Source organism: Aeromonas sp. DSM 116730 (assembly GCF_046581335.1).
Lineage (GTDB): Bacteria > Pseudomonadota > Gammaproteobacteria > Enterobacterales > Aeromonadaceae > Aeromonas > Aeromonas rivipollensis.
In genome coordinates this window covers 2,953,968-3,009,519 of record NZ_CP144265.1, presented here as the reverse complement: position 1 = coordinate 3,009,519, position 55,552 = coordinate 2,953,968, and the positions used below count along the sequence as shown (strand labels likewise).

The following is a 55,552-nucleotide window of genomic DNA, read 5'->3' as shown; positions in this document are numbered from 1 at the left end:
TGGCAACTTCATGACGCACCCGGTGCTCTGGGCTGTGTCGGCCCTCGGCCTCTTGCTGCCGCTCTTGAGCACGCTGGCAAGCCACCTTGGCCGGGCGCGGCTGGCGATCCTTGCCAGCGGTGGTGCCTGCGCCGCCATGATGCTGACCGTGGCCATAGCGCTCTTCCCCTTCGTGCTGCCCTCGTCCCTGGATCCGTCGAGCAGCCTGACCCTGTGGGACGGCACCTCCAGCGAGGGCACCCTCTTCATCATGCTGGGCATAGTCGCCGTGCTGATGCCCATCAACCTGGGCTACACCCTCTGGGTCTACTGGGTGGCGCGGGGCAAGATGAGTACCGAGCAGGTGCGCCAGCAGGGCCACAGCCTCTACTAACACCGGAATTGAGGAGTCTTCGATATGTGGTATTTCACCTGGATTCTGGGGTTGGGGTTTGCCCTGTTGTGCGGCCTGGTCAATCTGCTCTGGCTGGAGGCGCGCTGGGCCGCGGACGAGGATCTCAAGGAGCCTTGATCCCCCCTGAAAACGAGAAAGGCCGACACTGGGTGTCGGCCTTTTTGTTTTTTTGCGCGGCGGATTAGATTGCCAGCGCCAGTTTGGCTTCGCGCTTCTCGCTTGCATGGGTGAGGCCATAGGCCAGCAGCACTATGAGGGCCCCGATCCAGGGTGTGTGCATCAACCCCAGGTGCTCCACCACGAAACCGCCAACGACAGAGCCCAGGGCGATGCCGACGTTAAAGGCGGCGATGTTGAGGCCGGAGGCCACGTCCACGGCGTTCGGGGTATGGCGCTCGGCCTGTTTCACCACCAGCACCTGCAGGCCCGGCACGTTGCCAAAGGCAAAGGCGCCCCACACCAGCACTGTCAGCACCGCCAGCACAGGGTGCGGCGCCGTGAAGGTGAGCATCAGCAGGATGAGTGCCAGACCGCCAAACATCAGCTTCAGCGCGGGCAGCGGGCCCAGCTTGTCCGCCAGCTTGCCACCCCAGATATTGCCGACGGCAACCGAGACCCCGTACACCAGCAGGATCAGGCTCACCGCATTGGCACCGAAACCGCTCACCTGCTGCAAGATGGGGGCGAGGAAGGTGAAGGCGGTGAAGGCGCCGCCATAGCCCAGGGCCGTCTTGGCGTAGACCATCAGCAGGGGCTTGTGGGTCAGCACGGCGAGCTGCTCGCGGATAGTGGAGGCTGTCCCCTTGGGCAGGTTGCTCGGGATCAGCAGCAGGCTACCGACCATGGCGATGACCCCGAGTGCGCTCACCACCAGGAAGGTCTCGCGCCAGCCGAACTGCTGACCAATCCAGGTGCCGAGCGGCACGCCTGTCACCAGGGCGACGGTCAGGCCGCTGAACATGATGGCGATGGCGCTCGCCGCCTTCTCTTTGGCCACCAGACCCGTGGCTATGGTGGAACCCACCGAGAAGAAGACCCCGTGGGCCAGGCCGGTGAGGATGCGGGCGACGATCAGGCTCTCGTAGCCGGGGGCCTGCCAGGCCAGCAGGTTGCCGGCGGTGAAGAGCGCCATCAGGCCCACCAGCAGCCACTTGCGCGGCAGCTTGCCGGTGAGCGCCGTCAGCACAGGCGCGCCTATGGCGACGCCCAGGGCGTAGAGGCTGACCAGCAGGCCCGCCGAGGGGAGCGAGACATTGAGCTGCTCGGCTATGGTGGGAATGAGCCCCACAATTACAAATTCGGTGGTGCCGATCGCGAAGGCACTCAGGGTGAGGGCAAATAACGCCAGTGGCATACAAACTCCTTGGATAGTGGCTCCCGACGGGAGAATGGCGCCAGTATGCCGATGAGCTTTGTTGGCAAAAATGACGGTAACGTCAAATTACTTTTGCCAAATAAGCAGCAATGGAGCCGTGGAATGGGGTAGTGGGAGTGCCCGAGGCTGCGGAGGCAAAGCGCGTAGAAGCAAAGCGTACAGACCGCGCTGGGAACAAAGAGAGAAGGGGCAAGGGAAGGGGGCTGCTGCGCGGGCTGCGGTGGCGCGCGGTATTGGAGACAAAAAAAAAGCGGGAGACATGATGCCTCCCGCTTGGGTTTTCGTCGACGGTGTTGGGTTTTCTTTGCTCCCTTCTCCCCTGGCGGGAGAAGGGTTGGGGATGAGGGGGGGTAGCTTGCCCCTCACCCTAACCCTCTCCCGCAGGGAGAGGGGATAGCTCGTGGTTGCAATTGGCTAGTGAGGGTTGCCGGTATCCGCCGCCGAAGCGATAGATACAATGCGTCCTCTCCCGTTTAATCCCAATTCGGGGCAAAGTCCGGGTTGGCGCAGCGCTCCCCTCGCTCCAGGGTGGCAATCTGTGCCATCTCCTCGGGGCTGAGTTGCACCTTGAGGGCGGCCAGGTTGGCGGCGAGATTCTCCCGCTTGGTGGAGCTTGGGATCACCGTCATGCCCTGGGCCAGCAGCCAGGCCAGTGACACCTGGGTCGCCGAGACGCCGTGGCGCTTGCCTATCTCCATCAGCAGCGGCTCGCTCAGCACCTTGCCATAGGCCAGCGGCATATAGGCGGTGATGGCAATGCCCTGATCCTGGCAGAACTCCACCACCTTGCGGTTTTGCAGCAGGGGATGGATCTCCACCTGCTGGTGGGCGATGGCGCCCGGCCCCAGGATAGCGATGGCTTCTTTAAGCTGGGCGACCGTGAAGTTGGAGACCCCGATCTCCCGGGTCAGGCCCCGGGCCTTGGCCTCGGCCAGCTGCTCCAGATAGACCGCCATCGGCACCTCATCCTTGGGGGAGGGCCAGTGAATAAGCGCCAGATCCAGATAGTCGGTGCGCAGTTTTTCCAGGCTCAGCTCCAGGCTCGGGATCACCTTGCCCGGGCCGAACTCGCTGATCCACACCTTGGTGGTCAGGTAGATATCCTGGCGGGGAACGCCACTTTCGCTCATCAGCTGGCCCACTTCGGCCTCGTTGTCATAGATCTGGGCGGTATCTATGTGGCGATAGCCGAGATCCAGACCCTGCAGCAGGGAGTCGCGCAGGGGCTGATCTTTCAGGCGAAAGGTACCAAGACCCAGGTTGGGCATCTTCATCATCATATTCCTCAAGTTATTGTTTCTACGCTCAATATTGTGTCGGCCCATCCTCGTATCCTGGGCGGGCAGGGGACAGGCCGCAGCTGGATTCAGGCTAGCTGATAGCGGCGAACACTGGTGCTGGCAAACCAGCCCCGGGTGTTGGCCACAAAGGCGAGAAAATGGGGTTCTTGTTGGTGGGCACTGAGCGCCGCATCGCTCTCCCACTCCTCGTGGATCATCCAGCCGTGGGGGCTCTCCAGGCTCTGATGCAGCCGGTAGCCAAGGCACCCGGGCTCTTGCCGGCTGGCGTTGACGAGCGGCGTCAGGGCGGCTCGGCACTCGGCGGCGAATTCAGGCTTGGCCTCAAGCTCGGCAATCACAATCAGGGGGGATGGCATCTGAACCTCCTTGCTAAAACGACGGTCAGTATGCCCCCGGCAGACTGGGGGAAACAGGGCAGCAGTCGCAAAACACTATTGAGGAAAGAACAGCAATAGGGAGGGGGAACCCACACATTAGTATTTCGTTAGATCTATGGGCATTGCGAATTCTTCGCCAGCGACTTCTTTAGTTAAGGCTTGTCCTGCGATGCAAGTATTTCCATTGAAGGTCAGTGTCGGGCCATGGTGAAGCTCCCAGCCCTTGTTCATCAATTCAGAGATCCGCATGCAAAAATCTTTATCATCAGGGCCAGTAATAAATCGATAGAGCTTCATGGGTAATGCCTTGATTTAAAATTAAAAGTCAAAATATTTCTCTGAAATAACATGTCTGCTGCGCTGAGGGTTATCCCTCTGACCAGACCGCAAACTCGTTGCCGCTGGGTTCGACAAAGTGGAAGCGGCGGCCGCCGGGGAAGTCAAACAGCGGGCGGTTGATGATGCCGCCATGGTGCTGCACCTTGGCCTGGGTCTCCTCGATATCGGCGCTGTAGAACACCAGGAGAGCGCCGCCCTGGGCGCTCTGGCCGCACAGATCCGCACGATAGAAGCCGCCGTCCAGCCCTTCCCCTTCGAAGGCGCAGTAGTCGGGGCCGTAGTCGGCGAACTGCCAGCCAAAGGCGGCAGTGAAGAAGGCCTTGGTGGCGGCGAGATCCCTGGCCGCAAATTCCACATAGTTCAGTTTTTCATGGATTTTCATAAGGTGCAGCTCCCTGCTGATGAATGAGGCCGAGTGTAATCTATCTGGGTTGCCAGCGTTTTAGCGTGCGGCTCGTGGCTTGCGGCAAGGCGTCCCAGGGCGTCAGTTTGAGCTGCTTGCGCCTAAACCAGAACCAGGTCGCCATCAGCAGGCCAACGCCAATGCCAAACAGCAGTCCCTGGTGCAGGGCAAACCCCAGGTTCACCTCATCCTGCCAGCCGAGGCACCACATCAACACCCCCCAGATAGCGCCGATGGGGAGTCCCAGGGCCAGGACGTTGACCAGAAAGCGTTCGTAGTGGGGCGGCCTGATGGTGAACCCCGCCTTTCGCAGCAGCCAGATAATCGGCGGGTTGTAGTTGAGCGCCTGCACGCCCTTCTCGGCCAGCTCCCGATGGGCTGCATCCAGCCTGTGTGCGAATACTAGGGGGTCGTCTCTGTGCATGTTTGGCTTCATACGGTGCTATTTGGCGGCATTGTACTGGCAAGGGCGGAGATAAAACAGGCGGTGCGTCACGATACGGCGAAGGGAGAGCGCCGACGGCGCGACGCAGGTCTTGCCAACTCCAGGCCACTGCGCCTATAAAGCCCCATGACTCTTGCCAGGATGACAACAATGAAGACCCATTCCGATGAACTGACCCTGTTTGTGGCCGTGGTGGAGGCGGGCAGTTTTCGCCAGGCGGCGGAGAACCTCGGCATGGACAACTCCGTGGTGAGCCGCGGCATCAAGCGCCTCGAGGAGAAGCTCGCCACAGTGCTGCTCAACCGCACCACCCGGCGGGTCAGCCTGACCGAGGAGGGGCGCTGGTTCTATCAGCGAGCGGTGAAGGTGCTGACCGAGATGAGCGAGGCGGAGAGCCATCTGCTGATGCGCCGGGAACAACCCGAAGGGATTCTGAGAGTCGACGCCGCCACCCCCTTCATCCTGCACCGGCTGGTGCCCATCATTGGCGAGTTCCGCCGCCGCTACCCCGGCATAGAGCTGCAACTGCACAGCTCCGAGGGCTTCATCAACCTGATGGAGCGGCGGGTGGACATGGCCATTCGCATCGGCGAGCTGACGGACTCCTCCCTGCGCGCCCTGCCGCTCGGGCGATCCAAGCTGCGGCTGCTCGCGTCCCCCGACTATCTGAAGGCACGCGGCACCCCGCGCCAGCCAGCTGACTTGCTGGCGGGCCACGAGCTGCTCGGCTTTTTGCACCCCGATCACCTCAACCACTGGCCCCTGCTCAGCACTGAGCAGGGGGACAGGTTCGCCATCACCCCGACCCTGAGGGCCAGCAGCGGCGAGACCCTGCGCCAGCTGGCGCTGGGAGGGCAGGGGATCGTCTGCCTGTCGGACTTCATGACGGGAGAGGACAGGGCGAGCGGGGCCCTGGTGGAGGTGCTGGCCCGCAGCAACAGCGGCGCCTCGCGCCCCATTCATGCGGTCTTCTACTCCGATGCCCAGCGGGATATCCGGCTGCGGGTATGGCTCGACTTCCTGAAAGAGCAGCTCGGCGCCGAGGCGTTGTAGAGGGCATGCCGACAGTGCCAACCCCCTCCCGGTCTCCCCCTCCACTAGGGGGAGGGGGAGGGGTCATTTTCTCCCACCCCTTGGCAAGGGGAGGGCTGGGGTCAGGTGCGGTCAGAACACCCGCGCTCGCCAATAAAAAGAGGCCGACATCGCTGTCGGCCTCGTTCGTTTTCATCTCAAGGATGCATGGGTTGCCCGATTAATCCTCTTCCGCCCAGCGGCGTGAGCGTTCGACCGCCTTCTGCCAGCCGCTGTAACGCTTGGCGCGATCGGCTTTGTCCATCTGGGGAATGAACTCCCTGTCCACGCTGAACTTGTCTTCCAGCTCGTCGGAGCTCTTCCAGAAGCCGACGGCGAGGCCTGCCAGGAAGGCGGCGCCCATGGCGGTGGTCTCGATGCGGGTCGGACGTACCACAGGGGTGTGCATCATGTCAGCCTGGAACTGCATCAGGAAGTCGTTGGCGACGGCGCCACCGTCAACCTTGAGTGCTGCCAGCTTGATGCCGGAGTCCTGCTGCATGGCATCCAGCACGTCGCGGCTCTGGTAGGCGATGGATTCCAGCGCGGCGCGGATGATGTGGTTGCGGTTGGCGCCACGGGTCAGGCCGACCATGGTGCCGCGAGCATAGGGATCCCAGTAGGGTGCGCCCAGGCCCACGAAGGCCGGTACCAGGTAGACGCCGTTGGTGTCCCCCACCTTGCTCGCGAAGTAGTCGGTGTCGCGGGCATCGTGGATGATCTTCAGTTCATCGCGCAGCCACTGGATGGTGGCGCCGCCCATAAACACGGCCCCTTCCAGCGCGTAGTTCACTTCCCCTTTCGGGCCGATGGCGACCGTGGTCAGCAGGCCGTTGTTGGAGCGAACCGGCTCTGTGCCCGTGTTCATCAGCAGGAAGCAGCCGGTGCCATAGGTGTTCTTGGCCATCCCCTTCTCGAAGCAGAGCTGGCCGAACAGGGCAGACTGCTGGTCACCGGCGATGCCGGCGATGGGGATGCGGGAGCCGCCGCCACGGGTGGTATAGCCATACACCTCGGAGGAGGGTTTGACCTCCGGCAGCATGGAGGCGGGGATGCCCAGCTCGTCCAGCATCCGCTCGTCCCACTTCAGATCGCGGATGTTGTAGAGCATGGTGCGGGAGGCGTTGGTCGGGTCGGTGACGTGCACTTCGCCGTTGGTCATCTTCCACACCAGCCAGGTGTCTATGGTGCCGAACAGCAGCTCGCCGTTCATCGCCTTCTCGCGGGCCCCTTCCACGTTGTCCAGGATCCACTTCACCTTGGTGCCGGAGAAGTAGGCGTCCAGCACCAGGCCGGTATTCTCGCGTACGTACTCTTCCAGGCCGCGGGCTTTCAGCTCTTCACAGATGGCCGCGGTGCGGCGGCACTGCCAGACGATGGCGTTGTAGACGGGCTTGCCGGTGGCTTTCTCCCAGACAACGGTGGTTTCACGCTGGTTGGTGATGCCGATGGCGGCGATCTGCTCGCTGTGCAGGCCGCTCTTGGCCAGCACCTCGGTGAAGACGGAGGACTGGGTCGCCCAGATCTCCATGGGGTCGTGCTCGACCCAGCCCGCCTTGGGGTAGTGCTGGGTGAATTCGCGCTGTGAGGTCGCGACTATGTTGGCGTCCTGATCGAACACTATGGCACGGGAGGAGGTGGTACCTTGATCCAGCGCGACGACAAATTTCTTTTCAGCAGACATGATGTTCTCCACGTTTGGGGGGACCGCTCTTAGGCGGCGGCCTCTTCTTTATTGGACAGCTTGGCGGCTTCTTCGGTCACGACACGGTTGCCCGGGACGCAGGGAGCCAGCACTTTCACATACAGAGCGGTACCCAGCTGGGCGCCGACTATGGGGCCGAGGATGGGAACCCAGAAGTAGGGGTTGTCGCGACCGCCGGTCAGGGCCACATCGCCCCAGCCTGCAAAGAAGGCGAACAGTTTGGGACCAAAGTCACGGGCCGGGTTCATGGCAAAACCGGTCAAGGGGCCGAGGGAGGCGCCGATCACCGCGATCAGTATGCCGATCAGCAGGGCGGCGGCGAAGCCTTTGGGGGCACCGTTGTTGTTGTCACCCAGCGCCATGATGCCCAGCATCAGGACGGCGGTGATCACCAGCTCGACCGCGAATGCCTGCATGTTGGAGAGCAGGGCATTGGGGTAGGTGGAGAAGATGCCGGCGGTGCCGAGGCTCTCTACGCTGCCGCGCACCACGTTGTGGGTCAGTTCCCACTGGGTGAAGAGGTTGCCATAGAGGAAGTAGACCAGGGCGGCGGAGGCGAAGGCACCCGCTATCTGGGCGATGATGAAGGGCACCACCTTGCGCTTGTCGAAGCCGCAGAAGGTCATCAGTGCCAGGGTCACCGCCGGGTTCAGGTGGGCGCCAGAGATGCCGCCGGTCACGTAGATGGCGATGGCGACCCCCAGGCCCCAGGTAATGGAGATTTCCCATTGCCCGAAGTTGGCGCCAGCCAGCACCAGGGCGGCCACGCAACCGACGCCGAAGAAGATCAGCAGGCCGGTGCCGATAAACTCGGCGAGGCACTCGCCGAGCAGGGTATTGGGTCTTTGTATGCTCATAGTTGTTATTCCTTATATCCACCCAGAGTAGGTTTGATGTTCCGTTTCGTTATCTTGCATTCCCATTTTTTGCGTCCGAAAACGTTTCTTCTTGTTATTTGAGCTGACGCAAACGTTATGCTCGTTTGCGCTCGTTCTTGGACGAGAGAGAAAATAAACCTTCTGTGCCAATTCACCAGACCCCCGCCACCGGAAATGTGGACAAGATCCCATTCATTGCTAAGAAAATGTGACGAAAAGCAACTGTTAGCGGTGTTAATACTCCTTAGTGGGTACCTGAATTCCTTGCCCTGCAAGGGCTGGCGGCCGATGAGCGATCACTCACCAGGTGACATTTTTTGTAATAAAACTGCAATAATTTAGCCTTCATCACAGATTGAATGTTCACAAATGAGCACAATAGGCTCGCTTGCGAATAAGGACTCATCTGGTCGCAGGCATGATCGGGGCACCCTCAACCGCCCATAACAACAATAAGGAAGCAGAACATGCTTAGTCTCTTCAGGCCTGCACCCCACATAGAGCGGCTACCGGCCGACAAGGTGGATCCCTTCTACAAACGCATGCGCTGGCAGGTGTTTTTCGGGATCTTCTTCGGTTATGCCGGCTACTATCTGGTGCGCAAGAACTTCAGTCTGGCGATGCCCTACCTCATCGAGCAGGGCTTCTCCCGCGGTGATCTGGGCCTGGCCCTGTCTGGCGTCTCCATTGCCTACGGTCTCTCCAAATTCCTGATGGGGAACGTGTCGGATCGCTCCAATGCGCGCTACTTCCTCTCCGCCGGTCTGCTGCTCTCGGCCGGCATCATGTTCATGATGGGGACAGTGCACTGGGCCACCTCCAGCATCGCCATCATGTTCGTGCTGCTGTTCCTCAACGGCTGGGTTCAGGGCATGGGCTGGCCGCCCTGTGGTCGCACCATGGTGCACTGGTGGTCACAGAAGGAGCGGGGCGAAGTGGTCGCGGTCTGGAACGTGGCCCACAACGTGGGCGGCGGCATGATAGGTCCGCTGTTCATCCTGGGGATGGGCTGGTTCAATGACTGGCGCAGTGCCTTCTATGTACCGGCTGCTGCTGCCGCCGCCATTGCGGTGATCGCCTTCTTCGTGATGCGTGATACCCCGCAATCCGTGGGGCTGCCCCCCATCGAGGAGTACAAGGACGACTACCCGAAGGATTACAACGAGAGTCACGAGCAGGAGTTTTCCGCCAAGGAGATCTTCGTCAAGTACGTGCTGCACAACAAGCTCTTGTGGTACATCGCCATTGCCAACGCCTTCGTCTACCTCATTCGTTACGGTGTGCTGGACTGGGCGCCGACCTACCTGAAAGAAGCCAAAGACTTCAGCGTGGATCACTCCTCTTGGGCCTATTTCCTGTACGAGTGGGCCGGTATTCCGGGCACCCTGCTGTGCGGCTGGATCTCTGACAAGATGTTCCAGGGCCGCCGCGCCCCGGCCGGCATCCTCTTCATGGTGCTGGTGACCCTGGCTGTGCTGGTCTACTGGCTCAACCCGGCGGGCAACCCCACCGTCGACATGCTGGCACTGGTCGCCATCGGCTTCCTGATCTATGGCCCCGTCATGCTGATCGGTCTCTATGCGCTGGAGCTGGCGCCGAAGAAGGCGGCCGGTACAGCGGCGGGCTTCACCGGTCTGTTCGGTTATCTGGGTGGCGCCGTGGCGGCCAACGCCATGCTGGGCTACACAGTCGACCACTTCGGCTGGGACGGTGGTTTCATGGTGCTGACCGCATCTTGCGTGCTCTCCATAGTGCTGCTGGCAATGACCCTCAAGCATGAGAACATCGCCGTGGCGGCCCGCAAGGCCGCTGCCGACAAGGCATAAAACGTGATCCTGCCCTTATCGATTCGAAAAGGGATAGGGTACACTGCCAAAGGCCCCGCAATGCCGGGGCCTTTTTTCGTCTTTCAAGCGGAGTGCAAGCGTGAAGCAAACCCAACGACATCTGGAGATCCTGGACGTCCTGACAAGGCAGGGCTTTGTCTCGACCGACGATCTGGTGACCCATTTTGACGTCAGCCCCCAGACCATTCGCCGGGATCTGAACGATCTCGCCGAGCAGAACAAGATAAGGCGCCATCACGGCGGGGCCTCCCTGCATTCGAGTACCGTCAATACCGCCTACAGCGCCCGCAAGGTGATGCAGCTCAAGGAGAAGGAGCGTATCGCTCGCGAGGTGGCCGCCAACATTCCGGACGGCTCGTCGCTCTTCATCGACATCGGCACCACCACGGAAGCCATAGCCCGCGCCCTGCTGGATCACCGGGAGCTGCGTGTGGTCACCAACAACCTCAACGTCGCCAGCATTCTCACCGCCAAGGATGACTTCACCGTCATCATCGCCGGTGGCGAGATCCGCAACCGGGATGGCGGCATAGTGGGGGAGGCGACCCGTGACTTCATCGGCCAGTTCCGCATGGACTATGGCGTCATCGGCATCTCCGGCATCGACAACGACGGCTCATTGCTCGATTTCGACTACCACGAAGTGAAGATAGCCCAGGCCATCATAGCCCACTCCCGCCAGGTGTTTCTGGCCGCCGACCACACCAAGTTCGGCCGCAATGCCATGGTCAATCTCGGCAACCTCAACCAGATCCACGCACTGTTCACGGATCAGGAGCCGCCGGAGAAGTTGATGCGACTGATGTCCCAGCATCAGATAGCCTGCCACATCTGCTGAGTCTCCCCACGCCGTATTAGCATCAGGCCGCCACCGGGCGGCCGCTTTCTTGTCGCCGTCTGTTCGGGCCTCTCCCCATGGCGGCCGCCTTGCTCCTGCTACCTTTCCCCTTTGTCCCTGTGGCGCCGCACTCTGCTGGTCGCTGCACGACTTGAGCTAAAAACTACGGCTCTCTCCTCGTCCTGCGTGGTGTGTCTCTGTGCTGGTGGCCCTCTCAGAGTCGGGCCCTGTCGGCCTCGGGCTGCCGCGCCCGCATCCGCTGCGGCAGATTCGCCCTGGCAGTAGGGCCATGGCAAGGCTCGGGGTGGCATCTTGTCACCGACCGGCAGCATTCTTAGCATTGTCAGAACAATCGCGATCACATTTCCCTCATAAAATGTTCGTTTATCATTTTTTCATGTTCTAATATGAGCGAAATCAAACATTGCCGGCATGGCGAACACAAAATAAGAAAGTAGGTGAACATGAGCGAACATTATGATCTGGTCGTCGTCGGCGGCGGCATCAACGGGGTCGGCATTGCGGCGGATGCGGCGGGGCGGGGGCTGAAGGTGGCGCTGTTCGAGGCGCAGGATCTCGCCTCGGCCACCTCGTCCAACTCCAGCAAGCTGATCCACGGTGGCTTGCGCTATCTCGAACATTACGAATTCAGGTTGGTGAAAGAGGCGTTGGCGGAGCGGGAGGTGCTGCTCGGCATGGCGCCGCACATCGCCCGTCCCATGCGTTTTCGCCTGCCGCACCGCCCGCACCTGCGCCCGGCCTGGATGATCCGCGCCGGCCTCTTCCTCTATGACAACCTGGCCAAGCGCGACAAGCTCAAGGGCAGCTGCGGTCTGCGCTTCTTGCCGCAAGATGGCCTCAAGAGCGGCATCAACAAGGGCTTCGAATACTCGGATGCCTGGGTCGACGACGCCCGCCTGGTAGTGCTCAACGCCATGATGGCCCGGGACAAGGGCGCCGAGGTGCAGACCCGTACCCGCTGCGTCAAGGCAGTGCGCGGATCCAAACACTGGACCCTGACCCTGGAGCGGGAAGGGGGCGAGCAGTTCAATGTCACCTGCCGTGGCCTGGTCAATGCGGCCGGTCCCTGGGTCAAGACCTTCTATGACGAGAGCCTGCACGAGAAATCCCCCCGCGGCATCCGCCTCATCAAGGGCAGCCACATCATAGTGCCGCGCATCCATGAGCGCGAAGAGGCCTATATCCTGCAAAACGAGGACAACCGCATCGTCTTCGTCATCCCCTATCAGCAGGACTACTCCCTCATCGGCACCACTGACGTGGAGCACCATGGCAGCCCGCGGGAGGCGAAGATCAGCGAGGCCGAGATCAGCTACCTGTGCAAGGTGGTCAACGCCCACTTCACCCGCCAGATTGCGCCCTCCGAGGTCATCTGGACCTATGCCGGGGTGCGGCCGCTCTGCGATGACGAGTCTGACTCTCCCCAGGCGGTGACCCGCGACTACACCCTGGAGCTCTCAGGTGAATCCGACGGGGCGCCGCTCCTGTCGGTGTTTGGCGGCAAGCTCACCACCTATCGCAAGCTGGCCCAGGCCGCCTGCAACAAGCTCAAGCCCTGGTTCAGCCAGATGGGGGATGACTGGACGGCCTGCAGCCGTCTGCCCGGCGGCGAGTTCGACTGCTCCACCGCCGAGCTGGCTCGTGCCTATATGCTCGAATTCGATTGGCTGGATGAGCGCAGCGCCCGCCGCATCGCCGAGGCCTATGGCAGTCATGCCCGTCTCTGGCTGCACGAGGAGCGGGATCAGCACTTTGGTGCCGGGCTGTACGAGTCGGAAGTGCGCTATCTGATCAGCCGCGAGTGGGCCCATTCGATGGAAGACATACTGTGGCGCCGCAGCAAGCTGGGGCTGCGCCTGTCCCAGCCTGAGCAGCAGCAACTGCACGCCTGGCTGGAGCAACACCATCACGCTCTGCCCAAGGCAAGCTGATGACAAGGCGGGCGGCCTTTGCCGCCCGCCGATAAACTGCAATAAACCTCTGCTATAACAACTACCTACATCCAATAAACAATAACAAAGAGCCGTTTTTATGAAACAACCTCACCTCTCCCTTGTGGCCCTTGGCCTCGGGGTTGCCCTCGCATTGCCCGCCCTGGCCGCCGATGACGGCAAGATAGTGATAGCCCACCGTGGCGCCTCCGGCTATCTGCCGGAACACACCCTGGAGTCCAAGGCGCTGGCCTATGGCATGGGTGCCGACTACCTGGAGCAGGATCTGGTGATGACCAGGGATGACCAGCTGGTGGTGATGCACGATCACTTCCTCGACGGCATCACGGACGTGGCGACGCGCTTCCCCGGCCGCGCCCGTGCGGACGGTCGTTACTATGTGGTGGACTTCACCCTGGCCGAGGTGCGCTCCCTGCGCATGACGGAGCCGTTCCAGCTGGTGGAGGGCAAGCAGGTGCCCGTCTATCCGGCCCGGTTCCCGCTGTGGAAGTCCGATTTCAAGATCCACACCTTCCAGGAAGAGATAGAGATGATCCAGGGGCTCAACAAGAGCACCGGCAACAACATCGGTATCTACCCGGAGATCAAGGCCCCCTGGCTGTTCCGCCACGAGGGCAAGGACATTTCGAAAGCCGTGCTTACCGTGCTCAAGGAGTACGGCTACACCGACAAGGGCGACAAAGTCTATCTGCAGAGCTTTGATGTGGATGAGCTCAAGCGCATCAACGGCGAGCTGATGCCGGCGCTGGGCATGGACCTGAAGCTGGTGCAGCTGATGGCCGAGACCGACTGGAACGAGACCATGGTCTACGACACCAAGGGCCAGGCGACCCCCTACGACTATGACTGGATGTTCAAGCCGGGGGCCATGAAGACCATAGCCGGCTACGCCGACGGCATAGGCCCCTGGAAGCCGATGATAGTCCCCGAGCCGGGCACGCTCGGCAAGCCGGTGTTCACCACCATGGTCAAGGAGGCCCACGCCGCCGGTCTCAAGGTGCACCCTTATACCTTCCGCCAGGATCAGGGGCAGATCCCGGCCTATGCGAAAGACTTCACCGACTTGCTCAACATCTTCCTCTATCAGGCGGATGTGGATGGGGTGTTCAGCGACTTCCCGGACAAGGCGGTGGCGGTCATCAAGGCCCACGGCAAATAATAAAAGAAGAGCAACACGGGAACGCAAGCGGGGCCAGGTGCCCCGCTTTTTTATGGCGGCAGGCCAGCCCCGGGAGTGATGAGGTGTAGGGTGGAATTATTTGTTTACGATTTCCGTGGTGCAGGGGAGCTTTTACACGCTACTTTCTGGCTGTTTTGGTCACGGGAGTGGTCATTAATCCATCTGTTGATGCAGAAAACCGCTAGTTTCACTTGATTGTTTGTTTTTCCTTGGTAAGGTGAGGGCGGTTGCGTAACAAAGCGCTGACTCGTGTAAATAAATAAATACACCTTGGCGCAATTGGCTTAAATACAGTAGAGAGAATGAGAAAATGCAAAGAGACCCCCTGAACAACATCCATATCCAGTCCGAACAAGTGATGATCACGCCTGCCCAGCTCAAGGAGAAGTTACCCATCTCCGACAAGGCGCTGGCATTCGTGCAAGGGGCCCGCACTACCATAGCCGACATCATCCACCGTCGGGATCACCGCCTGCTGGTGATCTGTGGACCCTGCTCCATCCACGACATGGACGCCGCCAAAGAGTACGCAACCAGACTCAAAGCGCTGCATGATGCCTACCAGGACTCTCTCTACATTGTCATGCGGGTCTACTTTGAGAAGCCACGCACCACTGTCGGCTGGAAGGGCTTTATCAACGACCCGAATCTCGACGGCACCTTCGACGTTGAGCTGGGGCTGCACCGCGCCCGCGAGCTGCTCTGCTGGCTGGCGGAGCTGGAATTGCCGCTCGCGACCGAGGCGCTCGATCCCATCAGCCCGCAATACCTGGCGGAACTCTTCTCCTGGTCGGCCATAGGCGCCCGTACCACAGAATCCCAGACCCACAGGGAGATGGCCTCCGGCCTCTCCATGCCGGTCGGCTTCAAGAACGGTACCGACGGCAACCTGGGGACCGCCATCAACGCGCTGCAGGCGGCCTCCAGCCCCCACGCCTTCATGGGGATCAACCAGCAGGGTCAGGTCGCGCTGCTGCAGACCCAGGGCAACCCGGATGGCCACGTGATACTGCGCGGCGGCAAGCACCCGAACTACGATTCGGTCAATGTGTCGCTGGCGGAAGAGGCGCTGGAAAAGGCGGGTCTGCTGCCCGGTCTGGTGGTGGATTGCAGCCACGGCAACTCCAGCAAGGATCACCGTTTGCAGCCCAAGGTGGCGGACAACGTCATCCACCAGATCCAGGAGGGCAACCGCTCCGTCATAGGGGTGATGCTCGAATCCAACCTGTTCGAGGGCAACCAGTCCAGCGAGCAGCCCAAGGAGCAGATGCGCTACGGCGTCTCCATCACCGATGCCTGCATCGACTGGGAGACCACGGCAACCCTGCTGGCCCGCTGCCACAGCCAGCTGGCGGCGCCGCTCAAGAGCAGAACCGCGCTGTAAGTCGTGGTATCTTGTCGTAACTGATTGAACCATAGAGGTATCACTGCCCACGCGGTGATACCTTGTTGCCTCTTGAATCACAGGGCGCCGCCGCCAGCGGCGCCGGCAGGGACTGGATATGGCTGAAGAGTTGAATGCCCTCAGGGACAAGATAGATGTGGTGGACAGGCAGCTTATTGATCTGCTGGCCGCCCGTCTGGCCCTGGTGGGGGAAGTGGGTGAAGTGAAGAGCCGCCACGGCCTGCCCATCTATGCGCCGGACAGGGAGGCGAGCATGCTGGCACGCCGCCGCGCCGAGGCCGAACTGCTGGGGGTGCCCGGCGATCTCATCGAAGACGTGTTGCGCCGGGTGATGCGCGAGTCCTACATCCTCGAGTCGGCCAGCGAAAAAGAGAACCACTTCAAGTGCATGAAGCCGGATCTTGGCAAGGTGGTCATCATCGGCGGCCAAGGTCAGCTTGGCCGCTTGTTCGGCCAGATGTTCGGCCTCTCCGGCTACAGGGTCGAGAGCCTGGAGCAGGGCGACTGGCCGCGCTCTGACGAGATCCTCGCCGATGCGGGTCTGGTGATGGTGGCGGTGCCCATCGACATCACCTGCCAGATCATCGACCGACTCGGCAAGCTGCCAGCAGATTGCCTGCTGGTGGACGTCACCAGTGTGAAGGCGGCGCCGCTCGAGCATATGCTGGCGGTGCACCAGGGGCCTGTCTTGGGGCTGCACCCCATGTTCGGGCCGGATGTGGCGAGCCTTGCCAAGCAGGTGATCGTCTGCTGTCAGGGCCGTGACCCTGCCGCCAGCCAGTGGCTGCTGGATCAGATGACCATCTGGGGCGCGCGGCTGCAGCAGGTGGAGGCCAAGGCCCACGACGAGGCCATGACCCTCATCCAGGCGCTGCGCCACTTCGCCACCTTCGCCTACGGCTGGCACCTCTCCCGGGAGCAGGCCAACATCGACCGTCTGCTGGCGTTGAGTTCCCCCATCTACCGGCTGGAGCTCGCCATGGTAGGGCGGCTGTTTGCCCAGGATCCCCACCTCTATGCCGACATCATATTGTCGTCACCGCAGAACCTGGCGATGATCCGCCGTTACTACCAGAACTTCGGCGAGGCGCTGGGGTTGCTGGAACGGGGGGACAGAGCTGGATTTATCGAGGCCTTCTCGCAAGTGTCCGGCTTCTTCGGCGAACATGCCGACGAGTTCCTGCGCGAGAGCCGCACCCTGCTGGCCCAGGCCAACGACCGCCGTCACCACGACTGATGGCACGCATCCATAACAAAGGGGCCGCTTGGCCCCTTTTTTCATGCTGATCAGGCTGAAGCCCGGCTACTCGGCGGATGGTAGCCGCAGATCTGCGCCATCCCAACCCAGCGGCAGGGTGAGCAGCTGATCGATCAGCTCCCGGCGATCGGATTTCTCCAGATAGGCGAGGTAGAGCGGACGGCTCAGCGCCTGCCCCCCTTCCACCAGGTGAAGTTGTCCCTGCTCCAGGAAGGGGCTCACCATACGCCGCGGCAGATAGGCGGCGCCCCCATTGGCCAGCACGAACTGCAGCGCCATGCTGGCTGAGCTCGAATGCAGCACCGGGGTCTTCTGCAGGCTCTGCAACCGGCTCGAGGGCGGCTCGAAACTGGTGCCCCAGTCGAGGTGAATATGGGGCATCTGCATCAGGCTGTCCGCATTGGCGGCAGGCTCCCGGCTCACCAGCTCGAACACCAGCTCGCCTATGGGGTGCAGGGCTATCTCGTCTATCTTGGTCGGCTCCGAGAGCAGGGCCAAGTCGAGAGATCGCTCCAGCAACTGGCGGCACAGGTGCTCGCGGGAGGCTGTCTCGAGCCGCACCGCGAGACCGGGGGCCAGCGCATAGACGTGGTTGAGCCAGTCGTTGAAGTCGAGCTCCCAGAACACCGCGGGCGCGCCTATGGCGAGCTGCTGGCTGAAACCGGGGGAGAGGGCCACGTCCTGCTTGGCGCGGCCTAGCGTGTGCAAGATGGCGTCTGCATAGGGCAGCAGACGCTCACCGGAGGCGGTCAGACGGATGTTGTTGCGATGGCGGGCAAACAGGCTGACCCCGAGTTGTTGCTCGAGCTGGCGGATCCGAAAGCTCACCGCCGACTGGGTCAGGTAGAGATTCTCGGCGGCCCGGCCAAAGTGCCGGGTCTTGCTGACCTCGATGAAGGTCCGAAGCAGCTCGGTATCCATTAATCGAGGGACTCGTCGCTGCCACCACCGCCGCCACCTTCAAAGCTGCCGCCCGTGTCCTCATTGGCGCCACCCGCGACTGTGCACAGACGGTGCACCCGCTTGGGACCAATCACCTTCAGGTACTTGAACCATACCTTGGCGTGGGGGTTGCTGCCGGCTGCGCCAGACTTGACCTGCTCGATGAAGGCACTTTCTACGTCATCACGTGGGGCCAGGTTGCCCTGATAGAGCGCCAGCATCACAGTGCCATATTTTTCCAGACTGTCCGCTTCGGCCACGGTGAATTCGCCACTGCGACGCAGGCCACGGGGAAAATGTTTGAAGTCGTTGAAACGCTTGTCTGATTCGAAGCTCATAGTGCTCTTGTTCTGGTTAGTTTGACCTTTGCGGGCAAGTATCATCAGGCCGTCGCAGAGTGCAAAATCAATTTTCTCACTATGTTAATAAATATCTTTTATCGAACAGCCTTTGTCTCATCCCGAGGGTGAATTTTGCGGTCAGCTGCACAAAAAGCCTGAAAAATAGTGGAGTTATGTCAGGTTTTGTACAGCTGCACCCGCTCTCTGCGGGGTGAAAACAATAAAATAAAGGCGCCATTCGGCGCCTTTTTTGTGTTCATGAATTGGCTGAACCTGAGCGTTGGACACTCATTCAATCATGGCTGGCTGGGCCAGGTTGTCGGCACGCCACAGACGGTAGCGCACTTCATACTCCTGCGGCACATAGATGACGAACGGCAGCTTGGAGTTGTAGTTCACGAAGAAGCCCTGACCATAGATCTGGACGAAGCTCTCTTTCTTCTGGCCATCCGGACAGGCCATCAGGGTGCTGACGGGACCCGAGACCTGGCCCAGAGTCAGGTAGTTGTATCCCCAGCCCTTGACGCTGTGCTGTTCCAGGTTGCCGGCGAAGCGGGGCAGGTTGCAGTCCACCAGCATCTTCTTGCCCACTTGCAGCTCGACCATCATGTCGGCTTCGTTTTCGACTTCCGGCAGGCGGATCACGACACGTTCCTGGTTCACTTCGGCGGCAGGGAACATGCTGATATCAAATTTTTTCGGTTCGGCGGCGAAGGCATGGCCGCCCAGTAACAAGGCGCCCAGCAGGCTAAAACGCAATACGGTTTTCATCTGTACCTCATGGGATTGGTTCAACGCCGCTAGACTAACCGCTCTGCCCGTTTCACGCCAGCGCTCCGGCGCGCAAAACCAGCCTGAACCGGCACAGGGTGACGTAATTTGATGCTTTTTTGACGCCTTCCACCACAAAAAGGCCATTCGGGAGTAAACCGGGCAGGGGAGTCCCCGCCCGGACGGCTCACCTTACCAGCAGCACCTGCTTTGCCCAGGAACCTGGGGCCCGCATGCCGACGGCGCCACTGGTGATGTCCAGATAGGCGATGCCCTTGCTGGCGGGTACCGGGGTCGAGGACCAGAGGTAGACATAGCCGTCGTTCACCTCCTTGCCGTCACCGGCCATGGCGCGGGGGAAGAGGGTTTCGTTGAGGGCGGGTTTGTAGCAGGCGGACTCCAGTATGCTGGTGAGCTCCTTGATGGTGGGCAGGCGCCAATCGGTGTGACCACCGAAACCGTGGAGGGCATGGCTCGGCTCGGTGCGGATCCGCTCTGCGGTCAGCAGGGCCTGCTGCCAGTAGAGCCGGGTCGGCTCGCCGCTGCAGCTCCCATTCTGCCAGCGTTGACCGAGCTGGCAGCGCATCCAGGTGAGGCCTGAGGCTCTGTCGGTGACTGTGCCGTTGCCGCGATCCAGGAAGCGGGAGCTTGGGCTGGTGCGCGGCAGGCTGTCGTCGCAGATGGCGATGGCCAGTGCCAGGGGGCTGCACAGGGTGAGCAGCAGGGTCAGAAGATACTTGTTCATCGGGTTACCTCGGCTACTAGGCGCAGTTGTATGGCATTGATTTCATTTTCGTTCTGGACGCCATAGGGGTAATCGGTGCCCGCATCCTCCCCCAGAAACTGGGGGCTGATGACGGCGATGGGGACGCTCTCGAGGCGCCGGGATGGGGTCAGGGTCTGGGTCCAGTAGCTGCCATCGAAGTCGCCGCTGGAGGGACCGACGTCGGGGAAGTAGCGCACATCCAGGCTGACCAGCTGGCCATCCTGGCGGGCGAGGGAGCCGTAGTGCTGCAGGCTGCCGAGCTCCTGGGCCGTGGGCAGACGCCAGTGCCCTATGCCGCACAGCTGCTGCGCATTGAGCCATTGGCGATACTGCTCGGTGGAGCAGATGGCCTCCCCCTGGGGGCAGGCATAATCCAGCTCCGCCTGACTGGGGTGATAGTTGCCAAACTCCCAGGCGAAGACCTTGTGCAGATCCCGCGGACTGTCGGCATCATCGAGCTTCTTCTCCCAGATGAGGCCGGTATTGAGATCCTCCACGCACTCCCAGTCGGGGGCATTGTCCGCCAGGGGCTGCCCCTTGCCGTCCAGCTTGCGATAGCGCAGTGGCGCCTGGCCCAGGCTCGCCTCCTGGCCCGGGTGATCGGCAGGCTCCTGGGTCAGCAGGTAATCCACCCCGTCCGTGTAGGTGGTGACGCCGCTGGCGGTCACCAACGCCCGGGGTCGTTGTTGCTGCAGCACGGCGGCGAGCCTTGTCTGCTGGCTCAGCAGCTCGGGGCTGGCGGCAAAGTGCTGGGCGAGCTCGGGCAGCAGGGTGACCAGCCCCTGCCAGATCTGGCGCTGGCGATCGCTGGCGGCGAGAGCGGGCAAGCTGGCGGCGTCATCCCGCGTCGCCAGGGCGAGCGCTTCCAGTGCCCTGTTGAACTCCTCCAGTTGCGCCAGGGCCGCGAGTCCCTGACCCGGTTGCAGGGGCGCCAGGGCGAGCAGCAGCTCGGCCAGGGCCTGGGCTGGCGGGATCCCGTCCGCGACCCGGGTCTGCAACAGGGTGCTCAAGGGGGTGGGGGTGAGGTGCTGATCATCCAGGCGCGCCGCCGGGTGGGTCAGGGTCAGGGCGCCCGGATCCCGGGGGATGAACAGCAAGGGGCTGGTGAGCAGGCTGGGGGCGCTGGCGCTCAACTGACGGGCGCCGGCCTCGCCACTGACCACGGGCTCGCCGGGCTCGCAACTGTCGTTCTGGTTCAGGTTGACGCACAGGGTGCCCGCCGCAGGCAGCTGGACCGTGAGGCGATAGTCGGGGGGCGTCAGGGGCGCCTCATCGGACTCGCCACCACCACAGGCGCTGAGCAGGGGAGCCAGCAGACAGGCCAGCGGGGTCATTCTCATCTTCATTTCTTGTCCTTGGAGGGGCCTTGGCCCCTCTTTTTTGCTTTTATAGGGATGGATCAGGTGCGACGGCAGAGGCGGCGCCAGAGGGCCAGCGGCAGCAGCCAGAGCAGGTTGAGGGCTCCGCCCCCGCTGCTGTCCGCGGTGTTGAAGTGGATGATGCCGTCATCCGGCGGGGCGACGGGCTCACCACACTGGGCGCCGATGCGCTGGCTGATGCTCCAGCCGTTGATGCGCCCCTGATTGCCCGGCTTGCTGTCCACCACTTCCAGGGTCCAGCGACCGGCCAGCGGCTCTCCCTCCAGGGGAGTGAAGGGTTGCAGGGGCAGCAGCTCGGTGGGGAAGACCCCTTTGAGCCGTGGCAACGGGCTGTACCCCTTGTCCCAGATCTGGATGCGGGTGCCTGAGGGGGAGTTGAGCCAGATCTCCAGCTCATCGAGGGCCTGGTGCTGCAAGTCCAGGTTCAGTTGCAGGCGATCGCTCACCCGGGCGTCGCTCTTCTCCAGTACCAGGCTGGTTTCGCTGATGCCGCGCACCTCCTCGCTCTGGGCATCCTTGAGGGCCAGCGGCTGGCCGTTGGCCCGGCTGATGACGGGGGTGCCTATGGGCAGGGTCAGCGACTGCTGCCACTGACGCTCGGTCGGGCTGGTGCCGCTCATGGCGAGGCTTATCGGCAGGCTCACCTCGTCGCCACAGGCCAGCGGGCTGGTGGCCAGCAGCCGCAGGGTGGCGATGGTGCTGGTGCCAGCCGCCAGTGTGGTCGCTGACCAGGCCAGGGGATCGGCCTGCAAGCCGGCGGGCAGGGACAGGGTCAGGGCGTTGAGGGTCACCGGGGCGCTGCCGGGGTTGCTCAGGTTCAGCTGTACCGACTGGCGCTGATCCAGCACCAGGGCGCTGCCCTCGGCCAGGGCTATGTTGACGGGCGCCTGCAACAGGCCGTGCTGGCGGAAGGCCTGCTCCAGATGGCGGGCATAGGCGCGCGCCGGGTAGAGCCGGGCCGCCGTGTCCACTGTGATGCGGGCCAGCTGCGGCATGCGGATGGCGGGGCCCAGCCCGAAGTGGGATTCGATGATGACGCGATCGAACTCGTCCCTCACCCCTTCCCCGTGCTCGGCCACCGACGCCAGCAGGGCCTGGAACAGCGGGGTGCCCCACAGCTGATCCCCATTGCTACCGTTGATGGTGCGGTGGGCCGGGTAGTTGTAGTCCGGGTGGTAGCGGGCCCGAGCATCGTCCAGCTGGCGCGGGGTGCGGTCGGTGAAGCGGGCATCCCAGTTGAACACCATAGCGGGCTCGAACTGGCGGCCTGCCTCGCTGCGCTGGCGATGGCTGGCGGCCAGATAGTCGCCGAAGCCCTCGCCGATGGCGCCCCAGTCACCCTCTTCCCCGAGATCCGGCACTATGTGGTGCTGCACGCCGTGGCCGAACTCGTGCCAGATGACCATGGGATCCTCGGCATCGGGGACGCCACTGCGGCCCAGCTCCAGCCTGCGCTCGAACGGATCGTAGAGAGAGTTGTCCTGATAGCCTGCGTCCGTGTCGACGTCGAGGGCGCCGGGGATGAGGTCGGTGAAGCCGAGCGCCTTGAGGTGGCGCTGGGCGAGATCCAGGTGGTAGTAGGCGTTGATGTCGGCAAAGCCCGGGTCGTCCCGGGTCAGGCGAAAGGCCTGCTGGCTGTCTGCCCCGTAGGGGGTAGTAGTGGGCTCGATGGCATCCACCACTCGAGCGTGGGGGCCGCTCAGCACATAGTCATTGCCCAGCAGGGTGACCGGCAGTGCCACCTTGTCCTGATAGGCGGCATCTGCCAGCACCAGGGCCTGGTGCCAGACCAGGCTGGCGTCTTGCAACTGGGTGCGGGGATCGGGATCGAACACCCGCGCCAGGACCCGCAGATCCCCCGCATCCGGGGTACGCAGCGCCTGGGTGCTCGCCTGATCCCCCCAGCGGCCGAGCTCGCGATCGCCGTCGCAACTGGCAAACAGCTGGACTCGGCTGGCCTTGGCATTGCCCGCCTTGTGCTCGCTCACCCGTTGGCGCAGGGCCGGCACCAGGGTGTCGCCGTCGCGCCAGTACCAGGCTTCGACCTGTCCCAGCGGCACTATCTGGCTGCCATCGGCGCGCAGCAAGTCCAGCAGGGGATCCAGGCTGGTGCTGGCATCGCAGCCGGGCGCTGCGCTCTGCAGGGGGCGCAGATTGTGATAGAGGCGCCAGGGTCTGCCGGCGCTGTCTATGCTGACGGCGGCCTGGGTGGTGGCCACCGGCAGGCCGTTGACCAGCATGCGGAAGCTATGGTGGTGGCCGAGCAGGCTGGCCCTGTCGTAGTCGGGGGCGAGGGTCACGCCGAGGCGCTGCTCCAGCCAGGCCTGGGGCCTGGTGGTCAGGGGTTGTTCATCGACAAACTGCAGCTCGGCCGCCAGCAGGGGCTGGGAGAGCAGGGTTGCCGCCAGCCAGAGGGCCAGGGAGGAGGGTTTCATGGGTGACTCCAAAACAGAAAAGGTGAATGCGGGCATCAGTGACGGACCCCCGCCAGGGAGAGCAGGAAGGCATACTCCCGGGCTGCGCGCAGCTCGGCCGTGCGGGGATTGGCCAGGTGGCCCCCCTCGAGTTCGGTGTGCAGCAGATAGGGGCCGGCCCCTGTGCTGTGGGCTCGCAGGCGGGCCAGCCACTTGAGGGGCTCCCAGTAGGGCACCTGGCTGTCGTGCAGCCCGGCCGTCACATAGAGGGGCGCGTAGGGGGCCGCGTGCAGGTTGTCGTAGGGGCTCAGGCGGCGCATGGCCGCATAGTCGGCCGGGATGGCCGGATTGCCCCACTCCCCGTACTCCTGGCGGGTGAGGGGCAGCTCGGGATCCTGCATGGTGCCGAGCAGATCGACGAAGGGCACCTGCAGCACGGCCCCGGCGAAGCGGGTCGGCGCCTGATTGAGGGCAGCCGCTACCAAGAGACCGCCGGCGCTGCCGCCCATGGCGAACAGCCGGGCGGGATCGATGGCGGGATCCCGGGCCAGGCTCTCTGCCACCACCAGGAAATCGTCCACGCTGTGTTGCTTCTGCTGGCCGCGACCCTCCTTGTACCACGACTCTCCCAGCAGGCCGCCGCCGCGCACATGGGCAATGGCGTAGACGAAGCCGCGATCCAGCAGGCTCAGCACCTGGGGCTGGTAGTAGGGGCGCATGGGGGTGCCGTAGGCGCCATAGCCGTAGAGCAGCAGTGCCTTGGGGGCCTGAATGTCCTTGCGCCACACCAGGGAGACAGGCACCCGGACGCCGTCCCGGCCCACCACCCAGCGCCGCTCGCTTTGGTAGGGAGAGGAGGAGGCCGGCTGCTCCTGGCGCCAGGTGCCGGAGGCCAGATCCAGCCAGCGCTGGTGCGGCGGCTCGGCCATGCCCTGGCGGCGGATCAGGATCTGCTGGCTGGCGGGGTCGTGGGCACCCTGGATCCAGGCCGTGCCGGCCCCTTCGGTGAGCGCCAGGCTGTGGGTCAGCTTGCCGCCTGCATCCAGCACATCGAGCCAGTCGTCCCCGGCCTTGCGGTATTGCAGCACAGTGTGGTGGGCAAACAGGCGCCACTTCTCGAGTTCCCGGCCCTCGCCTGACCAGAGGGGTTGCCAGGGCCCGCTCGCTACCTGAGCCAGGCTGGGCGCCTGATAGAGACCCATAGCCCCGTCCCGGTTGCTCTTGACATGCACCCTGTCCCCTTGGGTATCCAGGTAGTACTCGAGCCCGCTCTCACGGGGCTTGAGCAGGGTAGGACCGCCCTCATCCAGCAGGTATTGCTCCGAGCTGTCGTGGTTGTTGCTCTGCAAGATGAGGTGACGCTTGTCCGTGGTGCGATAGAGGCTGAGCAGCCAGGCGGGATCGGCCTCCTGGTGCACCAGCGCCTCCTTGCCTGCCTGCCAGGCCCACAGTTGCCAGGGGCGCAGGGTGTGGCGCTCGTTGGCGACCGTATAGAGGGTCTTGCCATCCAGGCTCCAGAGCAGATCGCTGGCGCGGTGTGGCAAAGAGGCGAGCGTCTCGCCGCTCGCCAGATCCAGCACGGTGATGCGGTAGTCCCTATCCCCTCTGCTGTCTTCGGCCAGGGCCAGCAGGCGGCCATCCGGGTGCAGGGCCCAGGCGGCAATCTCGTAATAACCCTGGTCGGGTTGACGGGGGGCCAGCCGCTGGCGGGGGGCGGAGCGCGTGTCGCTGCGTTGCCACAGGCTGCCGTCCGCCGCCATGCGCCACTGGCTGCCGGCCTCGGTCAGCCACTCCTCTGGCAGGGGGTCGCCCCGCTCCCGGGCCTGCCACTCGGCTTGCAGCGTCTTCGCAAGCGGCTGCTGGCCGGCGAGCTGCTGTTCGGTCCAGCGGTTCTGCTCGCGCAGCAGCGTTAGCAGCTCGGGGGCGCGGCGACTGTCGTCACGCCAGCCGCCATAGGGATCGAGGCGGGCTATCTCCCCCTTCATTAGTTGTGGACGTTCGGGGATAAGGGGCGCGGCCTCCTGGGTTGCCTCAGGAAGCGGGGCGACAGGGGCCGGGGTGGCCAGCAGGCTGGCCAGTACAAGCAGGCTGTGCATCAGATCCCCACGAAGGTGTAGCGCAGGCTGGCACTGAAGGTGCGGCCGCTCTGGGTGAAGAGTCCGGCGTCGGTACCGGCTTCCAGCCCGGCCACGTCCTGATAGCGGGTGTAGCGGGTGTCGAACAGGTTATCGAGCTTGAGGTTGACCTTGAGGGCATCGGTGATCAGCCAGTCCGCCGTCATGGCGAGGCTGAACCAGCCCGCGCTGGTGAGGCAGGCATCCTGGCGCTTGGTCAGGCTGTTGCCGCAGCTGGGCACCCTGTCCATGGCGGCGGCGTAGTCCGCCTGCATCCCCAGGCTCCAGTCATGGGTCTGGTAGCTCAGGCGGGTGTTGCCCTCCAGCGGCGTCAGGGTGCGCAGCGCCTCGCCCTGGCTGTCTTCCCCGTCGACCCAGCCGAGCTTGGTGGCCAGCTCCCACTCCTGGGTCAGCCAGTAGCTGGCGGCGATTTCCGCCCCCCAGGTCTCGGCCTTGGCCACGTTGCGGTACTGGCGAAGTATGACGCCGTCACTCAGGCGCAGCCCCACCTCGCGCCAGTCGATGAAGTTGTAGTAACGGTTGTAGAAGAGGGCCGGCTTGATGCTCCAGCTCTCCCCCTCGCCACTCAAACCCCACTCGAAGCTGTGGCTGGTCTCCTCCTTCAGATCCGTGTTGGCGATGATCTGGAACGGCGGCAGGGCGAAGTAGTGGGGAATGTTGCCGTACACCTTGTCGTAGGAGGGAGCCCGAAAGCCGTTGGCATAGCTGAGCCAGCTGCGCCACTGCTCGTTGACGCGGTAGCTGGTGGCCAGGCTCGGGGAGAGATGCCAGCTGTGGTTCTCGCCCTGATTGCCATCTTGCGGGCGCAGCCACTGGTGATCCATGCGCAAGGTGGGGGTGAATTGCCACCGGCCCAGGGTCGCCACGTCGCCGAGCCAGACCCCGGCCCGGTCGGTGCGGGCACTGCTGAAGGGCTCGGACTGGCTGGGCTGGGGTACGCCCGCCTCCAGGCTCAGCTTCTCCACCGGCCGCTCGTGGCGGGTACGCTCCAGCTCGACGCCGTAGCTCAGCTTGTGGACAAGGTCGCCGGTGACGAGATCCCGGCGCACGTCCAGCTCGCTGCCGACGCGGTCTTCGGTGAAGGTCGAGAGCTCCCGCTCGCTGCGGTAGCGGGGATAGCCGCTCAGCAGGTCGTTTTGCAGCAGGCTGCGTTTGTTGGCGCTGTTCTTGGAGTGGTTGCCATAGAGGCTCCAGGTGAACTGATCCGCCAGCAGGCTGCCGAGATCGCTCGCCTCCCAGCCAAGCTTGCCCCCCTGGGTGCGCTGGCTGCCCTGCTCGTGGTATTGGCGCACCTGCCACTTGCCATCGGGTTGGGGCACTTCGCGTGGTCCCTGATCCCGCTGCGCATTGTCCTCGAAGTAGTCGAGCTCGAGGCGCAGCAGGTGGTGATCGCTTAACGGGAAGCGGGAGCTGGTGGAGGCGCTGAGGCCGTCCAGATCCGCCGGGATGCGGCTCTCGTCATAGTTGGCGGTCTCGTGCCCCTGCCAGCCGGAGAGGCGCAGCAGGTGCTCGCTATCCAGCACCCGGGCGGCGCCGGTGGCGCTCAGCTTCTGCTTGTCGCTGCTGCCGTCCTGCAACACCTTGCCGCCGAGATAGGCATCCTGCCCCTGCAGGTAGTCCTCCGGCTGCTTGGTGGAGATGACTATGGTACCGCCGATGGCGTCGGAGCCATGGAGGGAGGAGCCGGCACCCTTGGCGACCTCGATCTGCTTGACGTCATCGAGATCGAAGCTGAAACGGCCCACCTTGTCGTTGAGGTCATCGGCGCCGAAGCCGTCGCTGACCCGCACCCCATCCTTGATGATGAGCACCCGGTTACCGCCCATGCCACGGATGATGATGTTTTGCGGCCGACCGGCGGAGCCGGTCACCGAGACCCCGGGTTCGTTCTTGAACACATCGGTGAGCTCGGTGGCGACCTGGCGATCCAGCTCTTCTTCCGTGATGACTGTGATGGAGCCAGAGATATCGGACAGCTTCTGCTCGATGCGCTGCCCCTTGACCACTATGGTCTCGTGGGCCCTGGGTTCGGGATCTGTCCCGGCGGGATCGCTGGCGGCCAGGGCTGTACCGGACAGCAGCATGGGCCAGTAGTGAAGCAGTGTTTTCATTGTTGATAATGATTTTTATTTAAGCCTGAAGGGCGCGGATTATTGCAGATGAATCCCTCTGTATCAACGATTGATAATCATTATCATCTTTGTTTTATGATCTTGATCGGACTGAGGTTTTTTGAGAGAAGAGTCAGTAGTTGCAGGGCATACGTTTGCGAATGGCACTGGCCGGTGGAGGGGAAGAGGGCGTCCCGACTGGATCTCGAGACAATAAAAAGCCCGCCGAGAAGGCGGGCTGATTGGATCCATCAGAGCACCTAGGGGGTGCGATAGAAGCGGTTGAGTTCGTTCATCACCTGGATCATGGCGCCCATGTCCGGGGTGCCGTGCTTGATGGGGCGATAGGTATTGCGATCCAGCAGCTCGAAGTCACCCTGCTTGTTGAACTGGGTGATGGTGTTGTCCTGATAGATGGCAAAGTCATTCTGATCGCCGGCCAGCAGCCAGTTGCGCGGGCTGGTGTCAAACAGGCTGCGCCCCGTGCTGTAGTCGCGAGGGGGGTTGCGTACCCCCAGCATGCCCTTCATCAGGGTCGGCACCAGATCCAGGTGGCTGCTTGCCTGCTCCTGTGGCTGGCTCTCGACACCGGGCCAGGCGAGCACCAAAGGAACCTGCACCTGATAGGGAGAGTAGTTGCTGCCATAGCCCCAGCTGTTGCTCTGGGTTTCGTTGAACTCCTGGCCGTGATTGGAGGTGATGACGACTATGGTCTGCTCGCTCAGTCCCTGCTGCTGCAGCCGGGAGAGCATCTGCTCCAGCAATTGATCGGTGTAGAACACCGAGTTCTTGTAGCGATTCTCCAGCTTTTGCAGGTTCTCGGGTCTATAGGCGGTGGCCGGGTTGAACCGGGTCAGCTCGGGCTGGAAGGGGCCCTTGAGGCTGGCGGGCACCTGATAATCGCCCGGGCTCGAGAGATAGACCAGAGAGAACCAAGGTCTGTCCGCGGTGCGGGTGCCAAGCCACTGCTGCCAGTCGCCGATGAGGCGAGTGTCATCACTCTGGCGGGAGACAAACACCTGCTTGCGCAGGCCGGCGAGCAGGCTCTGCTGATATTGCTTGGCGTCTTCCAGCGCACCGAACAGGCCGAACTGGTAGTCCTGGCGCAGCATCTCGTCGAACAGCACCGGCGGGCGCTTGTCGGCACGGATGTCGCCATAGTAGTGGCCGGGCAGCCCGTAGAAGAGGCCGAACATCCCCATGGCGTCATCGTTGCCGCCACTCATGTGGCGTCTGTAGTTGAGGTGCTGATCCGCATAGCGCTGCAGATTGGGCATGTTGATGTTGTTGAGCATGTCGGCCCGCAGGGAGTCGACCACCACCACCAGCAGGTTCTTGTGCTCGCTCGGCGCGCTCACGCTGAGGGGGCGCAGGGGATAGAGCAGGCGATGCTCGGCGCTGCCCTGGTTCTCGGCCTTCTTCTCATACTGCTCGAGATCGAGCCAGCCATGCTTGGCCAGGAAGCTTCGGGCTGTCATGGGATAGGAGAGCGGGAAGTTGGCGCGCTGCATGGTGATGGGCTGATACAGGGTCGCATCGGCCCAGCTGTTGACCAGGTGAGTCAGCATGAAGCAGACCAGCAGGGCCAGCCCCACCTGATTGCCGTACTGGCGACGCTTGCGCTTGTTGATCTTGCGCCACACATAGGCCGACAGCAGCAATTGCAGCAGGAAGATGGTGGGCACGGCGACGAAGATGATGCTCCAGATAGAGCCCTCTTCGGTCTGGGCCTGATCCAGCAGCAGTTGCCACACCTGACCATTCAAGTGGAACTTGAACAGCTGGAAGACCTGGGTATCGATGAGCAGCAGCACCTGCGCCAGGGTGGCGATGATGGCCGAAATGAAGCGCAGGGGCTTCTCCCTGGGCAGCACGAAGCTCAAGGGGAAGACGGTCAGCAGATAGGTGACGAAGCTCAGGAACGAGAAATGACCTATCCAGCTGATGATGAGATAGGTGACCCCGAGCGTGGTCGATGGCCAGCTGATGGAACCCAGATAGCGGGTCGCGATCAGCATGGCCAGTATGATGTTGAAGAAGGAGAACCAATGCCCCCAGGTGATCAGGCGAGAGACGTTATCACGATAGGGGTTGCCGGTTTCGACCATAATGATCCATCTGCTTGAAAAACATCAAAGAATGCGAAGAAACTCAGTGAGCATCGTGGCGATGATCCACCGAGGCGGTGAGCGCCTGGATGTACTTCTCGGTGATCGCCTGACGCTGGGCCGGGGCCATACCGTTGATGATGTTGGTGGTCAGGTTGCCAAGCACCATGAGACTGAGATCCACCGGCGCCTTGTGTTTCTCCAGGGCGGTGATCAGGTCGTTCATCAGGGCGTCAAACTGCTCGTTATTGTACTTTGATACGATGGGCATAATCTTGGGTTCATCTCGGTTCAAAGCGCCTTATAATACTTCACCCTTTCGGCTAACACTATGGCTTTGTGACATGAGTCTCGATATCGACAAGATCATTCTTCACTCCCTGCGCGCCGGCAATGACGGTCAGCCGCACGCCGATACCCGCAGTCAGACTCTGCCTGCCGACGAGGCGGTGCAAGGGCTGATGGCAGAACTGCATCGCATCTACAACGGCAAGGGTGGTAAAGGCTTCGGTTTCTTTGCCGACCCCGTAGCCGCCGTCGCCGAGCTGGCAGAAGGTGAAGAGGCTCCCAAGCAGCCGTCTCCGGCCTTTCGCATCGCCCTCGAACAACTGCTTGGCGAGCAGACCGAATTCGTCCCCTTCTCTATCACCCTGACCCAGATGCTGGTCAAGCAGCTGGTGGAGCACGCCCTGGACGAGCAGGGCGTGCTGCTGATTGCCAAATACAACTATGTCGGGGTCGATTATCTGATGATTGCCCTGCTGGAGGGCAAGGAGAGCGTCACCGTCAGCGAGGCGCTGGACCTGCGTCACATTCATTACCTGGATATCGGCAAACTCAACCTGGTGGCCCGCATCGATCTGACCGAGTGGAAAACCCAGCCTGATTCTCGCCGTTATATCACCTTCAGCAAGGGGCGGGTTGGCCGCAAGCTGGGGGACTTTTTCATGGATTTGCTGGGTGCCCGCGAGGGCATGGATGCCAAGGTACAAAATAAAGGCTTGCTGCAGGCGGTGGACGATTACTGCGACAGCCGCCAGCTCGAACCCGCCGAGCGCAATGATTACAAGAAGCAGGTCTTCAAATATTGCACCGAGCAGGCGAGCGCCGGTGAAGAGATCGAAATCAAGGAGCTGTCGGCGGAATTGCCTGGCGATGGCGATCTCGATTTTTACAGCTTCATCGGCCAGGAATATGAGCTGGAAGATCGCTTCCCGGCCGATCGCTCCACCCTGCGCGGCCTGACCAAGTTTGTCGGCTCGGGTGGCGGCCTGACCTTGAGCTTCGAGCAGAAATTGCTGAACAGCCGGGTCTTCTACGATCCCCAGACCGACACCCTGACCATACGTGGCGTGCCGCCCAACCTCAAAGATCAGCTGTTGCGTCAGTCATAATGTGATCCAGTCACCATTTCTGGCAAAAAGGCACCGGAGTTCGCTCCGGTGCCTTTTTATTTAAGGGGGAGATGAACCTGGAATCCGGCTTGGTACTTTTGTTAACACATTAAACAAAATAATGGAGTTGAAAGGGTTTTCAATGGGGTGAAACCCCTTTCAATGGTGTAAATTTATTTCTTTTTGGTAATTAATTTTCCATGCAAGGCCAAAAATATGGCGATAAATCCCGATAAGTCGCTGAAATAAGAAAATGTTTTCATAACTTTCTGGAAGAAAATACGTAATTGCATTTCAAAAATGCGAGGCGTGTCATGTGAGGCGTTGCAGGCTTGGGATAATATTCATCTCGCACACAATGCTCTTACAGCGCGGAACTAATACAAGGAAAGGCTCATGAAAAAGAAATTGCTGTCATCCCTGATCGGTCTGGCTACCCTGGGTGTGGCTTGCTCAGCCACTGCTGCGATTGACGAAGGTCAGCTGACCATCTGGATCAACGGTGACAAGGGCTACAACGGCCTGGCCGAAGTAGGCAAGAAGTTTGAAGCCGAGACCGGCATCAAGGTGACCGTTGCGCACCCGGACCAGGTAGAAGTGAAGTTCCAGCAAGCCGCCGCCACCGGCAACGGCCCGGACATCTTCTTCTGGGCTCACGACCGCTATGGTGAGTGGGTCAAGGCCGGTCTGCTGGTGCCAGTGACGCCGAACGCCGCCACCAAGGCCAAGTTCGAGCAGTTCGCCTGGGACGCCATGGCAGTCGATGGCAAGACCTATGGCTACCCGGTCGCGGTCGAAGCCGTCAGCCTGATTTACAACAAGGATCTGTTGCCCAACCCGCCCAAGACCTTCGAAGAGATCGCCAAGATCGACGAAGAGCTGAAGAAGAGTGGCAAGCGCGCCATCATGTGGGCCTATGACACCCCCTACTTCAGCTACCCCCTGGTGGCTGCCAACGGTGGTTATGCCTTCAAGAAGACCGCTACCGGTTATGACGTGAAAGACACCGGCGTGAACAACGCAGGCGCCAAGGCCGGTGTGGGCTACATCTCCGAGATGATCAAGTCCGGTCACCTGGAGAAGGGCATCGACTACGGTGTCATGGATGCCAAGTTCAACAAGGGCGAAGTGGCCATGATGATCAACGGTCCCTGGGCCTGGAGCAACCTGGACAAGAGCGGCATCAAGTACGGCGTAGCGCCGCTGCCGACCCTGAACGGCAAGCCGGCCAAAGCCTTCGTTGGCGTATTGGGTGCCACCATCAACGCCGCCAGCCCGAACAAGGATCTGGCCATCGAGTTCCTGGAAAACTACCTGCTGACCGACGCCGGTCTGGCACCGGTGAACGCCGACAAGCCGCTGGGCGCCGTGGCACTGAAGTCCTTCCAGAAGACGCTGGAATCCGATGCCAACATCAAGGCGACTATGCAGAACGCCCAGAATGGCGAGCCGATGCCGTCCGTGCCTGAGATGAGCCGTTTCTGGTCTTCCTTCGAAACAGCCCTCAAGAACGTCACCTCTGGCCGTCAGAGCGTTGACGAAGCCCTGGATACCGCTGCCAAGCGCATCGTCCAGTAAGCTAGCACCAGGGAGGCCTTCGGGCCTCCCACTCTCTCTAATCTCTCTTGGCGCAATAAAGGTTAATTGGCATGGAAGTTGTACCTTCTATCGAATCCTATGCCGGTCCGAAGAAAGACAAGTACGTCTGGCTGAAGTGGACCATGGCGGCACTGATTGCAGTGCTTAATGGTTATGCGGCCGTGATGATGTATGCCAGCGGCGAGTGGGTGTTTGCCCTGCTCGATCTGGTGGTCGTTTCTGTCGGTCTCTATGTCTTCATGAACAAGAAGACCTATGCCCACCGCTATATCTTCCCCGGTGTGGCAGGCATGGTTGTTTTTATCATCTTCCCTCTTGCCTACACGATCGGCATCGCCTTCACCAACTACTCGGGTGCCAACCTGCTCTCTCTCGAGCAGGCACGGGATTTCCATCTGAAAAAAATCTATAAGGTGACTGGCGGTGAATTCGATTTCACCCTCCTGGGTGGTGAGAACAATCAGTTTCAGCTGCTGCTGCAACAGGACGACCAATCCTTTATCAGTCAACCCCTTACCCTGCTGAACAACAAGGCGCGTACCCTGGCCGTCCGTGAAGGACGGGTCCGTGACGAGCCACAGGTTGTTCAGCTGCAACCCCTGAACGGGGAAGCGCTCGACCAGGCGGCACCCATACGTGCCATCGTCGATCACCGCACTCACCTGAGCGCCCTGGATCTGGTGCTGCCGGATGGCAACATCCACCTGACCCTGAGCAGCCTGCGCAAGTTTGCGGCGCAAAAGCCGCTGTATACCCAGCTGGTTGACGGGGCCGTGCTCAAGTCCGGTGTCGTTATCAAGGACGGCAACCTGCTGCGGGACAACCAGAACGGCGAGCTGATGCTGCCCAACGGTGATACCGGCTTCTATCAGTACATAGATGCTGACGGTCACTTCGTCGGCAAGGGCATGGCCCCTGGCTTCGTGGTGAGCGTGGGCTGGAAGAACTTCGTCCGCATCATGACAGACCCGGGTATCCAGGGTCCCTTCATGCAGATCTTCGTCTGGACCGTGATCTTCTCCGCCTGTTCCGTGGCCTTCACCCTGGCCATCGGCATGGTGATGGCCTGTCTGGTGCAGTGGGAGCAGCTCAGGGGGCGCGGTTTCTACCGGGTCATGCTGATCCTGCCCTATGCGATACCGGCGTTCATCTCCATCCTGGTGTTCAAGGGCTTGTTCAACCAGAACTTCGGCGAGATCAACCTGTTCCTGGAAGCGGCGTTCGGCATCAAGCCGGACTGGTACACCACCCCCTTCCTGGCCAAGGTGATGATCCTCATCGTCAACACCTGGCTCGGCTACCCCTACATGATGATCCTCTGCATGGGCCTGCTCAAGGCCATCCCGGAAGATCTCTATGAGGCGTCTGCCATGGACGGTGCGGGTCCGGTACAGAACTTCTTCAAGATCACAGTGCCGCTCCTGATGAAGCCGCTGACCCCCCTGTTGATTGCATCCTTTGCTTTCAACTTCAACAACTTCGTGCTTATCCAGTTGTTGACCAACGGGGCGCCGGACATCATAGGGGCCAGTACCCCGGCCGGGACCACGGATCTGCTGGTGAACTACACCTACCGGATCGCGTTCCAGGGCTCGGGTGGTCAGGACTACGGTCTGGCCAGTGCCATCGCCACCGCCATCTTCCTGATCGTCGGCGCGCTTGCACTGCTCAACCTGAAATTGTCCAAAGCGGACAAGCTGTAAGGAGGCTTCTCAATGGCTATCGTACAACCCAAATCAGTGAAATACCGGGTGTGGGCAACCCACCTGGTCATGTGGGGCTTCCTGGCGCTGATCATCTTCCCGGTGATCATGGTCATCGCCATCTCGTTCCGTAACGGCAACTTCTCGGTGGGGGAGATAATCCCCTCCAACCCGACCCTGGATCACTGGAAGCTGGCGCTTGGCATGTCCATCACCAACGCCGATGGCAGCATAACGCCACCGCCGTTCCCTGTGCTGACCTGGCTGTGGAACTCCATCAAGATCGCGGGCATCACGGCCCTGATGATAGTGGTGCTCTCCACCACCTGTGCCTATGCGTTTGCCCGTCTGCGGTTCCGTGGCAAGCAGACCATCTTGCAGGGGATGCTGATCTTCCAGATGTTCCCGGCGGTGCTGGCGCTGGTGGCCATCTATGCGCTGTTCAACAAGATTGGCGACTACATCCCCTGGCTGGGTCTCAACACCCACGGCGGCCTGATCCTGGCCTACATGGGCGGCATAGCGCTGCACGTCTGGACCATCAAGGGCTACTTCGAGACCATAGACTCTTCCCTGGAGGAGGCGGCGGCCATCGATGGGGCGACCCCCTGGCAGGCATTCAGGTTGATCCTGCTGCCCCTGTCGGTGCCCATTCTGGCGGTGGTCTTCATTCTGGCCTTCATCGGCTCCATCACCGAGGTGCCCGTGGCCTCCATCCTGCTGCAGGATGTGAACAACCTGACCCTGGCGGTCGGTGCCCAGCAATACCTCTATCCGCAGAACTATCTGTGGGGTGACTTCGCCGCCGCCGCCGTGCTGTCCGGCCTGCCCATCACAGTGGTGTTCCTCATGGCGCAGCGCTGGTTGGTCGGTGGCCTCACCGCGGGCGGTGTGAAAGGTTAAGTGGCGCCACGCAGCCAGCACCAAAGTGTTCCTGATGGTCAATCACAGGGCTGGTTAGTTGGTGGTCTCACCGCAGGCGGTGTGAAAGGTTAAGGTTTTAATGGCCGGGGGAGTGCTCCCCCGACTATCACGATTTGCACAGATTTCAGAGCGGAGCTCGTCATGGCTGAAGTAGTACTCAACAACGTTCGCAAAAACTACGATCCGGCTGTCCACAAGGACACGCTGCGCAACATCAACCTGGCCATCAAGGAAGGGGAGTTCATCGTCTTCGTCGGTCCGTCCGGTTGTGGCAAGTCCACCCTGCTGCGGATGATCGCAGGTCTGGAGGACATCACCAGCGGTGAGCTGACCATAGGCGGTCGTTACATGAACGACGTGCCGCCGGTGGAGCGCAACGTGGGCATGGTGTTCCAGTCCTACGCCCTCTACCCGCACATGAACATCTACGAGAACATGGCCTTCGGCCTCAAGCTCAAGAAGATGGACAAGGAGAACATCCACAAGCGGGTGATGCGTGCCGCCGAGATCCTGGGTCTCGAACCCCTGCTGGACAGAAAGCCCAAGGCGCTCTCCGGCGGTCAGCGCCAGCGGGTGGCCATAGGTCGCTCCATAGTGCAGCAACCCCAGGTGTTCCTGTTTGACGAACCCTTGTCCAACCTGGATGCCGCCCTGCGGGTCAAGATGCGCATCGAGATCGCCAAGCTGCACAAGGAGCTCAACTCCACCATCATCTACGTGACCCACGATCAGGTGGAGGCCATGACCCTGGCCAACCGCATCGTGGTGCTGAGCCCGCTCAAGGGCGAGGCGACCACCAACCTGGAGCAGTTCGGCACGCCGCTCGAGCTCTACCACAACCCGGACAACAAGTTCGTGGCGGGCTTCATCGGCTCACCCAAGATGAACTTCCTGGCGGGGGAGCTGCTGGAGATAGGCGAGCAGGAGTGCGTGGTCAAGCTGACTTCCGGCGACACAGTGCGTGCCCGGGTCGATGCCCGCAGCGGCGCTGTCGGTGACAAGGTGGAGCTGGGCATTCGTCCCGAGCACCTGGTGCCGCTGGATCACGCCCACGCCGACAGCAAGGTGAGCGGCATAGTCCAGGTGGCAGAGCACCTGGGGGCCGAGTCCTTCGTCTACATGGACGTGGATGGCCACGACTTCACCGTCAAGGCCAGCTCAGACGTGGACGTGGCCACGGGTCAGGAGTACAGCGTCGGCATTCCGGCCGAGGCCTGCTACCTGTTCGATGACAAGGAGCAGGCGTTCCCCCGTACCGCCAGATATATCCGCACCTGATGGTGTTGTTGTGCAGGTTTCCATAGTATTCAATGCCTTTTTGCCGGTCGAATGACCGGCTTTTTATTGCCTGCCGTGTGGGAAACCGGGCAGGCGGGGTGCCGGGGTGAAGGCTTAGAGCTCGGCGGTGATGTCGGGCACGAAGTTCTGGCTGGCCAGGGGCGGGCGCTCATAGCCCTCGGTCTTGATGGGGGGCAGCTTGATGGGCTCGTAGTGGATAGCCTCGTAGGGCACCTTGCCGAGCAGGTGGGCGATGCAGTTGAGGCGGGCGCGGCGCTTGTCGTCGGCATCGACCACGAACCAGGGGCTGTCCTCGGTATCCGTGTAGGTGAACATGTCATCCTTGGCGCGGGAGTACTCCACCCAGCGGGAGCGGGACTGCAAGTCCATGGGGCTGAATTTCCAGCGCTTGATGGGGGTGTTGATGCGCTCCTTGAAGCGCTTCTCCTGCTCTTCGTCACTGACCGAGAACCAGTACTTGATGAGGGTGATGCCTGAGCGAGTCAGCATCCGCTCGAACTCGGGGCAGGCACGGAGAAACTCGCGGTATTCGGCGTCGGTGCAAAAGCCCATCACCCGCTCCACCCCGGCCCTGTTGTACCAGGAGCGATCGAACAGCACCATCTCGCCTGCCGACGGGAGGTGGGCGGCATAGCGCTGGAAGTACCATTGGGTGCGCTCCCGGTCCGAGGGGGCTGGCAGGGCGGTGACCCGGCAGACCCGGGGGTTGAGGGGCTCGGTGATCGCCTTGATGACGCCCCCCTTGCCGGCGGCGTCGCGTCCCTCGAACAGCACCACCACCTTGAGCCCCTCCTGCTTGACCCACTCCTGCAGCTTGACCAGCTCCTCCTGCAGCTGGGTGAGGTGGTGCTCATAGGTTTTCTTGTCCAGGCGCGGGCGTTTCTTGCTCTTTTCCTTCGGCATGATCTTCTCCTGTTTGAGTCCTTTCTGTGCGTCATCCCAGCTTGCACCAGGGAGGCGCCACTGCCAAGGCCGGCGTGTTACACTGCCGCCCCATCGCTGCCAGCAAAACAGAAGAAAACATGAGGCAATTTATGGCGATTGATACTGCCGTCTCATCATCAGCAGCTGGCAACAGAAAAAACATCAAGCCATGTATGGCGATTTGCACTGCCGTCTCATCATCGGCAGCCGGCAACAGGAGATAACATGAAGCATTTTATGGAGATAGCGGGCCGCCGCATGGCCTATCTGGACGAGGGGCAGGGCCCTGTGCTGCTCTTTGGCCACAGCTACCTGTGGGACAGTGCCATGTGGGCACCGCAAGTAGAGGCGCTCAAGGGTAGCTATCGCTGCATAGTGCCCGAGCTCTGGGGCCACGGGGATTCAGACTCTTTGCCGGAGGGCCCTTGCTCCCTTGAGACCCTGGCCCGGGATCACCTGGCCCTGCTCGATGCCCTCGACATAGAGGAGTGTGTGCTGGTGGGGCTGTCGATTGGCGGCATGTGGGGCGTGGAGCTGGTCAGGATGGCCCCGGCGCGGCTCAAGGGTGTGGTGCTGATGGACACCTTCGTTGGCTGGGAGCCCCAGATCCCCTGTGAGCGCTACCTCGGCATGCTGGCCATGATAGAGCAGCTTGGCAGTCTGCCGGCCCCCGTCATCGATCAGGTGGCGCCGCTGTTCTTTGCCCATGAGCCGGATCCCGCCCTGATGAGCGGCTTCAAGGCACGCCTCGCCAGCTGGCCAGCGGATCAGGTGGCTAGCCTGGTGGCGGTGGGGCGCAGCTTCGTGACCCGGGAGGATCGCATCGAGTGGCTCGAAGAGATGGACGTGCCGAGCCTGGTGATGACAGGCTGCGAGGACAAGGCGCGCCCTGTGCTGGAGGGCTATCTGATGGCCGAGGCACTGGCCTGCCCCTTCAAGGAGATCCCGGCCGCGGGCCACATCTCGACCCTGGAGAACCCCGAGTTCGTCAACCGGACCCTGGCCGAGTTTCTGGCCACCCTGTGATGGCCCCTTGCCGTGCTAACCACATCAAACAAGAAGGGAGCCATGGGCTCCCTTCTTGTTGGTTGGCAGCGGGGCTACCAGATGTAACCCACGGCGAAGCCGGCGTAGAGCTCCCCCTTGTGCTGGACTATGGGGCTGTCCGCGATGTCGTCGTCGTAGAGCTCGTAGTTGGCGGCAAACATGCCGATCCAGTGGGGGCTGAAACGGTAGCTGGTGATGATGGCCGCCATGGGTGAGAGGGTGGTGCCCGTGTCCCACTCTGGGCGCAGCCCCGTGGCCTCGCCCCCCGAGACGCCGCCAAAGTAGTAGTTCGCCATCTTGTCGCTGCGGATCATCATCCCCATGCCAGGCATGATGAGCAGTCTGTCCCGCAATATGGGGAAGTCGGCCCACAGCAGCAGCTCCTGGCCGTTGCTGCGCCCGGTCACGTCAGTGCTGAGGCGGGTGCTGAGCAGGGCATAGGGGGTGATGAGGCTGGCGCCTATGCCCCCTTCCAGCTCCCACTTGCGCGGTTCCATGCCGGCCAGCTCGGGGGCATCGTCGGGATCCAGGTTGCCAAAGCGCATCCTGCCGTACCCGTAGGCGGCGAAACTGTCATCCTTGTGAAAGTAGTAGCGGGCCCTGTCCCCGAGGAACATGAACTGCTCGCCGAAGTAGATGAAACCCGGTATTGCGAGGGCTGTGTCATCCTGGCCCTGATAGCGGGCATCGCCACCGATGACGGCGCCACCCAGCACCAGTCCCTTGGGCACCGGGCTGGTGGGGCTGTCCTGCACGAAGATATCGAGGGAGCCGAGATCGACCTCGGCCTGAGCCGGGGTCGCGAACAGCAGGGTCAGGAGCGCGCCAAGCGCGGCGCTGTGCAGGGGGCGAACAGGGGACATGGACTGATCCTTCAGAGTCGGGGCTGGCAGAGCATACTGCCGATGGCCTTGTCAGTGAAGCCTGTTTTTATTTGAAATTCAAGTCGATAGCGTCGTTGTGCTGCAGCTGGATTCAGGCGGGAACTGAGTCCGTGGTCGATGAGTTCGCGGTAATAAAAAAGAGAGGCGAAAGCCTCTCTTCTCATCAGGGGGTAGGGCGGGGCGTCTCGTCCCGCTTGGGCCAGGCGTTGAGCACAGCTTTCACCAGGGTCGCCAGGGGAATGGCGAAGAAGACTCCCCAGAATCCCCAGAGCCCGCCAAACACCAGCACGGCGATGATGATGGCCACAGGGTGCAGGTTGACCGCCTCGGAGAAGAGCAGGGGCACCAGCAGGTTGCCGTCCAGCGCCTGAATGACCAGATAGGCCACCATCAGCCAGGCGAAGTCCGGGGTCAGCCCCCACTGGAACAGGGCCACCATGGCGACGGGCACAGTCACCGCCACCGCCCCTATGTAGGGGATGAGCACGGAGAAGCCGACCGCCACCGCCAGCAGCACCGAGTAGCGCAGCCCCATCAGGGCGAAGGGGATGTAGGTCGCCACCCCGACGATGAGGATCTCGATCACCTTGCCGCGGATGTAGTTGATGATCTGGTCGTTCATCTCCACCCAGACCCGGTTGACCAGGGTGCGATTGCGGGGCAGGAAGCGGCGCAGGCCGCCCATCAGCACCTGCTTGTCCTTGAGCATGAAGAACACCATCAGAGGCACCAGGATGGCGTAGATGAGGATGGCCACCACGTTGATGAGGGAGCTGAGGGAAGCGCTCACCAGCTGCTCCCCCCCGGCCAGAATGCGCTGGCGAATGTTGTCTATGATGGTTTCGACCAGGCTGACGTCGACTATCTCGGGGTATTTTTCCGGCAGGGTGCGCACCGCGTCCTGGGCATGGGCCAGCATGGAGGGCGCCTCCTTGGCGAGGTTGACCCCCTGGCTCACCAGTGTGGGGATGAGCCCCAGCAGCATCATGGTGGTCACAGAGAGAAACAGCAGCAGCACCAGGCTGGTGGCCAGGGGGCGGGAGAGTCCGGTGCGTTGCAGGCGGCTGACCGGCCACTCCAGCAGATAGGCCATCACCACGGCCACCAGCAGGGGGGCCAGCAGATCGCCGAACAGCCAGAGCACGGCGAAGCAGAACACCAGCAGCAGGAACAGGGCAACGGCATCGGGGTCGGAAAAACGGGTCTGATACCAGCGCTTCAATACATCTAACATCGAGGCTTCCTTGGTTTTTTACCGTGTCATCAGGATGGAAAGGGGCAGCCCGGGGCCTGGCGACATCATGATGGCCGGCTCCCGACCACGAGCAGCAGGGAGAGGCGGGCGGCGGACTCCTCCAGGGGACGGACGCTGTGGCCCAGGCGTTGCAGGTAGGCCGGAATGTCCTGCCGGGAGCCGGCATCCCCCAGTATGAGGTGCAGGGATTGGCCGGGTCTTGCCTGGCGCAACCAGAGCTTGAGCCGGATCAGCGGCTCGGGACAACGCCAGGGGGTCAGGTCGAGCTGTTCCATGAGGATTCCATCGCGTGCGTGGTGGTCATTATGGCCGTGATACCAGTATGAAACAACGCTTGTGGGCCTTGATGGGCAAGGGTATTCTGCCCGAGCCCCTTCTGATGGAGATAGAAACACTGTGGCCCGTTTTTCCCCCTTGATGGCATCGCTTCCCCTGCTGATATCCCTGATGAGCGCGACCTTTCAGGCTCAGGCGAACAACCAGCTGCCCGACATCGGCACCGCCGGGGTTGCCGCCCTGCCCATCGAGCAGGAAGTGCGCTATGGCAATGCCTTCATGCGGTTTGCCCGGGCGGGTTTGCCCATCATCGATGACCCCGTGCTGAGCGAATACATCGACGATCTGGGTCAGCGCCTGCTCACCAATGCCGACGGGGTGCGTTTCCCCTTTACCTTCTTCCTCATCAATGATCCCAGCATCAACGCGGCCGCCTTCCTCGGCGGGCGGGTCAAGGTGCACACCGGCCTCTTCCTCTACGCCGACAACGAGAGCGAGCTGGCCTCGGTGCTGGCTCACGAAATCACCCACGTGACCCAGCGCCACATAGCCCGTTACATGGAGGCACAGGCGAGCAGCTCGGCCATGACTCTGGCCGGTCTGGTGGGCTCCATTGCGCTGGCGGTGATCAACCCCACCGCAGGTATAGCCGCGCTGCAGACCACCCTCGGGCTCTCCATGCAGTCGGCCATCAACTATACCCGTGACAACGAGTACGAAGCTGACCGCATCGGCATGAAGACGCTCTATGACGCAGGTTTCGATCCCATGGGCATGGCCAGCTTCTTCCAGAAACTGGCGGCGGAGTACCGCTACGCCAGCAAGCCGCCCGAGATGCTGCTCACTCACCCCCTGCCGGAGACCCGGATCAGCGAAGCCCGCGCCCGTGCCAACAGCTATGGTCGCCGCGCCTTGCCCCCCAGCCTCGACTTCTGGCTGGCCAAGGTGCGCATCCAGGTGCGCTATGGCACAGAGAGCCCCCAGGCGCTGCTCACCTACTTCGACAGCCGCCTGCAGAAGGGGGACTACCCGCTCAAAGACGCCGCCACCTATGGCAAGGCGCTGGCCCTGCTGCAGCTCAAGCGCACCGACGAGGCCGATACCCTGATGCAGAGTCTGGCCGCCCGCCATCCGGAAGATCTCTTCGTGGTGGATGCCCTGACCGACATCGATCTCGCCAAGGGGCGCAGCGCCCAGGCCATCGCCCGGCTGGAGCGCTTCCGCACCCGGATGCCGGACAACGAGGTGGTGGTGGTCAACCTCGGCAACGCCTATCTGGAGGCGGGCAACTACAAGAAGTCCATCGCCATCCTGGATCCTTACGCCCGGGAGCACGACGAGAACAGCCTGGCCTGGAGCCTACTGTCGGATGCCTATCGCAAGGCGGGAAGGATGACGGACTTGCACATGGCGCGGGCGGAGACCCTCTCCCTGCGCGGTGACTACCAGGCGGCCATCGACGAGCTGATCGTGGCCCGTGGCACCACCAGCGACAAGCTGACCCTGGCCCGCATAGAGGCGCGCATCACCCAGCTGGAGCGGGCGAAGAAGGATCTGGACAGCCTGAAGGGCTAGTCCGGCTGACCACGCCTGCATGCAACGGGGTGCACCAGAGATGGTGCACCCCGTGTCGTCATGGGGCCATCAGGGCCGTGCCGAGGAAGCTTGTGTGGCGGCCCAGGCCCGGAGGGCGGCGAGCTTGTGCTCATCGAGCTCCCCCACCAGGGTCTTTTGCAACTGCCCCTTGTCATCGAGCAGGTAGCTGGTGGGCAGTGCGCCAGGCCTTGGGAAGGGGAGGCCGGCCTCATCGAGGGGGACCATCAGGGGCACGGCTATCTGATGGCGGCGGGCCAGCTCGGCCAGCTCGCCGGGGGAGGCGGGATCATAGTTGATGGCGATCACCCCTATCTGCCCCTCCCGGTGCAGCGTTGCGAGCAGGGGCATCTCCCGCAGGCAGGGGGCGCACCAGGGGGCGAAGTAGTTGACCAGCAGCGGCTTGCCCGTCAGGGCGCTCAGGCTGAGTTTTTTGCCCGCCCCGTCGATGAACTGGGGGGCCGGCGTGCAGGCCCCCAGCAGGGCGGCCACAATAAGCCAACATATTCGTTTCATTTCCACAGCCCTCCCGCTTACCCTGCCCATCCGTTTCCCCTACAATAGCGCCATTTGTTGTCCCATCTTGCAATATCAGGGAGTTACCATGAGCGAGACCCAAATCTATCACAACCCGCGCTGCTCCAAGAGCCGTGAAACCCTGGCCTTGCTGGAACAGCACGGGGTAGCCCCCGAGGTGGTGCTCTATCTGGAACAGGCGCCGAGCGAGGATGATATCCGCACCCTGCTGGGCCAGCTGGGCTTTGCCGATCCGCGCCAGCTGATGCGCACCAAGGAAGATCTCTACAAGGAGCTGGGGCTGGCTGATGTGAACGGCGATGCCCTCATTCGCGCCATGCACCAGCATCCCAAGCTCATCGAGCGCCCCATCGTCATCAAGAATGGTCAGGCCCGCATCGGCCGCCCGCCCGAGCTGGTGCTGGAGATCCTCAAGTGAGCACCCGCTTCGCGCGCCTGCTGACCCTGGTCGGCTTCTTTGGCCTGCTGGCCTGGGTCCTGCTCTGGCATCTGTGGCTCTCGCCCCACCCGGATCTCAACCCCTGGTTGCTGCCGGTGATCTGGACTGTGCCGTTGCTGTTCCCCCTGAAGGGCATAGTGCAGGGCAACCCCTACACCCATGCCTGGGGCAACTTCGTGCTGATGCCCTACTTCCTCCACGCCCTGACGCTCATCACCACGGATGAAGGGGAGCGGTGGCTGGCGGTGGTGGAGCTGGTGTTCACCACCCTGGCCTTCATCGGCACCATCTATTACGCCCGCCAACGCGGCCGTGAGCTGGGTCTCAGCATCCGCAAGAAAAAGGATGAAGTGCAGTAATATCGCCCTCTCAACGCCCCGCTCGGGGCGTTTTTCATTGTCCTGAGCCTGCTTCGTCCTGGCCCGCGCGGTAGTGGGTGAGTTGTCCCTCACTAAAGCGCATCACCTCGGGATAGAAACGCAGAAACCCCAGTTCACAGTCGCGCCAGCGGCCCTCATCCAGGGTATGGAGCGCCTCCCCCAGCAGCAGGGGACGACGCAGGCGCCGGCCTATGCCGTTGAGGGCCTGACCCAGTCCCTCCCGGCGTCCGTAGGAGGCGATCCAGTCCTGCTCGGCCATCCGTTTGAGGGCCATGGGCAGCCCATCCGGCAGGCGGGCGTGATCCGCCAGCAGCTGGCCATAGCTCTGCTGCAGGAAGCGGGGCAGGGGATCCTGACTGAATTGCTGCCAGTGGTGGCTCAGCCAGTGGTCGTAGAGCATGTCCACCACAATGCCGCCAAAGCGGCGCCAGGGTGCCTCGAAGCAGGCGACCGCCGCCCTGTGCTCGGGGTGGGCATCGGTGAAGGCATCTATCTTGCGGTGCAGCCAGATCCCCTCATCGAAGGGGGCCGCGAGGCCAGTGGGCAGTGGCCCCTTGACGAAGTCCCCCAGCAGGTTGCCGGTGAGGGAGCTTCGGGTGTGGGCCGCCAGATGGAGGTGCGCCAGGTAGTTCATGGGATCAGGGTCGTTTGCAGGTCGATGACAAGGTGCTCAGAGCCTAGAGGATCCTGGTTCTGTTGGCCATGGTCAGGATTTTGCGATGGCCCTGCAAGCCCCTCTTGCAGGGCAAATTTGGGGCGTGCTAAGGTGGCTTTCATCTTTGTCACAGGACGCGACAAACCATCATGATGCGCAAAGCCAGAGGCTTTTTTCTGGCCTTCTACTTCAAGCCTTTCTACCTCTCCGAGTGGTTCGACGAATAGATCGAGGCCCCGGAGCAGCTCATTGACGCCCGTCGATCATTGATACCTGTCGATCATTGATACCCATGGGGGCGTGATCTCGCTCATCCGCGTTTTGCCGTTTGTTGGCTATCGCCTGCCCACGCTTGCGATGCCTTGACCGCGCCTGTGCGCTTTCTATGTAATGGAGTACTCATGATGAATACCAAACTGACCCTGTCAGCCCTCTTTGCTGCCTGCCTGCTCACCACCCCCGTCATGGCCAAGGAGTGGAAAACCGTGCGCTTCGGTGTGGAGGGCGCCTATCCTCCCTTCTCCTGGACCGATGCGTCGGGGGAGATCAAGGGCTTTGACATCGATCTCGCCAATGCCCTGTGCCAGCAGATGGCCGTCAAGTGCGAGCTGGTGGCGCAGGACTGGGACGGCATGATCCCGGCCCTGCTGTCGCGCAAATACGACGGGATCATCGCCGCCATGTCGATCACCGACGAGCGGCGCAAGAAGGTGGATTTCACCGCCAAATATGCCCATATCCCCAACCGCTTCGTGGCGGCCAAGGGCACAACGCTGGAGCTGACCCCGGCGGGGATGGCAGGCAAGCGCATAGGTGTGCAGCGCGCCACCACCCACGACAAGTACCTGACGGATAACTTTGGCTCCGACGTCACCATAGTGCGTTACGGCAATGCCGATGAGGCCTATCTCGATCTGAAGGCGGGCCGTGTGCTGGCCTTGCTGGCCGACGCCTCGGCCATCGATCAGGGGCTGCTCAGCAAGGCGGGCGGGGACAAGTTCGAGTATGTGGGGCCGGCCCTGACCGATCGCCAGTGGTTTGGTGACGGCATGGGAATTGCGGTACGCAAGGGCGATCAGGATCTCAAGGCCAAGCTGGACGAGGCGATCAAGGCCCTGCGGGCCAATGGCAAGTATCAGGAGATCAACCAGAAGTACTTCAAGTACGATATTTATGGTGGTTGATGGGGGGGAGGGAGCTTGCTCCCTCTCTTTTTTCGCAGCAAGCGGTGATGAAACAAGGAGATGCCCATGTTGACCCTGATCGAGGGTGCGGAAATTCATAGCCCGGCCCCGCTCGGCCAGCAGGATCTGCTGGTGGCCGACGGCCGCATCGCCTGGCTGGGCAAGGGGCTGACTGTCCCCCCTGACTGGCCGCTGGTGCGCGTCGACGGCCGTGGCCGCTACCTGGTGCCCGGGCTGGTGGATCCCCTGGCCCATATCACGGGGGGCGGTGGGGAGGGCGGCTTTGCCTTTCGCACCCCTGAACTCGCGGCGGGGGAGGCCCTGGCGGCGGGTGTCACCACCCTGGTGGCGGCGCTCGGCACCGACAGCCTGACCCGCACCCCGGCCCAGGTGCTCGGCAAGGTGCGCGAGTTTCGCGCCGCCGGGGTGAGTGCTTACATGTATACCGGCTCCTATCACCTGCCGGTCAAGACCCTCACCGGCAGGGTGGAGTCGGACATCATGCTGATCCCCGAGGTGCTGGGGGTGGGGGAGCTGGCCATCAGCGATCACAGATCCAGTGCGCCGACTCATGACGAGCTGGCACGGCTGGTGAGCGAGGCGCGGGTGGCCGGGCTGCTTGCGTGCAAGAGCGGGGTCAGCTTCTTCCACGTCGGGGACGGCCGCGGGGCCCTGGCGCCGCTGCGGGCCCTGCGCGATGGCACCGACATCCCCCTGCGCCAACTCTATCCCACCCACTGCAACCGCAACCCCTGGCTCTTTGCCGAGGCCATCGACTGGGGCAGGGTGGGGGGCTGGATAGATCTCACCACCTCGAGCTTCCCTGAGCTGCTGGACGATGGCGAGCAACTGGCGGCAGAGGCGCTGGTGGCGCTGCTAGCGGCCGGGGTGCCTGCCGATCGCATCAGCTTCAGCTCGGATGCCAACGCCAGCCTGCCGCGATTTGACGGCGAGGGGCGCCTTGTGGAGATGCGCTGCGGCCAGATTGCCAGCCTGTGGCAGGAGTGCGTCCGCGCCTGCGCCCTCGGGGTGTCGCTCGAGGTCGCCCTGGGGGTGGTCACGGCCAATCCGGCGCGGGCCCTGGGGCTGGCGGGCAAGGGGGTGATAGGGGTGGGGCAGGATGCGGATCTGCTGCTGATAGCGCCGGGGAGCCTCGCCATCGAGAGGGTGATGAGCGGCGGTCAATGGCGAACCTGAGCCAGTGTGCGCCCGTCAGTAAACGAAAAGCCCGGCACTGCTGCCGGGCTTTTTTCCACCTGAGTGGTCGCGCCAGGCTCAGATAGCGAGGAAGCCCAGGATCAGGATGGGGCCGAGCAGGCTCAGGATAAAGCCCGAGACGATGGCCACCGGCACCACCTGGATGCCGCCGGATTTCTGGATGACCGGCAGGGTGAAGTCGAGCGCGGTGGCGCCGCCATAGCCGATGGCGGCGGAGGGGTGGCGACGCATCAGCACCGGAATGATGAGGATGGCGATGAGCTCGCGCCCCAGATCGTTGATGAAGGCGGCGGAGCCGAGCACGGGCCCCAGCTTGTCGGCCACCAGTATGCCCGACAGCGAATACCAGCCGAAGCTGGAGGCGAGCGCCAGGGCGTGGCTAGAGGGCATCCCCAGCAACTGGGCCGCCAGCAGGCTGCCGAGCCAGCTGCTGAGGATGACGGTGGCGGCTATCTTCATGCCCCAGGGGTTGAGCAGGATCTGGCGCAGCCGCATGCCGGAGTTGCGCATCTGGATGCCGATGAGCAGTAGCAACAGCATCAGGGCCCACTCGCTCCATTTGTCGATGGGCAGGGCGCGCAAGTCCACCAGCAGCCCCAGCAACACGCCGCCGAGCACCACGAAGCAGAGCTGGAGGGACTCCCACAACAGATGCAGCTTGCTCGGCATCTTGGCGTCGCTCGCCTCATGGGTGGGGGGGCTGCGTCTGTCCAGCCACCAGAGTGCCAGCAGGTTGCAGGCGGTGATGGCGGCCAGCATCACCCCGGCCACCTTGAAGATCACCGCCAGGTTGCTGCCGAGGTTCTCCACATAGGCCAGCCCCAGCCCCATCAGGAACAGGATGAGATAGACCATCTTGCCCAGCGACTGATTGATCAGCTTGATGAGCCGGGTGGAGGAGAGGGGGACAAGATAGCCAATCACCAGCGGCAGCAGGATCAGCAACACATTCAGCAACATTGGGGCCTCGGTCACAAAACTGGGAAAACGACACATTACCACTACTTTTTGGCCAAGAGTCATAAATCCATGATTTTGTATGCTTCATTCGACCCTTTTTTTATCGGTTTGTTACTTTTGCATGGCGAGGCCGCCTTCCCTGAGCCCTCTGTCCTCGGGTCGTCATCGCCAATAAAATCAATTCCATTTCGAAAAAAGTGCGTTTTGTTCGGCCGAGGCGGGGTGAATAAAGTGACTCTGAATGGCTTCTGACTGAAATGGCTGAATCTTCTTGCTACTGGTGCGTTCCGGGTATAAAAAGGCGGTATCCCAGAGATGGCGCAAAGCGGATTTTATGCAGACAAAGTGCTGAAAAATACCGCCAAGGCCAATAAAAATACAGATAAACCACTAAATACCTCGGTTCTGTATTGTTTTTTAACTACCTGAATGATATTTTCGCTGAAGGTTGCCATCGGTTAACTTTTTGTTAAATCTGCGATGGTGGAGTCACGCCGTAGCGGCGTCTAGGGACAGACAAGGTTGTAATGGATGAGCGACGTTGCCGCACTGGAAGTTCGTGAACTGCACAAGTATTTTGGCACCCACGAAGTGCTCAAGGGCATCGATATGACGGCCCGCAAGGGGGATGTTATCTCCCTGATCGGCTCCTCGGGTTCGGGGAAGTCGACCTTTCTACGCTGTATCAATCTGCTGGAAACCCCCTCTTCCGGCACGGTCTCACTCCATGGCGAGCTGATCCGCATGAAGAGCAATCGGGCCGGTGAACGCCTGCCCGAGGACATGCGTCAGGTGGAGCGCATTCGCAGCCGTCTGGCCATGGTGTTTCAAAGCTTCAACCTCTGGTCGCACATGACCATAATGCAGAACATCATCGAAGTCCCCATCCAGGTGCTCAAGGTGCCCCGTGCCGAGGCCATCGCCAAGGCGGAGCAACTGCTCAACCGGGTGGGCCTGTGGGAGCGGCGCGACTACTACCCCGGTCACCTCTCCGGCGGCCAGCAGCAGCGGGCCGCCATCGCCCGTGCCCTGGCGGTCGAGCCCGAGGTGATGCTGTTCGACGAGCCCACCTCGGCGCTCGATCCCGAGCTGGTGGGCGAGGTACTCGGCCTGATGCGCGAGCTGGCCGAAGAGGGGCGCACCATGCTGGTGGTCACCCACGAGATGTCGTTCGCCCGTGACGTCTCCAACAAGGTGATGTTCCTGCACCAGGGGCGGGTGGAGGAGGAGGGTAATCCCAAGGAGATCTTCGCTCATCCCAAGTCGGAGCGATTCAAACAATTCATCTCTTCCATCTATTGATGGGGGAGCGGTATGTTCAATATTCTGCGTTTTCAACGATCGACGTGTTTATCAAGGAGAGATACATGAACAAGCTGATGCTGGCGACTGCCGTGATGACGGCCCTGTGTTCCGGTAGCCTGATGGCCAAGGAGTGGAAAGAGGTTCGGATCGGGGTTGAGGGTGCCTATCCTCCCTTCTCCTGGACCGAGCCGAGCGGCGAGGTGAAAGGCTTTGACATCGACATCGCCAACGCCCTGTGTGAAGAGATGAAGGTGAAGTGCACCCTGGTCAAGCAGGACTGGGATGGCATCATTCCGGCGCTGCTGTCACGCAAGTATGACGCCATCATCGCCACCATGGACATCACCGAAGAGCGCAAGAAGAAGGTGGACTTCACCCAGAAGTACCAGCACATTCCGGCCCGCTTCGCCGCCAAGAAAGGCACCGAGGTGCAGCTCGACAAGGCCTTCATGGATGGCAAGACCATAGCCGTGCAGCGCGCCACCTCCATGGACACCTACATTACCGACAACTTCCCCAACGCCACCATCAAGCGCTACGGCACCGCAGACGAAGCCTATCTCGATCTGAAATCCGGCCGGGTTGACTATGTGATGGCCGACTCCGCCGCCATCAGCGACGGTCTGCTGAAGAAAGAGGGTGGTGATGCCTTCGAATTCGTCGGCCCGAAACTGACCGATCCCAAGTGGTTTGGCGAGGGCGCCGGCATAGCGGTACGCAAGGCTGACAAGGATCTGAAAGAGAAATTCAATGCCGCCATCCTGGCCCTGCGCGCCAACGGCAAGTACAAGGAAATCAACGACAAGTACTTCGACTTCGACGTTTACGGCGAGTAACCCCCAGGCGCGCTACCCCGGGTAGCCGCCGAAGGGATTGCGGCGAATCATCACGACAGGTTGACCCTAGTCAGTAGTCACCGGGCCCGTTGTCTCTCGCAAGGGAGCGATGGGCCCGCTTAGTTGCAATGGAGCTGCATGTGTTTGGTTTGAAAGGATATTGGGACGGGCAAGCCCGCTCAATGCGTTGCAATGGAGCCGCATATGTTTGATTTGAAAGGATACGAAGCCTCCCTGCTGGAGGGGGCCTGGGTCACCCTGGAGGTGGCGCTGGCTTCCCTGCTGCTGGCGCTGGTGCTCGGCATGCTGGGTGCACTGGCCAAGCTCTCCCCCTACAAGTGGGCGCGCGGCATCGCGATCGCCTACACCACCGTCATTCGCGGCATCCCTGATCTGGTGCTGATGATGCTACTGTTCTTCGGCGGCCAGGTGCTGATCAACGGGATCTGTACCTGGGTCAACGAGGCCTACAACAACTACCTGCTGGAGAGCAATCCGAACCAGGAGTGGGTTTCCCTGCTGCCGGATTACATCGACATCAGTCCCTTTGCGGCCGGGGTCGCCACCATAGGCTTCATCTTCGGCGCCTACATGACCGAGACCTTCCGCGGCGCCATCCTGGCGGTGGACAAGGGAGAGCTGGAAGCCGCTCGCGCCTTTGGCATGCGGGCGACCCAGGTGTTTGTGCGGATCCTCTTCCCCCAGATGATGCGCCACGCCCTGCCGGGCTTTGGCAACAACTGGCTGGTACTGCTGAAAACCACGGCCCTGGTCTCCATCATCGGGCTCGATGACATGGTGCGAAAGGCGTCCCTGGCGGCGGGCTCGACCCAGCAACCCTTTACCTTCTACATGGCGGTGGCGTTGATCTTCCTGATCTTCACCGCGGTCTCGACCTCGGCGCTCAAGTGGGCCGAACGTCACTACGCCATCAAGACGAGGTAAGCCATGCCGTATTCGATGCAGTCATTCGTTTACTGTGATAGTCGCGGTGTCAGTGCCGAGCGTATCTACATCACGATCAAGACGAGGTAAGCCATGGATTTCTCCATCATTCTCAAGGAGTGGCCCACCTACTGGGAGGGCTTCTACACCACCATCTGGCTGGTGGCGGCCTCCCTCATGCTCGGCCTCATGCTGGCGGTGCCCATGGGCATTTTGCGCAACAGCCGCAACTGGCTGATCAAGGGGCCGATCTGGGCATATATCTACTTCTTCCGCGGCACCCCGCTGCTGGTGCAGCTGTTCATCATCTACTACGGCGCCGCCCAGTGGGAGTGGCTCAAGAACGGCCCCGCCTGGGTGCTCTTCTCCGAGGCCTGGTTCTGCGCCCTGCTGGCGTTCACCCTCAACACAGGTGCCTACACCGCCGAAATAGTGCGCGGCGCCGTGCTGAACATGCCAAAGGGGCAGATTGAGGCGGCCAATGCCTTTGGCATGAGCCGCTGGCAGACCCTCACCCGCATCATACTGCCCAACTCGTTTCGCCGTGCGCTGCCCGCCTATAGCAACGAGGTGATCTTCATGCTGCAGGGCTCGGCGGTGGCGGGCATCATCACCATAGTCGACCTGACAGGTGCGGCGCGGATCATCAACTCCCGCTACTACAGCCCGTTCGAGGCCTTCCTGACCGCAGGCCTGCTCTACATGCTGCTCACCTTCGCCATCGTCTGGCTGTTCAAGAAGTGGGAGGCCCGCTGGCACGCCCACCTGCGCCCCCGCAGCGTATGACAAAAATGAAAAAGCCAGAGACAAAAAAGCCCGCAGTCGCGGGCTTTCTTATGCTCGGTATGGCTTAGAGCATGGTCACGGGTGTGACTATCTCTTCGGTCAGGAGGCAAAATGCGCTCAGGATGGCCAAGGCTCCGACAACGCCGGAAGGTGTTGCCGCGCGTTGACTCTTCTGGGCAGAGAGGGCCTGCACATTGTGTTGCTGTATCTTCTCCACCACGGCCATGGCACCCATGTCCAGATGACGGTAGAAGCTGGCATTGAGCTGGGTCAGATGCAGCAATGACTGGCGCATCCGCTCGAAGGTCTCGCTGCAAACCGGGCTCTGCTTGTGCCAGAACTTCGCCAGCGTACCCCGGGTGGTGAGCCCAGGCAGGTCGTAGAGGGCCCGCCCCATGCAGAAGGTCGGCACCTGGTGCAGCAGGGCGGAGAGGCCCACCGTGCTGTTGATGGTGATGACCCCCTTGAGTAGCGGATAGAGGGTGGGCAGTGGCAATTCATAGCCATAGAACACCCGCCCTTCCAGCCCGAGCAGCGTCACCAATCGGTTGATCTGGGATTGATAACTGACATAGCCCCGATCCATGGGGTGGTGCTTGAACAGCAAGACATCCTCGCGGCGGGCGTGCTTGGCGAAGGAGTTCATCACCTGGGCGACCATCTCTTCCACCCCGCTCAAATCCGAATGTTCCCGGATCTGAAAGTCTTCGGTGACCTGCAGCGGTACGAAGAAGATATGTCCCTTGTGCCGGGGCAGGGACTTGAGCAGGGAGTGGTCGCTCCATCTGTGCTGCCACTTCACCAGGCCCCCAGCCACCCAGCCCCTGGCCTCCTGATAGAGGCTCCAGGGCCTGTGATTGACGAAATGGGGGTAGCGCCAGCGCAACAGGTTCTTGTTGATGTGGTAGCGGCTGGCATACCAGGCCCGGCAGGCGAAGGTCTTGCCCACCTTCAGCGGCGCCTCATAAGGCGCTGGCCACGTCATCTCGGTCAGCGAGTCACGCTTGGCATAGAGGGGGCTGAAGGCATTGACGCCCCCTTGCTCCAGGGTCACGAAGTCGGGGCGCAGGTAACCCTCCTCCATGGCCCAGACGCTGATTTTTTTCAGCTTGCAGATACGGATGGCCTGCTGATGGTAGTAACGGCAATCACCGTAACAGATGAGGCTGTCGATGCCATGGCGCTTGATGAAGCGGCGAAAGAAGGTGTTCCAGGTATCCGGCTTGCCGGTGAAGCGTTCGCTATGGCCCACGCAGCGCCAGCACTCATCCCCCCCGTTGAAATGGATCTTGTAGACCTCGTGGCCGGCGTCGGAAAGCGCCTGGCTGAGGGCCTGAAAGAAGGGGCCCAGCGGTCCTTGCAGCAGCAAAATCTTCATGTACGACTTATCTCATCAACTGGGGAAGGGAGGGGCGTTGCAGCAGGGTCTGCGCCAGATAACTCAGCTTGACTTGCCAGCGCTGCCAGTGGCTTGACTTGCGGCCGGATGATTGGCCTTGCGCGGCCAGTTGGCGGATCAACTGCTCCGGACTTATCCAGAGTCCGCTCTGCCAATCGATATAGAGCGGATAGGCCACCAGGGTCAGATAGACAAGTGCCGCCAGGGGGAGCGAGCGCTGGCGCCGGGCCGGGGGATGGGCATCCGTGGTCAGTCCCCAGCCGCTGTAGAAGGGCTGGCCCCAGGTCGTCACCTTGACCCCTTGCACCAGCGCCTCGAAGCCGCTCAGGGAAGTCATGGTGTGCAGCTCGTCCACGTGGGGATAGAGGCTGGTCAGGCCGATATCCAGCACCTGGCTGTCCACACACTCCGCCAGGCAGGCCGCAGAAATGGCCCCGGCTCGATTGCCCGCCACCACATCCGGGTGGGGTTTGTAGAGGATGTGGGCCTCTGGCTTGGCGGCGCGCACCGCCCACAGCAACTGCTCGTTGCTGCGAATGGTCGGGCTGCCGGTCAGGATGGAGGCATCCCCATCCACCTGGCCCACCACCAGCACCAGAGGGCGGCCATCGGCGGGAGGCGTGAAGTGCGCCGGGGCGCCGACATTGTATTTGCTCACCTTGTTTTCGCGCAGCAGGGTGAGCAGTTGCTCGCCACGGTCGAGCTGTGACTGGGTCAGCTCCTGATAATTGAGCAGTTGCTCGAGCCCGCTGGGGCTGCGGCTGTCGAAATAGATCCCGACCGGATCCAGCGACAGGGAAGAGGGACGACACAGGTTGGAGCCAAGCCCCCTGGAGCGGATAAAGCCATCTTCTACTCGAATGGCCGAGGTGAGCTCGGGGTAACGACTGCCCCATACCAACACCTGTTCATCCCCGGTCAGCCGTTTTGGCGGCCTGCGCACAAAACAGAGTTCCTCGGCCAGGGGCTGGCAGAAGGCCTGCATAAAGGCACGTTTCCACAAGGAGAACCCCACCAGATAGAGCCTGCGCCAGCGGGGAGCTGGTTTGAGTTGTGTTGCCACCAAGCGAATCACATCTTCAACCTCACATAGCTCTCCGAGCACTGGGTCGTAATAACGTGGGTAGGTGATGAGAGCTGCATGAACCAGTTGTTCCAGGCTGACCGAGTGACGCCGTTCACATGAGAGCACATCGTGGGTCAATCCCCACCCAGCATAAAAGGGTATGCCAAAGCAGTAGACCGGTTTACCCAATAACAGCGCTTCAAACCCCATTTGGGATGACACTGTGTAGATCGCATCAACCTTGCGCAACAGCGCGTGAGGATGGCATTGCTCGCTCACTACCTCCAGATCAGGTAGGTTAAGACTTGCCAGCGCACCGCGCTTTTTACCGAATCGGGTATCGGGGTGAGTTCGTAGCAGCAGGCGGGCGCCTGGATGCTGTATTCTGGCGGCCTCCACCATATCTAAAAAACTCTGCTCGTTAGCCATAGCCCCGACAATCGAGAGATCCCCTGCTACTTGATCGATCAGCAGAATTCGAGGACGGAGATCCATATCAAAACGGCGCTTCAGTGAAGCCGGGAGTTGCGTTGAATCGTCTAGGCTTGGGTAGAGGTTATATTTGGTTATTCCGTGTTTGACGACACTTGCTATCACCCGTTTTGCACGTGCCATTTGTGCTATGTCGAGTGGGAGGGGGATGAGTCGTTCGAGACGGCTTGGACTCCGGGCATCATAATAAATCCCATCATCATCAAACACTATTCCAAGGGGGATCCCCTTACGGCTTGGATGACCTATGTAGCCTAGAAAACTATCTTCTAGAGTAATAAATTTATTTTTGTTTTCAAAAGCTTTTTGCTTGAGTTTAATTGACGTCGGTTTATTCCCCCAACCGACATATACATCACTGTGAGAGATATTTTCTTGCCCATGCAACATGGCTTCTATCATTATTTTTTTAAGTTTTAAACCTTGGCTTGAAAATACTATATTCATTGAGCTTGCACTCTTCTGGAAAATATTTCACTGGCTGAGTACAAATAAAGTAATTTATTATAATGATAGGGGTGCGCACCCCAGAGATGACTTTTGTCACCATATATCATCCAGGACGGTGGTGAAATGATATTTATTCCAGTGATAGTTTTTTTTATTAAAGAAATAATTTCTTTAAGGAAGATGTTAAATCTTTCCAATTGATATTTATCATTATCAAAAGAAACGAGAACACCATTCTCTATATAA

General features: G+C 61.6%; 52 protein-coding genes (2 of these 52 only partly in view). 24 read left to right on the top strand and 28 right to left on the bottom strand.

The features are described 5' to 3' along the window. Together cydB and cydX are read left to right on the top strand one after the other, a co-directional pair. Positions 1 to 373, top strand: the 3' end of a protein-coding gene (cydB, locus tag Aeroheme_RS13615; RefSeq protein WP_411166030.1) for a cytochrome d ubiquinol oxidase subunit II. Its footprint begins 755 nt before the window's first position; 373 of the gene's 1,128 nt are visible here — the last part of the coding sequence; its start codon lies off the left edge, out of view; the stop codon is at positions 371 to 373. Between the two features lie 24 nt (positions 374 to 397). Next, on the top strand, positions 398 to 511 hold the full coding sequence (gene cydX / locus Aeroheme_RS13610; RefSeq protein WP_025326454.1) for a cytochrome bd-I oxidase subunit CydX: 114 nt from the start codon (positions 398 to 400) through the stop codon (positions 509 to 511). Between the two features lie 64 nt (positions 512 to 575). On the opposite strand, the gene Aeroheme_RS13605 is transcribed toward cydX, so the two are convergent. The 6 genes from Aeroheme_RS13605 to Aeroheme_RS13580 all read right to left on the bottom strand — a co-directional run bounded on the left by Aeroheme_RS13605 (position 576) and on the right by Aeroheme_RS13580 (position 4,613). Then, the gene (locus Aeroheme_RS13605) at positions 576 to 1,748 is read right to left on the bottom strand and encodes an MFS transporter (RefSeq protein ID WP_408848071.1); all 1,173 of its coding nucleotides are present in this window, start codon (positions 1,746 to 1,748) and stop codon (positions 576 to 578) included. A gap of 494 nt (positions 1,749 to 2,242) precedes the next feature. Beyond that, complete coding sequence (gene dkgB / locus Aeroheme_RS13600; protein WP_411166029.1) at positions 2,243 to 3,046, bottom strand: 2,5-didehydrogluconate reductase DkgB; 804 nt, start codon at positions 3,044 to 3,046, stop codon at positions 2,243 to 2,245. 89 nt (positions 3,047 to 3,135) lie between these two features. Beyond that, positions 3,136 to 3,426 (bottom strand): putative quinol monooxygenase, encoded by a 291-nt coding sequence (locus Aeroheme_RS13595; RefSeq protein ID WP_411166028.1) that lies wholly within the window; start codon positions 3,424 to 3,426, stop codon positions 3,136 to 3,138. 117 nt (positions 3,427 to 3,543) lie between these two features. Then, positions 3,544 to 3,744 (bottom strand): DUF1737 domain-containing protein, encoded by a 201-nt coding sequence (locus Aeroheme_RS13590; RefSeq protein ID WP_111912600.1) that lies wholly within the window; start codon positions 3,742 to 3,744, stop codon positions 3,544 to 3,546. Positions 3,745 to 3,814: 70 nt separating this feature from the next. Beyond that, positions 3,815 to 4,168, bottom strand: a complete 354-nt coding sequence (locus Aeroheme_RS13585) for a VOC family protein (RefSeq protein ID WP_408865966.1) — start codon at positions 4,166 to 4,168, stop codon at positions 3,815 to 3,817. A gap of 40 nt (positions 4,169 to 4,208) precedes the next feature. Further along, positions 4,209 to 4,613: a DUF6404 family protein gene (locus tag Aeroheme_RS13580; protein WP_111912604.1), complete on the bottom strand. Its 405-nt coding sequence runs from the start codon at positions 4,611 to 4,613 to the stop codon at positions 4,209 to 4,211. Between the two features lie 171 nt (positions 4,614 to 4,784). On the opposite strand from Aeroheme_RS13580, the gene Aeroheme_RS13575 reads away from it, so the two are divergent. Beyond that, positions 4,785 to 5,687 (top strand): LysR family transcriptional regulator, encoded by a 903-nt coding sequence (locus tag Aeroheme_RS13575; protein WP_289975457.1) that lies wholly within the window; start codon positions 4,785 to 4,787, stop codon positions 5,685 to 5,687. Positions 5,688 to 5,886: 199 nt separating this feature from the next. Here the strand turns inward: Aeroheme_RS13575 and glpK are convergent, their stop codons facing one another. Both glpK and Aeroheme_RS13565 read right to left on the bottom strand, forming a co-directional pair. Beyond that, positions 5,887 to 7,389 carry a glycerol kinase GlpK gene (gene glpK / locus Aeroheme_RS13570; RefSeq protein WP_290028755.1) on the bottom strand — a complete coding sequence of 501 codons (1,503 nt, stop codon included), beginning with the start codon at positions 7,387 to 7,389 and terminating at the stop codon, positions 5,887 to 5,889. Between the two features lie 29 nt (positions 7,390 to 7,418). Then, positions 7,419 to 8,267: an MIP/aquaporin family protein gene (locus Aeroheme_RS13565; protein ID WP_005327692.1), complete on the bottom strand. Its 849-nt coding sequence runs from the start codon at positions 8,265 to 8,267 to the stop codon at positions 7,419 to 7,421. Positions 8,268 to 8,755: 488 nt separating this feature from the next. Between Aeroheme_RS13565 and glpT the strand changes: the two genes are divergently transcribed. From glpT to tyrA, 6 genes are all read left to right on the top strand, one after another. After that, positions 8,756 to 10,114 (top strand): glycerol-3-phosphate transporter, encoded by a 1,359-nt coding sequence (gene glpT, locus Aeroheme_RS13560; protein WP_168235412.1) that lies wholly within the window; start codon positions 8,756 to 8,758, stop codon positions 10,112 to 10,114. A gap of 100 nt (positions 10,115 to 10,214) precedes the next feature. After that, complete coding sequence (locus Aeroheme_RS13555) at positions 10,215 to 10,973, top strand: DeoR/GlpR family transcriptional regulator (protein ID WP_005328190.1); 759 nt, start codon at positions 10,215 to 10,217, stop codon at positions 10,971 to 10,973. A 464-nt stretch (positions 10,974 to 11,437) separates the two neighbouring features. Beyond that, positions 11,438 to 12,925: a glycerol-3-phosphate dehydrogenase gene (gene glpD / locus Aeroheme_RS13550; RefSeq protein WP_411166027.1), complete on the top strand. Its 1,488-nt coding sequence runs from the start codon at positions 11,438 to 11,440 to the stop codon at positions 12,923 to 12,925. A 100-nt stretch (positions 12,926 to 13,025) separates the two neighbouring features. Beyond that, complete coding sequence (gene glpQ, locus Aeroheme_RS13545; protein WP_411166026.1) at positions 13,026 to 14,105, top strand: glycerophosphodiester phosphodiesterase; 1,080 nt, start codon at positions 13,026 to 13,028, stop codon at positions 14,103 to 14,105. 331 nt (positions 14,106 to 14,436) lie between these two features. After that, complete coding sequence (locus tag Aeroheme_RS13540; RefSeq protein WP_408781879.1) at positions 14,437 to 15,510, top strand: 3-deoxy-7-phosphoheptulonate synthase; 1,074 nt, start codon at positions 14,437 to 14,439, stop codon at positions 15,508 to 15,510. Positions 15,511 to 15,628: 118 nt separating this feature from the next. Next, the gene (gene tyrA, locus Aeroheme_RS13535; RefSeq protein ID WP_411166025.1) at positions 15,629 to 16,768 is read left to right on the top strand and encodes a bifunctional chorismate mutase/prephenate dehydrogenase; all 1,140 of its coding nucleotides are present in this window, start codon (positions 15,629 to 15,631) and stop codon (positions 16,766 to 16,768) included. Between the two features lie 66 nt (positions 16,769 to 16,834). On the opposite strand, the gene hdfR is transcribed toward tyrA, so the two are convergent. The 10 genes from hdfR to Aeroheme_RS13485 form a co-directional block, all read right to left on the bottom strand. Next, on the bottom strand, positions 16,835 to 17,710 hold the full coding sequence (gene hdfR / locus Aeroheme_RS13530) for an HTH-type transcriptional regulator HdfR (RefSeq protein ID WP_025326467.1): 876 nt from the start codon (positions 17,708 to 17,710) through the stop codon (positions 16,835 to 16,837). Then, the gene (maoP, locus tag Aeroheme_RS13525) at positions 17,710 to 18,069 is read right to left on the bottom strand and encodes a DUF413 domain-containing protein (protein ID WP_162627362.1); all 360 of its coding nucleotides are present in this window, start codon (positions 18,067 to 18,069) and stop codon (positions 17,710 to 17,712) included. The genes hdfR and maoP overlap by 1 nt, the downstream gene beginning before the upstream one ends. A gap of 291 nt (positions 18,070 to 18,360) precedes the next feature. Continuing rightward, the gene (gene eco / locus Aeroheme_RS13520; protein ID WP_005328180.1) at positions 18,361 to 18,843 is read right to left on the bottom strand and encodes a serine protease inhibitor ecotin; all 483 of its coding nucleotides are present in this window, start codon (positions 18,841 to 18,843) and stop codon (positions 18,361 to 18,363) included. 187 nt (positions 18,844 to 19,030) lie between these two features. Beyond that, positions 19,031 to 19,588 carry a DUF1566 domain-containing protein gene (locus Aeroheme_RS13515; protein WP_411166024.1) on the bottom strand — a complete coding sequence of 186 codons (558 nt, stop codon included), beginning with the start codon at positions 19,586 to 19,588 and terminating at the stop codon, positions 19,031 to 19,033. Then, a complete protein-coding gene (locus Aeroheme_RS13510; protein WP_411167250.1) occupies positions 19,585 to 20,943 on the bottom strand; it encodes a DUF1566 domain-containing protein in 1,359 nt (452 codons plus the stop codon). The genes Aeroheme_RS13515 and Aeroheme_RS13510 overlap by 4 nt, the downstream gene beginning before the upstream one ends. Positions 20,944 to 21,008: 65 nt before the next feature. Further along, positions 21,009 to 23,423, bottom strand: coding sequence for a proprotein convertase P-domain-containing protein (locus Aeroheme_RS13505; RefSeq protein WP_411166023.1), 2,415 nt, complete (start codon positions 23,421 to 23,423; stop codon positions 21,009 to 21,011). A 35-nt stretch (positions 23,424 to 23,458) separates the two neighbouring features. Next, the gene (locus Aeroheme_RS13500) at positions 23,459 to 25,498 is read right to left on the bottom strand and encodes a prolyl oligopeptidase family serine peptidase (RefSeq protein ID WP_411166022.1); all 2,040 of its coding nucleotides are present in this window, start codon (positions 25,496 to 25,498) and stop codon (positions 23,459 to 23,461) included. Beyond that, positions 25,498 to 27,648, bottom strand: coding sequence for a TonB-dependent hemoglobin/transferrin/lactoferrin family receptor (locus Aeroheme_RS13495; RefSeq protein ID WP_411166021.1), 2,151 nt, complete (start codon positions 27,646 to 27,648; stop codon positions 25,498 to 25,500). The genes Aeroheme_RS13500 and Aeroheme_RS13495 overlap by 1 nt, the downstream gene beginning before the upstream one ends. Before the next feature lie 260 nt (positions 27,649 to 27,908). Next, positions 27,909 to 29,756: a DUF3413 domain-containing protein gene (locus tag Aeroheme_RS13490; protein ID WP_106887279.1), complete on the bottom strand. Its 1,848-nt coding sequence runs from the start codon at positions 29,754 to 29,756 to the stop codon at positions 27,909 to 27,911. A 43-nt stretch (positions 29,757 to 29,799) separates the two neighbouring features. Continuing rightward, a complete protein-coding gene (locus tag Aeroheme_RS13485) occupies positions 29,800 to 30,027 on the bottom strand; it encodes a DUF1414 domain-containing protein (protein ID WP_011705556.1) in 228 nt (75 codons plus the stop codon). 73 nt (positions 30,028 to 30,100) lie between these two features. Here Aeroheme_RS13485 and yejK point away from each other — a divergent pair, with 73 nt between their 5' ends. The 5 genes from yejK (at position 30,101) to Aeroheme_RS13460 (ending at position 36,654) form a co-directional block, all read left to right on the top strand. Further along, complete coding sequence (gene yejK, locus Aeroheme_RS13480) at positions 30,101 to 31,150, top strand: nucleoid-associated protein YejK (protein WP_411166020.1); 1,050 nt, start codon at positions 30,101 to 30,103, stop codon at positions 31,148 to 31,150. Between the two features lie 396 nt (positions 31,151 to 31,546). Beyond that, on the top strand, positions 31,547 to 32,728 hold the full coding sequence (gene malE, locus Aeroheme_RS13475; RefSeq protein ID WP_106887277.1) for a maltose/maltodextrin ABC transporter substrate-binding protein MalE: 1,182 nt from the start codon (positions 31,547 to 31,549) through the stop codon (positions 32,726 to 32,728). A 71-nt stretch (positions 32,729 to 32,799) separates the two neighbouring features. Next, a complete protein-coding gene (malF, locus tag Aeroheme_RS13470; protein WP_106887276.1) occupies positions 32,800 to 34,452 on the top strand; it encodes a maltose ABC transporter permease MalF in 1,653 nt (550 codons plus the stop codon). A gap of 12 nt (positions 34,453 to 34,464) precedes the next feature. Next, the gene (gene malG / locus Aeroheme_RS13465) at positions 34,465 to 35,355 is read left to right on the top strand and encodes a maltose ABC transporter permease MalG (RefSeq protein ID WP_025326477.1); all 891 of its coding nucleotides are present in this window, start codon (positions 34,465 to 34,467) and stop codon (positions 35,353 to 35,355) included. 162 nt (positions 35,356 to 35,517) lie between these two features. After that, the gene (locus Aeroheme_RS13460; protein WP_139751571.1) at positions 35,518 to 36,654 is read left to right on the top strand and encodes an ABC transporter ATP-binding protein; all 1,137 of its coding nucleotides are present in this window, start codon (positions 35,518 to 35,520) and stop codon (positions 36,652 to 36,654) included. A gap of 114 nt (positions 36,655 to 36,768) precedes the next feature. Here Aeroheme_RS13460 and ppk2 read toward each other — a convergent pair whose 3' ends face one another. Then, complete coding sequence (ppk2, locus tag Aeroheme_RS13455) at positions 36,769 to 37,578, bottom strand: polyphosphate kinase 2 (RefSeq protein WP_290070475.1); 810 nt, start codon at positions 37,576 to 37,578, stop codon at positions 36,769 to 36,771. 246 nt (positions 37,579 to 37,824) lie between these two features. Here ppk2 and Aeroheme_RS13450 point away from each other — a divergent pair, with 246 nt between their 5' ends. Continuing rightward, positions 37,825 to 38,625, top strand: a complete 801-nt coding sequence (locus Aeroheme_RS13450; protein WP_262109430.1) for an alpha/beta fold hydrolase — start codon at positions 37,825 to 37,827, stop codon at positions 38,623 to 38,625. Positions 38,626 to 38,699: 74 nt separating this feature from the next. Here the strand turns inward: Aeroheme_RS13450 and Aeroheme_RS13445 are convergent, their stop codons facing one another. From Aeroheme_RS13445 to Aeroheme_RS13435, 3 genes are all read right to left on the bottom strand, one after another. Then, positions 38,700 to 39,509 (bottom strand): MipA/OmpV family protein, encoded by an 810-nt coding sequence (locus tag Aeroheme_RS13445; protein WP_408793587.1) that lies wholly within the window; start codon positions 39,507 to 39,509, stop codon positions 38,700 to 38,702. 184 nt (positions 39,510 to 39,693) lie between these two features. Next, positions 39,694 to 40,764 carry an AI-2E family transporter gene (locus Aeroheme_RS13440; RefSeq protein WP_106887270.1) on the bottom strand — a complete coding sequence of 357 codons (1,071 nt, stop codon included), beginning with the start codon at positions 40,762 to 40,764 and terminating at the stop codon, positions 39,694 to 39,696. A 65-nt stretch (positions 40,765 to 40,829) separates the two neighbouring features. Then, positions 40,830 to 41,060: a sulfurtransferase TusA family protein gene (locus Aeroheme_RS13435; protein WP_106887269.1), complete on the bottom strand. Its 231-nt coding sequence runs from the start codon at positions 41,058 to 41,060 to the stop codon at positions 40,830 to 40,832. A 121-nt stretch (positions 41,061 to 41,181) separates the two neighbouring features. Here Aeroheme_RS13435 and Aeroheme_RS13430 point away from each other — a divergent pair, with 121 nt between their 5' ends. Then, positions 41,182 to 42,636 (top strand): M48 family metalloprotease, encoded by a 1,455-nt coding sequence (locus Aeroheme_RS13430; protein ID WP_353852474.1) that lies wholly within the window; start codon positions 41,182 to 41,184, stop codon positions 42,634 to 42,636. 69 nt (positions 42,637 to 42,705) lie between these two features. Here Aeroheme_RS13430 and Aeroheme_RS13425 read toward each other — a convergent pair whose 3' ends face one another. Continuing rightward, a complete protein-coding gene (locus tag Aeroheme_RS13425) occupies positions 42,706 to 43,200 on the bottom strand; it encodes a TlpA family protein disulfide reductase (protein ID WP_411166019.1) in 495 nt (164 codons plus the stop codon). 58 nt (positions 43,201 to 43,258) lie between these two features. Between Aeroheme_RS13425 and arsC the strand changes: the two genes are divergently transcribed. Both arsC and Aeroheme_RS13415 read left to right on the top strand, forming a co-directional pair. Beyond that, positions 43,259 to 43,609: an arsenate reductase (glutaredoxin) gene (gene arsC, locus Aeroheme_RS13420; RefSeq protein ID WP_139746228.1), complete on the top strand. Its 351-nt coding sequence runs from the start codon at positions 43,259 to 43,261 to the stop codon at positions 43,607 to 43,609. After that, positions 43,606 to 43,989 carry a DUF2069 domain-containing protein gene (locus Aeroheme_RS13415; RefSeq protein WP_411166018.1) on the top strand — a complete coding sequence of 128 codons (384 nt, stop codon included), beginning with the start codon at positions 43,606 to 43,608 and terminating at the stop codon, positions 43,987 to 43,989. The genes arsC and Aeroheme_RS13415 overlap by 4 nt, the downstream gene beginning before the upstream one ends. 34 nt (positions 43,990 to 44,023) lie before the next feature. Here Aeroheme_RS13415 and Aeroheme_RS13410 read toward each other — a convergent pair whose 3' ends face one another. Continuing rightward, positions 44,024 to 44,644: an ACP phosphodiesterase gene (locus Aeroheme_RS13410; protein WP_411166017.1), complete on the bottom strand. Its 621-nt coding sequence runs from the start codon at positions 44,642 to 44,644 to the stop codon at positions 44,024 to 44,026. A 422-nt stretch (positions 44,645 to 45,066) separates the two neighbouring features. On the opposite strand from Aeroheme_RS13410, the gene Aeroheme_RS13405 reads away from it, so the two are divergent. Both Aeroheme_RS13405 and iadA read left to right on the top strand, forming a co-directional pair. Continuing rightward, positions 45,067 to 45,849, top strand: coding sequence for an ABC transporter substrate-binding protein (locus Aeroheme_RS13405; RefSeq protein WP_106887264.1), 783 nt, complete (start codon positions 45,067 to 45,069; stop codon positions 45,847 to 45,849). A gap of 66 nt (positions 45,850 to 45,915) precedes the next feature. Next, a complete protein-coding gene (gene iadA / locus Aeroheme_RS13400; protein WP_411166016.1) occupies positions 45,916 to 47,046 on the top strand; it encodes a beta-aspartyl-peptidase in 1,131 nt (376 codons plus the stop codon). A 78-nt stretch (positions 47,047 to 47,124) separates the two neighbouring features. Here iadA and Aeroheme_RS13395 read toward each other — a convergent pair whose 3' ends face one another. Continuing rightward, entirely contained in the window at positions 47,125 to 48,027 is a 903-nt protein-coding gene (locus Aeroheme_RS13395) for a lysine exporter LysO family protein (RefSeq protein WP_106887262.1), read from the bottom strand. Positions 48,028 to 48,558: 531 nt separating this feature from the next. Between Aeroheme_RS13395 and Aeroheme_RS13390 the strand changes: the two genes are divergently transcribed. From Aeroheme_RS13390 to Aeroheme_RS13375, 4 genes are all read left to right on the top strand, one after another. Further along, a complete protein-coding gene (locus Aeroheme_RS13390) occupies positions 48,559 to 49,329 on the top strand; it encodes an ABC transporter ATP-binding protein (RefSeq protein ID WP_025326493.1) in 771 nt (256 codons plus the stop codon). A 65-nt stretch (positions 49,330 to 49,394) separates the two neighbouring features. Next, positions 49,395 to 50,168: an ABC transporter substrate-binding protein gene (locus Aeroheme_RS13385; RefSeq protein ID WP_042649367.1), complete on the top strand. Its 774-nt coding sequence runs from the start codon at positions 49,395 to 49,397 to the stop codon at positions 50,166 to 50,168. Between the two features lie 204 nt (positions 50,169 to 50,372). Next, on the top strand, positions 50,373 to 51,113 hold the full coding sequence (locus Aeroheme_RS13380; RefSeq protein WP_411166015.1) for an ABC transporter permease: 741 nt from the start codon (positions 50,373 to 50,375) through the stop codon (positions 51,111 to 51,113). A gap of 93 nt (positions 51,114 to 51,206) precedes the next feature. Further along, positions 51,207 to 51,899, top strand: coding sequence for an ABC transporter permease (locus Aeroheme_RS13375; protein WP_042649365.1), 693 nt, complete (start codon positions 51,207 to 51,209; stop codon positions 51,897 to 51,899). 64 nt (positions 51,900 to 51,963) lie between these two features. Here the strand turns inward: Aeroheme_RS13375 and Aeroheme_RS13370 are convergent, their stop codons facing one another. The 3 genes in view from Aeroheme_RS13370 to Aeroheme_RS13360 are tightly spaced (at most 41 nt apart) and all read right to left on the bottom strand, a layout consistent with a single transcriptional unit that may run on beyond the window. Then, positions 51,964 to 53,277 carry a capsule biosynthesis protein gene (locus tag Aeroheme_RS13370; RefSeq protein WP_411166014.1) on the bottom strand — a complete coding sequence of 438 codons (1,314 nt, stop codon included), beginning with the start codon at positions 53,275 to 53,277 and terminating at the stop codon, positions 51,964 to 51,966. A gap of 7 nt (positions 53,278 to 53,284) precedes the next feature. After that, entirely contained in the window at positions 53,285 to 55,258 is a 1,974-nt protein-coding gene (locus tag Aeroheme_RS13365; RefSeq protein ID WP_411167249.1) for a capsular polysaccharide biosynthesis protein, read from the bottom strand. A 41-nt stretch (positions 55,259 to 55,299) separates the two neighbouring features. Beyond that, positions 55,300 to 55,552, bottom strand: partial view of a DUF6270 domain-containing protein gene (locus Aeroheme_RS13360; RefSeq protein WP_411166013.1) — the 3' portion only. 932 nt of this gene lie beyond the right edge of the window; only the last 253 of its 1,185 coding nucleotides appear in the window; its start codon lies off the right edge, out of view — the gene reads right to left on this strand; the stop codon is at positions 55,300 to 55,302.

Bases quoted from the DNA above. Each gene is read 5' to 3' on its own strand.
- Aeroheme_RS13390 (WP_025326493.1), top strand. From the start codon at position 48,559: ATGAGCGACGTTGCCGCACTGGAAGTTCGTGAACTGCACAAGTATTTT.
- glpQ (WP_411166026.1), top strand. From the start codon at position 13,026: ATGAAACAACCTCACCTCTCCCTTGTGGCCCTTGGCCTCGGGGTTGCC.
- Aeroheme_RS13565 (WP_005327692.1), bottom strand. From the start codon at position 8,267: ATGAGCATACAAAGACCCAATACCCTGCTCGGCGAGTGCCTCGCCGAG.
- glpD (WP_411166027.1), top strand. From the start codon at position 11,438: ATGAGCGAACATTATGATCTGGTCGTCGTCGGCGGCGGCATCAACGGG.
- tyrA (WP_411166025.1), top strand. From the start codon at position 15,629: ATGGCTGAAGAGTTGAATGCCCTCAGGGACAAGATAGATGTGGTGGAC.
- malE (WP_106887277.1), top strand. From the start codon at position 31,547: ATGAAAAAGAAATTGCTGTCATCCCTGATCGGTCTGGCTACCCTGGGT.
- eco (WP_005328180.1), bottom strand. From the start codon at position 18,843: ATGAAAACCGTATTGCGTTTTAGCCTGCTGGGCGCCTTGTTACTGGGC.
- Aeroheme_RS13580 (WP_111912604.1), bottom strand. From the start codon at position 4,613: ATGCACAGAGACGACCCCCTAGTATTCGCACACAGGCTGGATGCAGCC.
- glpK (WP_290028755.1), bottom strand. From the start codon at position 7,389: ATGTCTGCTGAAAAGAAATTTGTCGTCGCGCTGGATCAAGGTACCACC.
- Aeroheme_RS13435 (WP_106887269.1), bottom strand. From the start codon at position 41,060: ATGGAACAGCTCGACCTGACCCCCTGGCGTTGTCCCGAGCCGCTGATC.
- Aeroheme_RS13485 (WP_011705556.1), bottom strand. From the start codon at position 30,027: ATGCCCATCGTATCAAAGTACAATAACGAGCAGTTTGACGCCCTGATG.
- Aeroheme_RS13450 (WP_262109430.1), top strand. From the start codon at position 37,825: ATGAAGCATTTTATGGAGATAGCGGGCCGCCGCATGGCCTATCTGGAC.
- Aeroheme_RS13490 (WP_106887279.1), bottom strand. From the start codon at position 29,756: ATGGTCGAAACCGGCAACCCCTATCGTGATAACGTCTCTCGCCTGATC.
- iadA (WP_411166016.1), top strand. From the start codon at position 45,916: ATGTTGACCCTGATCGAGGGTGCGGAAATTCATAGCCCGGCCCCGCTC.
- Aeroheme_RS13445 (WP_408793587.1), bottom strand. From the start codon at position 39,509: ATGTCCCCTGTTCGCCCCCTGCACAGCGCCGCGCTTGGCGCGCTCCTG.
- cydX (WP_025326454.1), top strand. From the start codon at position 398: ATGTGGTATTTCACCTGGATTCTGGGGTTGGGGTTTGCCCTGTTGTGC.
- Aeroheme_RS13505 (WP_411166023.1), bottom strand. From the start codon at position 23,423: ATGAAACCCTCCTCCCTGGCCCTCTGGCTGGCGGCAACCCTGCTCTCC.
- Aeroheme_RS13385 (WP_042649367.1), top strand. From the start codon at position 49,395: ATGAACAAGCTGATGCTGGCGACTGCCGTGATGACGGCCCTGTGTTCC.
- ppk2 (WP_290070475.1), bottom strand. From the start codon at position 37,578: ATGCCGAAGGAAAAGAGCAAGAAACGCCCGCGCCTGGACAAGAAAACC.
- Aeroheme_RS13495 (WP_411166021.1), bottom strand. From the start codon at position 27,648: ATGAAAACACTGCTTCACTACTGGCCCATGCTGCTGTCCGGTACAGCC.
- Aeroheme_RS13425 (WP_411166019.1), bottom strand. From the start codon at position 43,200: ATGGGCAGGGTAAGCGGGAGGGCTGTGGAAATGAAACGAATATGTTGG.
- dkgB (WP_411166029.1), bottom strand. From the start codon at position 3,046: ATGATGAAGATGCCCAACCTGGGTCTTGGTACCTTTCGCCTGAAAGAT.
- arsC (WP_139746228.1), top strand. From the start codon at position 43,259: ATGAGCGAGACCCAAATCTATCACAACCCGCGCTGCTCCAAGAGCCGT.
- Aeroheme_RS13395 (WP_106887262.1), bottom strand. From the start codon at position 48,027: ATGTTGCTGAATGTGTTGCTGATCCTGCTGCCGCTGGTGATTGGCTAT.
- Aeroheme_RS13515 (WP_411166024.1), bottom strand. From the start codon at position 19,588: ATGAACAAGTATCTTCTGACCCTGCTGCTCACCCTGTGCAGCCCCCTG.
- Aeroheme_RS13500 (WP_411166022.1), bottom strand. From the start codon at position 25,498: ATGCACAGCCTGCTTGTACTGGCCAGCCTGCTGGCCACCCCGGCCCCT.
- yejK (WP_411166020.1), top strand. From the start codon at position 30,101: ATGAGTCTCGATATCGACAAGATCATTCTTCACTCCCTGCGCGCCGGC.
- Aeroheme_RS13365 (WP_411167249.1), bottom strand. From the start codon at position 55,258: ATGATAGAAGCCATGTTGCATGGGCAAGAAAATATCTCTCACAGTGAT.
- glpT (WP_168235412.1), top strand. From the start codon at position 8,756: ATGCTTAGTCTCTTCAGGCCTGCACCCCACATAGAGCGGCTACCGGCC.
- Aeroheme_RS13605 (WP_408848071.1), bottom strand. From the start codon at position 1,748: ATGCCACTGGCGTTATTTGCCCTCACCCTGAGTGCCTTCGCGATCGGC.
- Aeroheme_RS13375 (WP_042649365.1), top strand. From the start codon at position 51,207: ATGGATTTCTCCATCATTCTCAAGGAGTGGCCCACCTACTGGGAGGGC.
- Aeroheme_RS13575 (WP_289975457.1), top strand. From the start codon at position 4,785: ATGAAGACCCATTCCGATGAACTGACCCTGTTTGTGGCCGTGGTGGAG.
- Aeroheme_RS13460 (WP_139751571.1), top strand. From the start codon at position 35,518: ATGGCTGAAGTAGTACTCAACAACGTTCGCAAAAACTACGATCCGGCT.
- Aeroheme_RS13440 (WP_106887270.1), bottom strand. From the start codon at position 40,764: ATGTTAGATGTATTGAAGCGCTGGTATCAGACCCGTTTTTCCGACCCC.
- malG (WP_025326477.1), top strand. From the start codon at position 34,465: ATGGCTATCGTACAACCCAAATCAGTGAAATACCGGGTGTGGGCAACC.
- maoP (WP_162627362.1), bottom strand. From the start codon at position 18,069: ATGAGCTTCGAATCAGACAAGCGTTTCAACGACTTCAAACATTTTCCC.
- hdfR (WP_025326467.1), bottom strand. From the start codon at position 17,710: ATGGATACCGAGCTGCTTCGGACCTTCATCGAGGTCAGCAAGACCCGG.
- Aeroheme_RS13585 (WP_408865966.1), bottom strand. From the start codon at position 4,168: ATGAAAATCCATGAAAAACTGAACTATGTGGAATTTGCGGCCAGGGAT.
- Aeroheme_RS13510 (WP_411167250.1), bottom strand. From the start codon at position 20,943: ATGACCCCGCTGGCCTGTCTGCTGGCTCCCCTGCTCAGCGCCTGTGGT.
- Aeroheme_RS13540 (WP_408781879.1), top strand. From the start codon at position 14,437: ATGCAAAGAGACCCCCTGAACAACATCCATATCCAGTCCGAACAAGTG.
- Aeroheme_RS13370 (WP_411166014.1), bottom strand. From the start codon at position 53,277: ATGAAGATTTTGCTGCTGCAAGGACCGCTGGGCCCCTTCTTTCAGGCC.
- Aeroheme_RS13405 (WP_106887264.1), top strand. From the start codon at position 45,067: ATGATGAATACCAAACTGACCCTGTCAGCCCTCTTTGCTGCCTGCCTG.
- Aeroheme_RS13380 (WP_411166015.1), top strand. From the start codon at position 50,373: ATGTTTGATTTGAAAGGATACGAAGCCTCCCTGCTGGAGGGGGCCTGG.
- malF (WP_106887276.1), top strand. From the start codon at position 32,800: ATGGAAGTTGTACCTTCTATCGAATCCTATGCCGGTCCGAAGAAAGAC.
- Aeroheme_RS13590 (WP_111912600.1), bottom strand. From the start codon at position 3,744: ATGAAGCTCTATCGATTTATTACTGGCCCTGATGATAAAGATTTTTGC.
- Aeroheme_RS13410 (WP_411166017.1), bottom strand. From the start codon at position 44,644: ATGAACTACCTGGCGCACCTCCATCTGGCGGCCCACACCCGAAGCTCC.
- Aeroheme_RS13595 (WP_411166028.1), bottom strand. From the start codon at position 3,426: ATGCCATCCCCCCTGATTGTGATTGCCGAGCTTGAGGCCAAGCCTGAA.